Raw genomic sequence first — 42,797 nt, 5'->3', positions numbered from 1 at the left:
GAACTCCCATACGGGCCCGCAGCCTCCGATGCTGCATCAGAGGCCGGACAGATGGCAGCATCCGACTACGTGCATTACCTCCAAAAAACCGCTTGCGTCTTTTGGGGCGTCCACAGATGGAAAGCGGTCGTCAGATTTCGACATCGTCAGGGGCGTTCACATGCCCGTCACTGTCCGCTGGAGCCCGTCTCCCATCACGTCTCCCGCGCAAGGTCTGTTTTTTTATCGCACCCTTTGCTACCCACTCCACAGCGTCGTGGTCACGTTCAGCGAACATCGTTTTGATCTGCCCCTTGGATTGGCCGTCCATGATGCTCTTCAAAGTTTGGTGCTTGCTTCGGCTCATGCGGGCATGATGACAGATAATCGAACGTCTGCAACCGGTCGTTTGCTGCCATTTCCGTTTTGTCACCCCGGACTTGATCCGGGGTCCATGACTTCAACGCTGCGATGGATCCCGGATCAAGTCCGGGATGACGATGATGGAGAGGGCAGCTAATGGGTCGTTAGCCGACATTCCCTTGAATCGGGTAGCGCTCGTTCATCACGTCCCAACTCAGCGCAACAAGCCTTTCCAGCACACCAATATCCACGTCGGCGAGCTTGTTGATATAGAGGCACGCCTTGCCAGTCTTATGCTTGCCCAGCTGTGCGAACAGCGCGTCAGCCTCGGCCTGCCGGTCGCAATAATGGCCCATCAGATAGAGCGTCATTGCCGCCTTGCGCGGGCTGAACCCGGCGCGGGCCATCGTTCCCGAGTGGCCGCTGTCATAGGTGTAGTCGTAACTGCCATAGCCGATGATCGACGGCCCCCACATTTTGGGTTCATGGCCGGTGACGCGGCGGTGGATCGCGTCGACGACCGCGGCTTCTTCGCGGCGGCGGGCGTCGGGGATGGCGGCGATGAAGTCGGCGACCGACATGTCGGTGGCTTTGGTCTTTAATTCACCTTTGCTCATCGCCTTTCTCCCGGCCCCGATCATAGCCGGAGCGCGGGGCCGTGCCAATCCATGGGGGCGCAAGCCGGTTGCACCTTGGGCGGCGTCCTGCTAGCCGCGCCCGCGTCTTTCCTCGCCAAAAGGTGCCCTATGTCCGAGTCTTTCAAACGCGTCGTCCTTGCCTATTCCGGGGGGCTCGACACCAGCGTTATCGTGAAATGGCTGCAGGTCACCTATGGCTGTGAGGTCGTGACCTTCACCGCCGATCTGGGGCAGGGCGAAGAGCTGGAGCCCGCGCGCGCCAAGGCCGAGCTGATGGGGATCAAGCCCGAGCATATTTATATCGACGATCTGCGCGAGGAATTCGTCCGCGACTTCATCTTCCCGATGATGCGTGCCAATGCGCGCTATGAGGGCGATTATCTGCTCGGCACCTCGATCGCGCGCCCGCTGATTTCGAAGCGCCTCGTCGAGATCGCCGCCGAAACCGGCGCCGATGCGGTCGCGCATGGCGCGACGGGCAAGGGCAATGATCAGGTGCGTTTTGAACTCAGCGCCTATGCGCTCAACCCCGACATCAAGGTGATCGCGCCGTGGCGCGAATGGGATCTCGCCAGCCGTACCGCGCTGATCGAATTCGCCGAAAAGCACCAGATTCCGGTCCCCAAGGACAAGCGCGGGGAAAGCCCGTTCTCGACCGACGCGAACCTTCTCCACACGTCGTCCGAAGGCAAGGTGCTCGAGGATCCGTGGGAAGAAACCCCCGACTATGTCTATTCGCGCACTGTGAACCCCGAAGATGCGCCCGACACCCCCGAATATATCACGATCGATTTCGCCAAGGGCGACGGCATCGCGCTGAACGGCGAAGCGATGTCGCCCGCGACGCTGCTCGCGGCGCTCAACGATCTTGGCCGCAAGCATGGCATCGGCCGCCTCGATCTGGTCGAGAACCGCTATGTCGGCATGAAGTCGCGCGGCATGTATGAAACGCCCGGGGGCGAAATCTATGCACGCGCCCATCGCGGCATCGAAAGCATCACCCTCGACCGCGGTGCCGCGCACCTGAAAGACGAGCTGATGCCGAAATATGCCGAGCTCATCTATAATGGTTTCTGGTTCAGCCCCGAGCGCGAGATGCTGCAGGCGGCGATCGACCACAGCCAGGAAAAGGTCGACGGCACCGTCCGGCTCAAACTGTACAAGGGCAATGCCTCGGTCGTCGGGCGCAAGTCGCCGAACAGCCTGTACAGCGAACGGCATGTGACCTTCGAGGATGACGCCGGCGCCTATGACCAGAAGGATGCGGCGGGCTTCATCAAGCTGAATGCGCTGCGCCTGAAGCTGCTCGCCAAGCGCGACCGCTGATCGAGACAGCGCGGCGGCGGGAACGCCGCCGGTCTATAAAAGCATGATCATCGACGGGCCGGTGCAGCATTTGCTGCGTCGGCCCGTTTTCGTTCGTCCGGTTGCTGCGCGCCTTTCGTCGTGGCGTTGAAATAGGGCGCTGTGTGGGTTGGAGGGCCGCAGCTTGTTCATGATCTCTGCAGGAAAATTTGCTATTGGCCGGAAGTTCGGGCGGCAGGATGCCGATATTCTTCTGAAGGGATTGCCGCCGAATGGAGTGTGGCAGGCTATGCAGGATCCATCGACTATCGAGCAGTCCGACTATGATTGGCAGCCTTGCTCCATAATCTTTCCCCGTATCGGCAGGTTCATGGATCGTTATGGCGTGCGGCGTCGCCTGATCTTGCCGGGGCATTATTTCGTCCGGCGTTCGCGATCGATGGGCGGCTGGATCTATCGCAGGGGTTGATGCCTGCCTCCGCAGTTGCATGCAGCTGCCCCGTCTCATTTTGTGATGGACGGGTGTGCGATAAGCGACAATGCTGACATCCGCACGGTAGCTTTGCCGAAGGAATGTCTCTGGCATGCGGTTCTTTGATTTTTCCTCATGGCAAAGCATCGGCGCGACACTTTTCGGTCTGGTGCTTGTCACCTTCATTGGCGTCGGCATCCGCCTGATCGTCATGATGACTATCCAGCAGCGGCGCGAGCGGATGAATCGCCAGATCAACGAGCGGTTGCGCACGCTGATCGCCGCTTACAAGACGCTGGGCGGTTCCTTTACCGGCGATCTGATGGTCGATCCGCGTCACCTGCGCGAATTGCGGCGGGCGCCCGACGCCGCCGAACCCGCGCGCGATCTGCCCAATGACGAAGCCGGTGGCGGCGAATCGGACCGGCCGAGGCGCATCCGCGACGCGGTGGAGGCCGCGCTGTCCGACATCATCCTGCTCGGGACGGCAAAACAGGTCGGGCTGGCGAGCCGCGCCGCGCAGGAATTGGTGGATGGCCGGCCGGTGCATACCCACGCGCTGGTCGTCGAACTGCGCGATTTCATCCGCAAGGCACTCGATCTCGATCCGGTTCCGGCCGACGTTGTCATTCCTTTGCAGGGGCCGACGCGTCCCGTGAGTAGCGGCGGAAAGGGCGCCGCCGGGCGCGGGAGCGAAGAGCGCGGCGGTGGAGGAGGGCGCGGCGCTGGCGGCGGCGCGGGAATGGCCGGCGGCATGGGGCTGGCGGGCGGCGCAAGCCTCGCGCGCGGCACTGCGGGGGATGGCGATGACACGGCCGACGGCCCGCAACCGAAATAACGGGTTCGCAAGCTAGTGCGACCTGCGCTAAGGCTCCTGTCGTGACTGCGACCCGCTTTTTCTCCGACAATGCCGCGACCGTTCATCCTGTTGTGATGGATGCGCTCGTTGCCGCCAACCGGGTCGATACGGCCTATGATGGCGATGCGATCAGCCAGTCGCTCGATGCCGCCTTTTCCGACCTGTTCGAAACCAGCTGCGAAGTTGTTTGGATTGCCACCGGGACGGCGGCGAACAGCATCATTCTCGCCCATTTCGTGCGGCCGTGGCAGGGTATTCTTTGCTACGAAGAAGCGCATATCGAGGTCGACGAATGCGGTGCGCCGTCCTTCTATTCGGGCGGGGCCAAGCTGATGACGCTGCCCGGGAGCGGCGCAAAGATCGACGCCGGGGCTTTGCGCGCCCGGATTGCCGGAATCCGTCAGGACGTCCATCAGGTCCAGCCTGCGGCGATCAGCATCACCAATGCTACAGAATATGGCCTCGCGTGGCGCCCGCAAGAAGTCGGCGCGATCAGCGAGATCGCCCGGTCGAGCGGAATGAAGCTCCACATGGACGGCGCGCGCTTTGCCAATGCCGTCGCACATCTGGGCTGTGCGCCCGCCGACGTCACCTGGCGCGCCGGGGTCGACGCGCTGTCCTTTGGCTTCACCAAAAACGGTGCGATGATGGCCGAGGCGATCGTCTTTTTCGGCGGCAGCGGCGGTGCGGGGGTGCGCGAGCTCAAGAAACGCGGCGGTCATTTGCTCAGCAAGGGGCGTTTCGTCGCGGCGCAGATCCGCGCGATGCTGGCGGACGATCTGTGGCTGACCAACGCGCGTGCCGCCAATGCCGGCGCCGCGGCGCTCGCCGCAGCCTGTCATTCGCGGCTGATGTATCCCGTCGAGGCGAATGAGCTGTTCATTCGCTTGACGGCAGAGGAATCGGCAAAGCTCCGTGCCGCGGGTTTCGATTTTTACGATTGGGGCGAGGGCGCTGCGCGTCTGGTTGTCAGCTGGGATCAGGACGCGCAGGCGGTTGCACCGCTGGCGGCCGCGATTTCTGCGCTGTGAGCCATCCACCGCTGACGCTGCTGTCGCCCCGCGTCCTCATTCCCTTTGCGTTGGTGACATTGATCTGGGGATCGACCTGGATCGTCATCACGGGACAATTGGGTATCGTGCCGCCGAGCTGGTCGGTGACCTATCGTTTTGCGGTCGCGGCGATCGCCATGTTCGCCTTTGCTGCGATCCGGCGTGAGCGACTGGGGCTCGACTCCCGCGCGCTGGCCTTTGCCGCGGCGCTGGGAATCGCGCAGTTCGCGTTCAACTTCAACTTCGTCTATCGCGCCGAACAGCATATCACCTCGGGACTGGTCGCAGTGCTGTTCGCGCTGCTGATCGTTCCCAACACGCTGATGGGCCGCATCTTCCTGAAAACGCCGCTGGAGCGGCGCTTCCTCGCCGGCGCGGGGATTGCGATCGTCGGCGTCGGGTTGATGATCCTTCACGAATATCGCGCCGCGGCGCTCGGCCCGGCAGCAGTGCTGACCGGAACCGCCTTCACGCTCGCCGGCGTGACCAGCGCGTCGATCGCCAATGTCATGCAGGGTAGCAAGATCGCCCGCGCCCAGTCGATGACGGTAATGCTCGCCTGGGCGATGCTGTTCGGCACCTTGATCGACGGCAGCTTCGCGTGGATCACTGCCGGTCCGCCCGTAATCGAGCCGACTGCGGCCTATCTGGGCGGCGTCCTCTATCTCGGCGTCATCGCCAGCGCGGTAACCTTTCCGCTCTATTTCAACATCATCCGCGCGGTCGGCCCGGGACAGGCGGCGTGGTCGAGCGTGTTGATCCCGATCATCGCAATGGGCTTTTCAACGGTGTTCGAGGATTATCACTGGGCGCCGCTGTCGATCGCGGGCGGCGCAGTCGCGCTGATCGGGCTGGTGATCGCGGTCGCCAAGCGGCCCGAACGGCCTTCGGTCAGCGGCAATATGGTGTCGGTGCCGGTCAGCGACCGTCCATCCGGCGACGCTTGATAAGCGAACGCTCGGCGTAGCTTTTCCATATAAGATCGAGCTTTTCGGCGGAGACGGCGGTTCCTTCCCGGTCGGTCACTCGAACGGATGTCAGCCCTTGGTCGATCATTTTATTGGCCGTTCGGGCCGCCGCTTCCAGCGATGGTTTGACGGTCGGCCCGATTTCCTCGCCACCGGCGAGGCCCCAGACATAATATTTACGGTATGCAGCCACTAACCGGCGCTGATCCGCTCGATATCGGCGCCCACCGCCTGCAATTTCTCTTCGAGACGCTCATAGCCACGATCGAGGTGATAGACCCGGTTGACCTCAGTCGTACCCTCGGCTGCAAGGCCGGCGATGATCAGGCTCATCGAGGCGCGAAGGTCGGTCGCCATCACCGGCGCGCCGACGAGGCTGTCGACGCCGCGCACCACGGCGCTGCGGCCGCGCACGTCGATATCGCAGCCCATGCGCGCGAGTTCGGGGACGTGCATATAGCGGTTTTCGAAGATGGTTTCGGTGAACAGGCTGGCGCCCTTGCCGAGCGTCGCCATCGCCATGAACTGCGCCTGCATGTCGGTCGCGAAGCCCGGATAGGGGGCGGTCGACAGCGTAACGGGTTCGGCGCGGCCGTCCATGGCTACTCGGATTCCGGCCTTGGTTTCCTCGACCGTTGCGCCGGCTTCGCGGAGCGCGGCGAGGGTGGCTTCCATTTCGCTGGCTTTCGCGCCGACGAGTTCGACGTCGCCCTGGGTGATGACGGCGGCGCAGGCGTAGCTGCCCGCTTCGATGCGATCAGCCATGACGCGATAGGTTGCGCCGTGGAGGCGGTCGACGCCTTCGATGGTCAGCGTTTCGGTGCCAATGCCGTCGATCTGTGCGCCCATCGCGACGAGGCAGTTGCACAGGTCGACGATCTCGGGCTCGCGCGCCGCATTTTCGAGGATGCTGCTGCCGTTGGCGAGGACGGCGGCCATCACCGCATTTTCGGTCGCACCGACCGAGACGACGGGGAAGGTGAATTTGCCGCCCGACAGACGCCCGCCGGGCGCGCTCGCTTTGACATAGCCCGAGGCGAGCTCGATTTCGGCGCCCAGCGCTTCGAGGGCTTTGAGATGCAGGTCGATCGGGCGGTTGCCGATCGCGCAGCCGCCGGGGAGCGACACGGTCGCCTCGCCCGCGCGCGCGAGCAGCGGGCCGAGGACGAGGATCGACGCGCGCATCTTGCGGACGATGTCATAGGGGGCGACGGTCGAGGTGAGGGTGGTGGTGCGCGCGGTCATCACGCGGCCGAAATCCTCGGGCCGCGACCCTTCGATCGTCGTCGAACAGCCGAGCTGGTTGAGCAGATGCCCAAAGCCATCGACGTCGGCGAGACGCGGCAGGTTGCGCAGCGTCAGCGGCTCGTCGGTGAGCAGCGCGCAAGGCAGCAGGGTGAGCGCGGCGTTCTTGGCGCCGGAGATGGGGATACGGCCCTTGAGTCGCTGGCCGCCGCGAATGACGATTTGATCCATCGGCTGTCTTTAGCGCACGCCAGCCGTCACGCAAGCGGGTCGCGCGACCGTGGCTGTTGCCACCACCGCATTTAGTCTGGAAAGATGGTGCGAATGAAGAGGTTGGGCCGGGCAAACGGATTCGGGGGATGATGACAAAGGGTGACAAGCCGATCGCGGCACTCTGGTCGCGCGCCTATCTGTTGCTGACGATGACGGCGCTGTTCTGGGCGGGGAATTCGATCGTCGGGCGCGCGGCGCGCGATCTGGTACCGCCCGCGGCGCTGTCCTTCTGGCGCTGGGTGATCGCGCTGAGCCTTCTCTTGCCGCTCGCCTGGCCGCATCTGAAGCGTGACTGGCCGGTGCTGCGCGCGAACTGGCCGATCATGGCCTTGCTCGGTACGCTGGGGATCGGGGCGTTCAACACGATGCTCTATACCGGGCTGCAGACGACGACGGCGCTCAATTCGATGATGCTGCAATCGGCGCAGCCGGCGCTGATCCTGATGGTCGGCGCGCTGGTGATGAGCGACCGGACGAGCGCGCGGCAGATCGCGGGCGTGCTGGTTTCGCTGGCCGGCGTACTCATCATCATTTCGCGCGGCGACATTGGCGCGCTGCTCGGGCTGGAACTCAACGCTGGCGACGCGATTATCGGCGTCGCGGTGGTTTTATGGGCGATTTATTCGGTGTTCCTGCGGCGGCGCCCGCAAGTGCATCCACTGAGCTTCCTCGCGGCGTCGATCATGGTCGGAATCATGGTGATTTCCCCTGTCTATGCCGCTGAACTGTGGCGAGGGCGCGCAATCGTTCCGGGGTGGGAAAGCGGGCTGGCTATCGCCTATGTCTCGATTTTCCCGTCCTTCCTCGCCTATCTTTTCTTCAATCGCGGGGTCGAGCTGATCGGGTCGGCGGCGACCGGCCAATATCTGAATATCATGCCGTTGATGGGAGCGGGGCTGGCGATGCTGTTCCTCGGTGAAAGGCTGCACCTGTTCCATATCGCGGGGCTGGCACTGGTAGTGGCAGGGATATTGGTGGCCGGGCGCAATGTGCAGGCGCCTGTCGCGGCGCAATAGGCCGGGCAGGGAGGGTTAAATCGTCATCGATCGGGGGTGACTTTCCGCATGGTGTTCGGGGGCATAGTGTGGGATTATTCGCGCTATTCGAATGAAGCATGGGCGTGCGGAACGGATATATTCACAACAGGGAGAATGGATCATGCGGCATCCTGTCATCACGATCGTTACCACGGCATCGTTGATTGCGTCACAACTGGCGGTTCCGGTCCTGGCCCAGACGCGGCCCGCACCCTATCCTGGCGGACCATCGACCATGCCTTCGCTCCCCAGCGAGCCGGTGACCCGGCCGACGCCATCGCAGCCCGGTGGTCCACAGATACAGCCGCCGCGACCGGGCTGGGGCGGACCTTCGATCCAGCCGCCGCGTCCCGGCAATGATTTTGCGGGAACGATCCGCTGCGAGTCGCGGAACAACAAGGTCCAGCGCTGCAACGTTCGCACCGAGAATCGCGTCGAGTTGCAACGCGTCATCGGCGGGCGATGCTCGAAGGGCCGCGACTGGGGCTTTACCGCGAACCAGATCTGGGTGTCCGGAGGGTGTCGCGCCCAATTCTCTTATGGCTATGGGTATGACAATGGCGGCGGTTATCCGACCCCGTTGCCGCAGCCGGTCGGCGATTATGCCGGAACGATCCGCTGTGAATCGCGCAACAATCGCTATGAACAATGCAATGTCCGCACCAACGACCGGGTCGAGCTGGTGCGCCGGTTGGGCGGGACGTGCAACGACGGGCGCCAATGGGGCTATACGTCCAGCTATGTCTGGGTGAACAGCGGCTGCCGCGCCGAATTCGGCTATGGCTATGGCAATAACCGCCCTGACAAGGACAAGGATAAGGGCCCCAGCACCGGTCTGATCATCGGCGGCATCGTCGTCGCGGGCGGGCTGCTGGCGTTGCTCACGAGCAAGAAGAAGAAGCCCGCCACGGCGACCGAACCGGCGACCGAAGTCGAAGAAACGGTGACGACGCCGACCTATCCCGCCGGTCCGCCGGCGACGCTGTCTGCCAACCTCAGCAGCCTGCCGAGTGCATCGCGGACGTCGGTGCAAAATTGCCTGAACGACGCTGCGCGCCAGATCGGTGTGACCGGGGGCACGCGGCTGTCCTATGACCGGCTGGTCAATCTGGAACAGGGCAATGGCGGCTGGCGCATCCGCGCGGCGCTGACCGCGACCTATCCCGACGGCAATCGCACGCTGGAAATGTACTGCCGCGCGACGCCGACGCAGATCATCCAGCTGGATTTTTCGTAGGACGTAGGTTTCAGGATATTCGTCATTGCGAGCGTAGCGAAGCAATCTCCAGCGTAAGGCCGATAGCTGGAGATTGCTTCGTCGCTGCGCTCCTCGCAATGACGGGTTAATTCGTGATCAGCGCCCCAGCGCTTCTTCGACCTGTGCCAGCCGGTCCTTGCCGAAGAACATCTCCTCCCCGACGAAGAAGGTGGGGATGCCGAAGACGCCGCGCGCAACGGCGGCTTCGGTGTTGGCAACGAGCTTCGCCTTGATCTCAGGCTCTTGTGTGCGTGCGAGCAGCGCCGGGCCATCGAAGCCGTTGGCCGACAGGAAGGCGGCGATCACTTCCGGGTCGTCCATCTTCAGGCCGTCTTCCCACATTGCGCGGTTCACCGCCTCGACATAATCGTCGAGATTGCCTTCGTCGTCGGCGACGATCGCGCCGCGCATGATGGCCAGCGTGTTGACCGGAAAATGCGGGTTGAGGCGGTATTTTGTCAGGCCATGCTTTGCGATGAAGCGCTGCATCTCGAGATGCTCATAGGCCATCTTTGCGGGGGCGTCGGCATATTGGATCATCGGCGCCTTGTTGCCCGTCGCCTTGAAAATGCCGCCAAGCAGGCAGGGGGTGATGATCAGGTCGGCGCCGGTGCGATCGAGCAGTTCGGGCAGGACTTTGAGCGTCAGATAGGCGTTGGGGCTGCCGAAATCGAAGATGAGTTCGAGGGTTTTGGCCATGGAATTTTGCTCCTTCACCTTCTCCCGTCGGGAGAAGGATACGGCGCCTTGCCGCCGTAGGCGGCTAGGCAGAGTTGGATGAGGGGATATGTGCCACCGATAGGGCAGAGCCCCTCACCCAGCTTCGACTAGCCAGCGAGCTGGCAAGTCTTCGCAACCCTCTCCCGATGGGAGAGGGAAGAATTGCTCACCACTTTTCGCCCCAAGGGCGAAGATCGAGTTCGTGGGTCCACGCGCTTTTCGGTTGCTTGTGGAGCATCACATAATTGGCGGCGATGGCTTGCGGGTTGAGGATCAGTTCCTGCGCCTTGGCGTTTTCGAAATCGGGGTGGCGGCCCTTGATGAAATCGGTGTCGATCGCACCGTCGATGACGCTGTGCGCGACATGGATGCCCTGCGGCCCCAGTTCGCGCGCCATCGACTGGGCGAGCATCCGTAGCGCCGCTTTCGCGCCCGAAAAGGCCGAAAAGCCTGCGCCGCCGCGCAGGCTCGCGGTTGCGCCGGTGAAGATGATCGTGCCGCGGCCGCGCGGCGTCATGCGCTTCGCCGCTTCGCGCCCCATCAGGAAGCCGCCGAGGCAGGCCATCTCCCAGACCTTGGTGTAAACGCGCACCGTGGTCTCGGCGATCGGGAAATTCACATTGGCGCCGATGTTGAACACCGCGACCTCGACCGGGCCGACCTCGGCCTCGACCTGCTCGAACAGCGCGATCATCGCCTCCTCGTCGCGGGCGTCGGCGGGGAAGGCGCGGGCCTGATGCCCGTCGTCGCGGATCGATTGCGCCAGCGCCTCCAATGCATCGGCATTGCGTTCGCGGCGGTTGACGCAGGCGGTGAGGCCTTCGGCAGCGAAGGCGCGGGCGATGGCGCCGCCGGTGGCGTCGCCGGCGCCGATGATGACGGCTGCGGGATTGGGCATGTGCGAATCTCCTCTTGTGTCCGATAGTAACTATGATAATCATAGTGACAAGAGAATTGTTGGGCGCTGCCTCTTTTTGCTGTTCCCCGGCGAAAGCCGGGGTCCATAGGGGCAAGGCGGTGGTGCCATCTGGGCCCCGGCTTTCGCCGGGGAACAGATTAGGGAGATACGGAAAGTCGATGCCCAAGCGCGCGGATCTGTCGGACACATTTTGCCCCGTCGGGCGGTCAGCCGAACTGCTCGGCGACCGCGCGGTGCTGCTCATCCTGCGCGAGCTATTCTTTGGCCGGCGGCGGTTCGAGGTCATGGCGCAAAATACGGGGCTGGGGCCGCAGCTGGTTTCGGCGCGGCTCAAATTGCTCGTCGAGGAAGAAGTGGTTGAACGCCGCGCCTATCAGGAACGGCCGCCGCGTCACGAATATTGGCTGACCGACAAGGGCAAGGGATTGTTCGAGGTGCTCTACGCGATGCGCAACTGGGCCGAGCGCTGGGCCTATGCGCCGGGCGAGACCGGCGAGGGGCCCGCGATCCGCTATATCCACCGGGCCTGCGGCGCCGATGTCGGGATGGCGACAATCTGTCCGGGGTGCGGCGCCGAGCTTGGCTATGGCGATTTGAAGGGTGAGCCTTCGCCGATGCTCCAGGCCGAACAGGTAGCGCGGGCGACTAACTAAAACCCCTCCACTTTAGGGGAGGGCAATCGCGTGGCAAATCCGTGCGATCCTAAAATCCGTTCGTGCTGAGCTTGTCGAAGCACTGTTCTTCTTTCTTCACCGTTGAAAGAAAGAACGGCCCTTCGACAAGCTCAGGGCGAACGGTTCATTGTAGTTCCATGGGGCCCCATATCCCCTCCCATTTATGGGCGGGAAAAAGGAATCACGCCTTCTCCAGCGTGCATTGCAGCGGGTGCTGGCTCTGCCGCGCGGCGTCCATCACCTGGTTCACCTTGGTCTCGGCGACCTCATAGCTGAACACGCCGCATACGCCGACGCCCTGCTGATGGACGTGGAGCATCACCTGCGTCGCCTGTTCGATGTCCATGTTGAAGAAACGCTGCAGGACCATCACGACGAATTCCATCGGCGTATAATCGTCGTTGAGCAGCAGCACCTTGTACATCGACGGCTTTTTGGCCTTCGTGCGGGTGCGCGTGGCGATGCCGACACCGGGTGAGCCGGGGGCGCCATCGTCCTTGTCCGCCATGGCGTGGACGGGGTGCGAGTTGGAAGCGGAAAGCATCATCACGAGAATATCGCAAGCATCGGGCGAAGCGCAAGAGGGCGGGGAAGCATTAACCCCCTTTTCGTCGTTCTTCGTTGCCCAAAAACAAGAACCGCCCACTTCCCGGGGGGAAGCGAGCGGTCTTGGGAGCGTCAGCGCGGGCAGGGAGGGGGAGAGGGGCCCGCGCCAACTTTCGGAAAATAAAGGCCCTTAGGCTGCCTTCATCTTCGAAGTGATGACCGACACGCGGTTCGAGATCGGAGCGAAGCTTTCGTTCGTCAGCTTGACGACGAGTTCGCTGGTCTTCGAGGTCTGCGCAACGGCGGCGTCGAAAGCCTTCTTGCTGTTCTCGGCATAGAGCTTGAAGAAGTCGACCGGCGACTTGACGGCGGTGTAGCCCTTCAGCGCGGCGGTAGTGTCTTCAAAGCTCTTGCGAGCGAAGGTGACGCCTTCCTGGCCCAATACTTCGAGGTTCTTGGCAGCGATCTTGCCGGCTTCGACGAGGGCTTCGACGTTCGCCTTGTTGAATTCGACGGCTTCTTCAGCGATCTTGCTGGTCTTGGCCATGGCTTCCTTGGCCTTCTCGTTGAAGTCGGCGGTCAGGGCTTCGGTGCGGGTCTTCGCTTCGTCGGCGAACTTCTTGACGGTGTCGTTCATGGTCTTGAATCCTTTGGTGGCGGCTGCGACCGGCTTCGGTGCGGCTTTGACGGGCTTGGGGGCAATGGTCTTTGCGATCGCCTTCTTGGGGGCGACCTTCTTGGCGACTGCCTTGGGAGCAGCGGCCTTTTTCGCGACCGGCTTGGCTGCTGCCTTCACCGTTGCGGTTTTCACGGGTGCCGGAGCGGCGACGGGCGTCGCAACGACCGGAGCAGCGGGAGTCGCCACCGGGGCGGCGGGGGTTTCCAGCGTTGCGGCTTCGAAAGCCTTTTCAGCACTATCCATCTTGGTAGCCATCGGGACAACTCCTTTTATGTTGCAGTGCACAATATAGGAGTGATGTGGCGATTTCAAGAGATTTATTGTGCAGTGCACAAAAATCTTGTCGCCGTCATCCGAAGGCAGGATATTCGCTAGATATTACCGCTGTTTGACATAGCGGCCGGGGGCATCCTCGATCGCCTTTTTGGCGCCTTTTCCGGGGATGCGCGCGCCTTTGGCTGGAATTTCTGCGCTGTCCTGCGCGCGAATCCACTCGATCCAGTGCGGCCACCAGCTGCCCTTGGTCTCGCTGGCGCCCGCCACAAAATCGTCGAGCGACGCGGCATTGCTGTCGCCGGTCCAATATTGATATTTGCCCGCCGCGGGCGGATTGACCACGCCTGCGATATGGCCCGACCCCGCGAGCAGGAAGGTTTTGGGACCCGCCAGATGGTCCATCAGCCGCCATACGCTGGCGAGCGGCGCGATATGATCCTCGCGCCCCGCCTGGATGAAGGCAGGTGTCTTGATCTTGCCAAGATCGATCGGCGTGCCGCACGCCGACAGGCTGTTCGGGACGACCAGCCGGTTGTCGCGATAGAGATCGACCAGATATTGGCGGTGCCATTTCGCGGGCAGGTTGGTGGTGTCGCCGTTCCAATAGAGAAGGTCGAAGGGCGGATAGTCGTTGCCGAGCAGATAATTGCTCACGACATAATTCCAGATCAGGTCGCGCCCGCGCAAGCTGTTGAAGGTCGCGGCCATATAGCGGCCGTCGAGATAGCCCGGCGCCGAAAGCTGTTCGAGCAAGGCCAGATAACCGTCGTCGACGAACATTTTGAGCTCGCCGGCATGTTCGAAATCGACCTGCGCGGTGAAGAAGGTCGCCGACTTCACTCGCTCGGCCGCGCCCTTCGCCGACAGCATCGCCAGCGTCGCGGCGAGCGTCGTACCCGCGACGCAATAGCCGATGGCGTGGACCGCGGGGACGTCCAGCACATCGCGCACCGTGTCGATCGCGTCGACCTGCGCCGCGATATAATCGTCCCAGACGATATCCTTCATCGATGCATCGGCCGATTTCCACGACACCATGAACACCGAGAGACCTTGTTCGACCGCCCAGGCGACGAAGCTTTTCGCAGGGTTGAGGTCGAGGATATAGAAGCGGTTGATCCACGGCGGGAAGATGACGAGCGGGACCGCCAGCACGTCCGGGGTCGTCGGCGCATAGTGGATCAGCTGGTAAAGCTCGGTCTCGTGGATGACCTTGCCCGGCGTCGTCGCGATATTGACCCCGACCTCGAATGCATCGGGATCGACATGGCTGAGTTGCCCGCGCGCCAGATCGGCGAGCATATGCTTCAAACCTTTGAGCAGGCTTTCGCCGCGCGTTTCGACCGCGCGCTTGAGGACTTCAGGATTGGTGAGCGCGAGATTGGTCGGGGCCAGCGCGTCGGCCATATTCTTCGCGGCAAATTCCAGCTTGGCGCGCGCGGCGTCGTCGAGCCCCGGAAGCTGGCGCGTCGTCGCGAGCAACTGGTCGGAGAGCAGGCCATAGGTCTGGCGGATCAGCGCGAAGGCGGGATTCTGCGTCCAGTCGGGATCGGCGAAGCGGCGGTCCTTTGGTGCCTCGGCCGGAGCGGCGGGCGCCATTGCGGGGTTGAGCGTCGCGAGCGAGGTCCAGAAGGCGACGCCCTGTTCCCACATTTTCGATGTCTGTTCGGCCCACAGCTGGCTCGCCGGATTGTCGAGCCATTTGGCCGGATCGAACAAGGCCGCTGCGCCGTTGGTACCTTCGGCCTGGGTTTGCGCATATTCGAGCATCATCTGCTGCGCGCGGCCGATCACGCTGGTCCAGTGCTGCATGTCGTCGGGGGAAGGCATGAAGGAAAAAGGAACGTCGGTGGTGTCGCTGTTATCGCCGTTTTTGGGGCCTGCGTCGCTCATGTTTGTTCCCGCTGGTCAGTGCCGATATTATGCCTATAACAAGCCGCGGCGCGGCTGGCGAGCAGCCCGTTCGCGCCTTTCCAGAATATAACGTAAAGGAGTTGTTCTAGTCTCTCATGTCTGAAGATGAATTCTATCGCATCAAGCGCCTGCCGCCCTATGTCATCGCCGAAGTCAATGCGATGCGTGCGGCCGCCCGCGCCTCGGGCGAAGACATCATCGACCTGGGAATGGGCAACCCCGATTTGCCGCCGCCGCCGCATGTGATCGAGAAATTGTGCGAAGTGGCAATGAAGCCCGACGCGCACGGCTATTCGCAGTCCAAGGGGATTCCGGGGCTTCGCCGCGCGCAGGCCAATTATTACGCGCGCCGCTTCAACGTCGAACTCGACCCCGAGAGCGAGGTTGTCGTGACCATGGGGTCGAAGGAAGGGCTTGCGAGCCTCGCGACCGCGATCACCGGTCCGGGCGATGTCGTGCTGGCGCCGAACCCGAGCTATCCGATCCACACCTTCGGCTTCATCATCGCCGGGGCGACGATCCGCAGCGTCCCGACGACGCCCGATGAGGCCTATTGGCGCGCGCTCGACCGCGCGATGGCGTTCACCGTGCCGCGCCCGTCGATCCTCGTCGTCAATTACCCGTCGAACCCGACCGCCGAGACGGTCGACCTCGCTTTCTATGAGCGGCTCGTCGCGTGGGCGAAGGAGAATAAGGTCTGGGTCCTGAGCGACCTTGCCTATTCGGAACTATATTACGACGGCAATCCGACCCCCTCGATCCTGCAGGTGCCGGGCGCGAAGGATGTCGCGGTCGAGTTCACCTCGATGTCGAAAACCTATTCGATGGCGGGCTGGCGCATGGGCTTTGCGGTCGGCAACAAGCGGCTGATCGCGGCGATGACGCGCGTGAAATCCTATCTCGATTATGGCGCTTTCACTCCGATCCAGGCGGCGGCCTGCGCCGCGCTCAACGGCCCGCAGGATATCGTCGCGCGCAACCGCGAGCTGTATCAAAAACGCCGCGACGTGATGGTCGAAAGCTTTGCCCGCGCCGGCTGGGATATTCCGAGCCCCAAGGCGTCGATGTTCGCCTGGGCGCCGTTGCCCCCCGCGCTCAAGGAAATGGGCAGCCTGGAATTTTCCAAGCAATTGCTGACCGAGGCCAAGGTCGCGGTCGCGCCCGGCGTCGGCTATGGCGAGGATGGCGAAGGCTTCGTCCGTATCGCGATGGTCGAAAATGAGCAGCGCATCCGGCAGGCGGCGCGCAATATCCGCAAATTCCTTCAGGCGCACGGCGTCAACACCCCGTCGGTCGCGGCCGGCAACGGGGGGTGACACTCCCGGACGCGAGCGCGATTGCGCAGACGATCCAGCTGTCGGTTACCCCAGTGTTCTTGCTGGTGGCGACCGGCAGCCTCCTGAACGTCATCGCGGGCAGGCTCGCGCGCGTGGTCGACCGGTCGCGTTCGCTGATGGCGCGCTGGCCCGAGACCGAGGGGCAGGAGCATGACCGGATTGTTGCGGAACTCCGCATCGCCGACCGGCGCATGTGGATCATCAACAATTCGATCCTGTCGGCGGTCGCGTGCGGGATCGTCGTGTGCCTGCTTGTCGCCCTGCTATTCACCCAGGCCTTTACCGGGATTAATCTGGGCGTCGCCGCGTCATGGGCCTTTGGGGTCGCCATGCTCCTTTTGCTCATATCGCTGATCCTGTTCCTGATCGAGGTGCGGCTGGCCATCCGGGCCATTCAGGTCCCGATGGAATTGCTCGAGCATGAGCAGTTGAGCTGGAAGCAACGGCTGGGCGGGCACTAGCGCCCCGGTAATTTTTTCTGCCGCCGCGCGGCCAAGCCGCCGTAGCGGCAACCGCGAACCTGTCCTTTTCAACCCGTCCCAACGGCGTTGACAGGGCAGGGAGGCGCCTGCACCTTCCGTATCCGGAGAGTGTAATGAACCAGAAAATAGCCTTCCCCCAAGGCATCGGGTCGCAGCCCGCCGACGGCGTTTCCGCGCAGACGCGGACGATGCTGTGGCTGTTGCTGATCGTCTATATCTTCAATTTCCTCGATCGGCAGATCGTCAATATCCTCGCCGAACCGATCAAGGCCGACCTTGGTCTGTCGGATACCGAACTCGGCTTGCTCGCGGGGCCCGCCTTTGCGGTCTTTTACGCGCTGCTTGGTATTCCGATCGCGCGCTATGCCGACAAGGACGGCACGAACCGGGTGCGGCTGATCGCGCTCTCGCTCACCATATGGTCGGCGATGACTGCGGTGTGCGGGCTCGCGCAGAATTTCGTCCAGCTGCTGTTCGCACGGATCGGCGTCGGGGTCGGCGAGGCGGGCTGCACCCCTGCGGCGCACTCGCTGATCAGCGACAGCGTGCCGCCCGAAAAGCGCTCGTCGGCGATTGCCTTTTACGGGATGGGGGTGCCGATTGGCTCGCTGCTCGGGCTGATCATCGGCGGGGTCATCAACGACCTTTATGGCTGGCGTGTCGCATTGATGCTCGTCGGCGTCCCGGGCCTGATGCTCGCGCTGGTTGTATTGTTCCTGATGCGCGAGCCGCGCCACAGCCGCTCGGCCGAAGCGGCTGCCACAGCGGCGGCGATCGTGCCGCTTTCAACGCGCGAGGCGCTGCGCGAAATCTTCGCCTCGCGCGCCTATATTTATATTCTGATCGCGTCGTCGGTCGTCGCCTTCCTCGGCTATGGCAAGGGATTGTGGACGATCAGCTTCTTCATCCGCAGCCATGGCCTGTCGACGACCGAGGCGGGGCTGTCGATGGCGGTCGTGCTGGGGCTTGCAGCGGCGCTCGGCACATGGCTGGGCGGCAAGCTCGCCGACAAGTTCGGGGCGCGCGACAAGCGGCACATATTGACCTTTCCCGCCTTTGGCATGGCGATCGTCGCACCGATCCTGTTCCTTGGCTATCATATGGAACATTGGCTGGTCGCGATGGCGTTGCTGGTTGTGCCCAGCATCGTCAACAACGCCTATTATGGCCCCGCCTATGGCTGTGTGCAGGGACTGGTGCGGCCGCAGGCGCGCGCCGTCGCGGCGTCGGTGATGCTGTTCGGGCAGAATCTGATCGGGCTGGGACTGGGGCCGTTCCTGTTCGGGGTGCTGTCCGATGCGCTGGCGCCGGTCGCAGGACAGGAAAGCGTGCGCTGGGTGCTTTATGGCGCGGCATGGCTCGGGTTGATTCCGGCCTTTTTCTTCTGGCGCGCGAGCCTGCGACTGAAGGCGGAATTGAAGTCGGGCTAGGCCTTTTCGTCATTGCGAGCGCAGCGAAGCAATTCAGGGCGTGGCAAGCCGTTCTGGATTGCTTCGCTGCGCTCGCAATGACGAAGTTTAGAAGGGCGCCCCAGCGCTCGCCCGTTGCGCCTTCGCCGCGTCGGTCCACCAGCCAAGATCGTCGGCGAAGCGCGGGAAGGCCTTGGCAAGCCGTCCGCCATCCTCGCCCGTTGGCTGTCCGTCGGCATCGAATGCGCCGCCGATCCGCGCGAGGCTGAGCGGCGTAGAGGTGACGACCATCCCCATCGCGCCGAGTGTGGTGCGCCATGCGGTCGCCGAGCGGACGCCAGCGAAAGGGCCCGCCGAGTAAGACGCGATTGCGGCCGGGCGCCAGGCATATTCGGCCAGATAATGATCGACGAGATTTTTGAGCCCGGGTTGCAGCCCGCCGTTATATTCGCCGGTAACGAAGACATAGCTGTCGGCCGCCGCGATTTTCGCGGCAAGATCGGCCATCGCGCGCGGGGCTTCGCCCGCCGCATAGTCGCTGAAGCGCCGGTCGAGCATGGGCAGGTCGATCGCCTTGGCGTCGATCAACTCGGCGCTGTCGCCGCGTGTGGTGAGGGCGTCAACGATCCAGCGGGCGAGCTTGATGCCCTGCCGGTCGCGGCGATAGCTGCCATAAAAGACAAGAATGTGCCGGGTCATGCCGCCTAGGTGCCACGGGACGAACCGAAACGAAAGAGGGCGTGCTTGCACATGGGCGATTGCCGCCTAAGCTGGTGTCGGGACAATGGGGGAGGAAAGCGGATGCGCGTCTATCGCACACCGGACGAAAATTTTGCGGCTTTGCCGGACTGGCCGTTTGCGCCAAATTATCTGGAAATCGGGAATGGATTGCGCGTCCATTATATCGACGAGGGTGCGGCGGAGGCGCAGCCGGTGCTGATGCTGCATGGCGAGCCGACATGGTCCTATCTTTATCGCCATATGATCGGCCCCGCAGTCGATGCGGGGTTCCGTGTCGTCGCGCCCGACCTGATCGGCTTTGGCCGATCGGACAAGCCGCTCGACCGCGGGGCTTACAGCTATGCGGCGCAGGTTGCCTGGATGCGGCAGTGGATCGAAGCGCTCGATCTTCGTAATATGATTCTCGCCTGTCAGGATTGGGGATCGTTGATCGGCCTGCGGCTTGTCGCCGAAATGCCTGAACGTTTCGCGGGCGTGGCCCTGTCGAACGGTGGTTTGCCCGAGGGGCAGGCGGCGCCGCGCGCCTTCGCGATCTGGCGGGCCTTCTCGCGCTATAGCCCGGTGTTTCCAATCGGGAAGATCGTCAAGGCGGGGACCAAGCGTGCATTGAGCGCTGCGGAAATCGCCGCCTATGACGCGCCCTTTCCGACGCGGGCATCAAAGGTTGCGGCACGGGTCTATCCGGGCTTTGTGCCGCTGGGCGACAATGTTGCGGTACCGGATCAGAAGCGCGCGTGGGCGGTGCTCGAAGGCTTCGACAAGCCGTTTCTGTGCTGCTTTTCCGACGGCGATCCGATCACGCGCGGCGGCGATGCGCTGTTCACCGCGCGCGTACCGGGGACGCGCGGCGTAGCGCATCGCACGCTGAAGGGTGGTCATTTCATTCAGGAGGATGACCCGGCAGGCTTTGTTACGGCGATCCGCGATGTGGCGGCGGCGGGACGGTCGAGCTGATCTGGATACTCCCTGTCGCGAAGCGATGGGGAGGTGGCAGCGCAAAGCGCTGACGGAGGGGCCTATGGCGCTGCCGTTGCGGCCCCTCCACCATCCGCTTCGCGGACGGTCCCCCTCCCCATGGCTTCGCCACAGGGAGGATTGGATCATCAATCGCTGAACGGGTCGCGGATCAGGATCGTGTCTTCGCGTTCGGGGCTGGTCGACACGAGCGCGATCGGGGTTTCGATCAGTTCCTGCACGCGCTGGATATATTTGATCGCCTGTGCGGGCAGGTCGGCATAGCTGCGCGCGCCGGCGGTCGTTTCCTGCCAGCCGTCCATTTCCTCGTAGATCGGCTCGACCTCGGCCTGATCGGCCGAGTGCGCGGGGAAATAGTCGAGGATCTTGCCGCGCAGGCGATAGCCGGTGCAGATGCGGATGGTTTCGAAACCGTCGAGAACGTCGAGCTTGGTCAGCGCGATGCCGGTGACGCCCGAAACGGCGCAGCTCTGGCGGACGAGTACGGCGTCGAACCAGCCGCAGCGGCGCTTGCGCCCGGTGACGGTGCCGAACTCATGGCCGCGCTCGCCGAGCTTCTGCCCGGTCGCATCCTCGAGTTCGGTCGGGAAGGGGCCGCTGCCGACGCGGGTCGTATAGGCTTTGGCGATGCCAAGGACGAAGCCGACTGCGCCGGGACCGAGGCCCGAGCCCGAAGCGGCGGTGCCGCTGACGGTGTTCGAGCTGGTGACGAAGGGATAGGTGCCATGATCGACGTCGAGCAGCACGCCCTGTGCGCCCTCGAACAGGATGCGCGCGCCGGCCTTGCGGACCTTTTTCAGGCGCTTCCAGACCGGTTGCGCATATTCGAGCACATAGTCGGCGATTTCGGTGAGGTCGGCGATCAGGCGCTCACGGTCGATCGGCGGCTCGCCGAAGCCGGCGCGCAGCGCGTCATGATGCGCGGTCAGGCGGTCGATCTGCGGATCGAGCTTGTCGAGATGCGCGAGGTCGCAGACGCGAATCGCGCGGCGACCGACCTTATCTTCATAGGCGGGGCCGATGCCGCGCCCGGTGGTGCCGATCTTGCCGGCGCCGGCAGCGGTTTCGCGCAGCGCGTCGAGGTCGCGGTGGAAGGGCAGGATCAGCGCGCAATTGTCGGCGATCGCGAAATTCTCGGGATTGATGGCAACGCCCTGACCGCGCAGCTTGGTAATCTCGTCGCGCAGCGCCCAGGGGTCGAGGACGACGCCATTGCCGATGATCGACAGCGTGCCGGTGACGATGCCCGAGGGGAGCAGCGAGAGTTTGTAAACCTGCTCGCCGACGACCAGCGTATGGCCGGCATTGTGCCCGCCCTGGAAACGGACGACGGCGTCGGCGCGGCTCGCGAGCCAGTCGACAATCTTGCCCTTGCCCTCGTCGCCCCATTGCGACCCGATGACGGTAACATTTGCCATGACAATGTCCTGCTGTGCGGGGCCAAAAAGCAACAAGCGCGGCCCGGCGCGGCCTTAGCGGATTTGGCCAAAGAGGCAAGCGCAGTGGCACGAATGGGCGACATTTCTGCGCTGCGTCGCTATGGAAGGCGGCATATTCGGATCGCGCAAGGATGGTGGAAATGGTCGAATCGGACGCGCCTTATCATGCGCATATCTATTATGCGGCGGACGAGCGGCCGGTGGCCGTCGCGCTGCGTGAGGCGTTCGGGGCGGATGAGGCGATTCTCTTTGTCGGGGCGATGACCGACGGTGGAGTCGGGCCGCATCCGATTGCGCAATATGAGGTGCATTTTGTCGAGCGGAATGTCGGTGCGGTGATCGCGGCGATCAAGGCGACAGGACTGCGGGCGCTGGTGCATCCGCTGACCGACGATGATCTTGCTGATCATACGACGCTGGCGCACTGGATTGGTGCGCCGGTAGAGCTGGACGTGACGGTGCTTGACCCGCCGGGGGTGAATCAGGGCGTGTCGCGGTTCGGAAAAGCGGATTTTTAGGCTTCGACCGGACCGTCGGGCCCAAGCGTGAAGCCGCAACCGAGTGCGCGGGCATCGTCGCCGTCGGACAGCGCCGCTACCGTCTGCCACCCGTCGGCGCGCAGGCTTGCCGCCAGCGTCGTGTCATGGCCGAGCGGCAGGAAGATGCGGCGGTCGGCGTCGTCCTCGGCGCCGAGGCCTTCGTCGATCAAAGGATCGGGATAGAGGGAGAAGCCGACGGCGGCTTCTTCATGTTCCTCGCCGACGGGAATCGCATAGCCGCCGCCGCGGCCGATCGCGTCGCCCTGTCCGGGGACGAAAATCTGGAAGCCGAACCAGCTTTGATAGGCGAAGCCGTGGCGTTCGGTGGGGTCGAGGGTCAGCGTGACGCGGCCGCGCACTGGTGCTGCAATGGCTTCGAGCGCGTCGATGCGGCTGGTGAGGACGCCCGCGGTGTCGAAAGCACGCAGATCGGCGATCGCCTGATCGAAGGGACCGGTGGCGCGGAGCAGCGGCAGATAGGCTTCGGCTCCCAGCCGTGCGAGCGCGCCCGCATCCTTGGCGTCGAGCTCATCGCGGAGCTGGTCGATGTTCGCGGCGACCGGCAACGGGCCGTTGGCGAGCAGGTCGACGACGTCGGGCAGGGTGAAATCGAGCGTCACCGGACCGATGCCCGCGGCCTCGAGCGCGTCGATCGCGACGCTGACAATCTCGCGCGCCGCGGCGACGCTGTCGCTGCCGATCAGTTCGGCGCCGACTTGCAGCATTTCGCGCGCGGGGCGGAGCTGGCTGGCGCGCAGCTTGACGACCTGGCCCGCGTAGCAAAGGCGAAGCGGGCGTGGCGCGTGCGCGAGCAGCGAGGTGGCTATGCGGCCGACCTGCCGCGTGATGTCGGGGCGCAGCGCCAATGTGCGCTGCGATACCGGATCGGTGAAGCGGAGCAAATCGCGCGAGGCGCGCTCGTCATTGCCGCCCAGCGTCTCGCGAAACTCGGCGAGCGGCGGCGACACGCGGCCATAGCCATGCGCGCGCATCGCATCGACGAGCGCGCGGGTCACGCGCGACGCGGCCTCCGCTTGCTGGGGGAGGCGGTCGCGCAGACCTTCGGGGAGCAGAGCAGGGGCCTTGGTCATGGGTGCGGCCTTAGGCGGGTGGGAAGGTGGATTCAACCGTAACTCCCCTCCCGCTTGCGGGAGGGGCTGGGGGTGGGCAAGCAGCGTTGCAATGGCCCACCCCGCTGCGACTAACGGACAAGTCCGCAAGTCTCGCTCCCCCTCCCGCAAGCGGGAGGGGGACTAAGGCTTAGAACTTCAAACCCTTGACCGTCTTCACGCCGGGCAGTTGGCACAGCTGCCACAGCAGCGGCTCGGGCATCGCCGAGTCGAGCGACAGCAACAGCACCGCTTCACCGCCCGCATCGCGGCGGCCGAGGTGGAAGGTGCCGATGTTGAGCCCGGCATCGCCCAGCGTCGTGCCGATGCGGCCGATGAAGCCCGGCGCATCCTCGTTGACGATATAGAGCATGTCGCCGTCGAGATCGGCCTCGACCTTGATCCCGAACATTTCGACGAGGCGCGGGTCGCCGTTGCTGAACAGCGTGCCCGCGACCGAACGATCGCCCTGGCTGGTCGACACGGTGACGCGGATCAGCGTGTGATAATCGCCGTCGCGGTCGTGGCGCACTTCGCGGACATCAAGCCCGCGTTCGCGTGCCAGATGCGGGGCGTTGACCATATTCACGCTGTCCGAATAGCGACGCATCAGGCCGGTGAGCACCGCAGCGGTGATCGGCTTGAGATTCAGTTCGGCGGCGGCGCCCTCGGCCTCGATCGAGATGGTGGTGAGGTTGTCGTGGGCGAGCTGGCCGATCAGGCTGCCGAGCTTTTCGGCGAGCGCCATGTACGGACGCAGCTTCGGGGCTTCCTCGGCCGACAGGCTGGGGACGTTGAGCGCGTTGGTGATGCCGCCGGTGAGCAGATAATCCGACAGCTGTTCGGCGACCTGAATCGCAACATTGACCTGCGCTTCATCGGTCGAGGCGCCGAGGTGCGGGGTGCAGATGAAGTTCGGGGTGCTGAACAGCGGATGGTCGGCCGACGGGGGTTCGGTCGCGAACACGTCGAGGGCAGCGCCCGCGACATGACCCGAATCGAGCGCATCCTTCAGCGCCGCTTCGTCGATCAGCCCGCCGCGCGCACAGTTGATGATGCGCACGCCCTTCTTGGTCTTGGCGAGATTCTCGGCCGACAGGATGTTGCGCGTCTGGTCAGTCAGCGGGGTGTGCAGCGTGATGAAGTCGGCGCGTGCGAGCAGGCCGTCGAGGTCGACCTTTTCGACGCCAAGCTCGATCGCGCGTTCGGGGGTCAGGAAGGGGTCGAAGGCGACGACCTTCATGCGCAGGCCGAGCGCGCGTTCGGCGACGATGCTGCCGATATTGCCGCAACCGATCAGGCCGAGGGTCTTCGAGGTCAGCTCGACGCCCATGAAGTCATTCTTGGGCCATTTGCCCGCTTGGGTCAGCGTATTGGCTTCGGGAATCTGGCGGGCCAGCGCGAACATCATCGCGACCGCATGTTCGGCGGTGGTGATGCTGTTGCCGAAAGGGGTGTTCATCACGATGACGCCCTTCTTCGACGCCTCGGGAATGTCGACATTGTCGACGCCGATCCCGGCGCGGCCGACGACCTTCAGGTTCGTCGCGGCGGCGAGGACGTCGGCGGTGACTTTGGTCGCCGAGCGGATCGCGAGGCCGTCATAGTCGCCGATCATCGCGATCAGCTCTTCCTTGGTCTTGCCGGTGATGACATCGACGTCGATCCCGCGTTCCTTGAAGATCGCGGCGGCTTTGGGGTCCATTTTGTCGGAAATGAGAACTTTGGGTGCGGTCATTTCGATATTCCTTCTTTCCTGTCATTCCCGCGAAAGCGGGAACCCAGGGTGGGATCAGTCCATGCGCGCTCTGGGTCCCCGCTTTCGCGGGGATGACAGAGGGTGGGTTAGGCGGTGAGGGTCGCGTAGGCCCAGTCGAGCCATGGTCCGAGCGCTTCGACGTCGGCCGTATCGACCGTCGCGCCGCACCAGATGCGCAGGCCCGCAGGGGCGTCGCGATAGCCCGCGATGTCGAATGCGGCGCCTTCCTTCTCGAGCAGCCCGGCGAATTTCTTGATGAAATCCGCATCGGCACCGGCGACCGACAGACACACCGAGGTCTTCGAGCGGCTGGCGGGATCAGCGGCGAGGTGGGAGAGCCAGTCGCGGTCGGCCACGATCTTGTCGAGCGCCGCGGCATTCGCATCGCTGCGCGCCTTCAGGCCTTCGAGACCGCCAATCGACTTTGCCCATTCGAGCGCGAAGATTGCGTCTTCGACCGCGAGCATCGACGGGGTGTTGATCGTCTCGCCCTTGAACACGCCTTCGGTCAGCGCGCCCTTCGAGACGAGGCGAAACACCTTGGGCAGCGGCCAGGCGGGGGTGTAGGTTTCCAACCGTTCGACCGCGCGCGGGCCGAGGATCAGCACGCCGTGACCGCCTTCGCCGCCGAGCACTTTCTGCCAGCTGAAGGTTGCGACGTCGATCTTGTCCCACGGCAGGTCGTAAGCGAACACTGCGCTGGTCGCGTCGGCGAAGCACAGGCCTTCACGGTCGTCGGCGATCCAGTCGCCGTTGGGGACGCGGACGCCGCTGGTGGTGCCGTTCCATGTGAAGAGAACGTCGTTCGACCAGTCGACTTGGCGGAGATCGGGCAGCTGGCCATAATCGGCGCGGATGACGGTCGGGTCGAGCTTCAACTGCTTCGCGGCATCGGTGACCCAACCTTCACCGAAGCTCTCCCAAGCGAGCGTCGTGACGGGGCGGGCGCCGAGCATCGTCCACATCGCCATTTCAAAGGCGCCGGTGTCGGAGCCCGGAACGATGCCGATGCGGTGGGTGTCGGGAAGCTGGAGCATTTCGCGCATCAGATCGATGCTAAGCTGCAGACGCGTCTTGCCGATCTTCGCGCGGTGCGAGCGGCCGAGGCATTCGGTGGCGAGCTTTTCGGGGGCCCAGCCCGGCGGCTTTGCGCAGGGGCCGGAAGAAAAATGGGGGCGCACAGGGCGCAATTCGGGTGTCGGCACGTCATTCATGTCATTCTCTCCTTGCAGAGAGCTCGCGCGGCGTTGGGACCGCGTGGCCCGGCGCTGCGTTTAGGGAGGCGGGCGCAACTGTCAAACAAATTGCTCCGGTCGTGTGAAATTATCGACGAGCCGAGCAAGTGGGTTAGTAACTTGTTAACTATATTTGTTGCAGATTGGCGCCATGGCGATCCCATCGTATCTGAAGCCCCGGATGCTCATTGCCGCCGCCGCAGCGCTGTCGCTTTCGGCCTGTTTCGGTTCTCCTGATGTCATGAAGCGAAACGATTCGAAGCGCCCGACAGCCAGCACCGGCAAGCGCCCACATATTAACAGCACGCCGTCTTTCACCAGCGCCGAATCCAAACAATGCGCGGTCGATCTGAAACAGGCGGGGGTGCGTTTCACGCCGCTCGCCAATGAGGATCATGGCGGCGGATGCAGTTCGATCGATTCGGTGAAGCTGCTCGACATCGGGATGCCGACGACGGGCCTCGGCGCGATGACCTGTCCGCTCGCGCGCAATTTTGCGGCATGGGCGCAATATGCGGTGAAGCCCGCGGCGCGAAAATTTTTCGGGACCGAGGTGGTGAAGATCGAGACCTTCGGCACCTATAGCTGCCGCAACATCTATGGCGGGCGCTCTGGCCGCTTGTCGCAGCACGCGAGTTCGAATGCGATCGACATATCGGGATTCGTTCTCGCCGACGGGCGGCGCATCATGCTCGACGGCGGGTGGAAGGGTGACAGGGCGTCGCAGGACTTTCTGCGCGCGCTGCACACATCGGCGTGCCGGCGGTTCGGGACGGTGCTGGGCCCCGACTATAACGCGGCCCATTATAACCACTTCCACATGGATATGAGCGGCAACGGTTACTGCCGCTGACTTGGCTTTGCGCGCGGAAGGCGCTAGCCATCCGTTAATGACAGAAGACAAACAACCCCATCGTTCGCGTTTCCACAAAGCCAAGGATGACGCGCAGTTCGCCAAACAGGCGACGACCACCCCGCAAACCGCGAGCGCCGCTTACAAGCTGGCTTTTCAGGACAAGGAGTTCCTGCTGCGCGAGGATCTGCGCCCGGTGCGCTTCCAGCTGGAATTGCTCAAGCCCGAATTGCTGCTCGACGAAGCGAAGATCGAATCGATGCTCGTCATCTATGGTTCGGCGCGTATTCCCGAACCGGCGGAGGCCGATGCGCTCGAAGCCGCCGCAACCGACGATGCCAGCCGCAACATCGCGCGCCGGTTGAAGGCGAAGGCAAAATATTATGAAGAGGCGCGCGCGCTCGCGCGGCTCGCGAGTCAGGTGCCGTGCGACGAAAATGGCTGTCGCCACTTTGTCGTTTGTTCGGGAGGTGGTCCGTCGATCATGGAGGCCGCGAATCGCGGCGCCGATGACGAGGGCAAGGAATCGGTCGGGCTCAACATCGTGCTGCCGCACGAACAGGCGCCCAACCGTTTCGTGACCCCGGACCTCAGCTTCCAGTTCCACTATTTCGCGCTGCGCAAGATGCATTTCCTGCTTCGCGCGCGCGCGGTTTGTGTTTTCCCCGGTGGCTTTGGCACGTTCGACGAGATGTTCGAACTGCTGACCCTGATCCAGACCGGCAAGATCAAGCCGATCCCGATCGTGCTGTTCGGCGAGGAGTTCTGGCGTCGCGTCGTCAATTTCGACGCGCTGGTCGAGGAAGGCGTGGTCAGCGCCCGCGACCTCGACCTGTTCCGGTTCGTCGAAACCGCCGACGAGGCGTGGAAGATCATTCAGGACTTTTACGCCGCGATCGAGCCGGACTGAGGCTTGCTATCCTCCCTGTCGCGTAGCGATGGGGAGGGGGACCGCCGCCGAAAGGCGGTGGTGGAAGGGGGCGTCGCGCCATAGCCCCTTCGTCAGCGCTTCGCGCTGCCACCTCCCCATTGCTTCGCAACAGGGAGGATCAGATTATTTCTGAGCTTCCAGATACAGGAACAGCGCCTTGCGGTCGGCGGGGTCGATGACCCCTGCAAACGCCATACGCGTTCCGGGCAGCGCCTTCATCGGCTCTGCCACAAAGGCGTCGAGCGCGGCGGCGTCCCAGACACCGCCCTTGGCCTTCATCGCGCCCGAATAGGAAAAGCCCGCGTACGACGCGACCGCGCGGCCGACGATGCCGTGGAGGTTGGGGCCGATACCATTGGCGCCGCCTGCGTCGATTGTGTGGCACGCGACGCAGCGTTTGAAGACCTGTTCGCCCATCGCCGCGGTCGGCTCGATCGTGGGGGCGGGTGCTTCGACGGCCGCGTTACCGCCCGCCGGTGCATCGGCGGGCTGATCGCTCTTGCCGCAACCGGCGAGGGCGAAAGCGCCCGCCAGCAGGACGGGCGCGATGCGCATTATTTCTTGGCTTCGGCCGGTGCGGGGGCTGCGGCGGCATCGGCTGCCGGGGCAACTGCGCCTTCGGCCGGAGCTGCGGTTGCATCGGCCGGAGCGGCTGCAGCGCCTTCAGCCGGAGCCGCTTCGGGAGCAGGCAGCGGCAGGTTCGAACCCTGTGCGTTCATATAGACGATCAGGTTCGCGCGATCTTCGGCGCTGCTGAGGCCGGCGAAGGACATTTTGGTGCCGGGCGCATATTTGCGCGGGCTGGTCAGCCAGGCATCCATGCCGGCGAAATCCCAATTGCCCGGGACCGACTTCAGCGCGTCCGAATAGGCGAAGCCCGGGACGTGGCCGTGAGCCTTGCCCAGCGCGCCGAACAGATTCGGACCGATGCCGTTGGCGCCGCCCGAATTGATCGTGTGGCACGCGGCGCACTTTGCGAACACCGCTTCGCCCTTCGCCACATCGGCGGCGGCGAGCAGGTTCGCGATCGGCACGGCGGGCTTGCCGCTGTTGCCGCCAGCTTCGGCATCCTCGATCGGGAATCCGGGCTTTTCGGGGGCGTGACCGGCGAAGATCATGCTCGACCCGATCGTCAGGCCCAGTGCACAAATGCCGGCAAACAATACCCAGCCAGCAATAGTGTTGTTGCGATTGTCCATGGTCTGCAGCCCCGTGTTCGTTCGCGCCCTTGTCGGGTCGCATGATCTGATTTGGTCGCTCCCTTACTGGGGCGGGCACGGCGGCGCAAGGGGGCGCGAACCGATGAATCAGCGACCGCTCCGGTTGCGTGGCTGCGCCCGCCCGGCTATGCGCCGCGGTTCGGGCGCGGAAAGGCAGACATGGGCAGTTATACGGCTTCGGCACAGCGGTTGGTCGACGAGATGAAGGTGGCGGCCTTGGCCGATCCCGCACGCGGCCTGGCCTTTCAGGGTGCGCCGGGCGCGAACAGCGATCTTGCCGCGCGCGAATATGATCCAGATTCGCTGCCGCTGCCCTGTTATTCCTTTCAGGACGCGATCGACGCCGTGCGCGAAGGCCGTGTCGACCGCGCGATCATCCCGATCGAGAACAGCCTGCACGGCCGTGTCGCCGATATTCATTTCCTGCTGCCCGAATCCGGTCTGTCGATCGTCGGCGAGCATTTCCTGCGCATCCGTTACGGGCTGATGAGCCGCGATCTCGGGCCGGTGACGCGTGCGATGAGCCATGAACAGGCGCTGGGGCAATGCCGCAACTGGCTGCGCGCGAATCAGATCGCGCCGATCGCGCACAGCGACACCGCGGGCGCCGCGGCGTGGGTCGCCGACAGCGATGAAGTCGGGCTCGCCGCGCTGGCGCCGCCGCATGCCGCCGAAATCTATGGGCTGACCTTGCACGGCACCGGGATGGAGGATGCCGATCACAATATGACGCGCTTCGTCATCCTGGCGCGCGAGCCGCTCGCCGATCTGTCGGCGATCGAAGGGCCGCTGATGACCACCTTCATGTTCGAGGTGAAGAATATTCCGGCCGCGCTTTACAAGGCGCTCGGCGGTTTTGCGACCAACGGCGTCAATATGACCAAGCTGGAGAGCTATCAGGTCGCGGGCAGCTTTGCCGCAACCCAATTCTATACCGACATTGTCGGTGCGCCGGGGGACGAAAATATCGACCGGGCACTCGAGGAGCTGGATTTCCAGACCAAGTCGCTGCGGCTGCTCGGCACCTATCCGATGGCGCGGGTCCGCGGCGGTTAAGGCTTATTCGCCGCGGCGCGCGAGGATGCGCGCGGTGGCATAGCTCTGGAGAATGAACAGCGTCACCAGGATGCTGGCGACGACCAGCGCGAACAGGTCAAAGGCAGAAAAGGGTGTGTGCGGCACCATGCCGCTGCCGATGATCGGCATCAGCACGGTCATCGTCATCAGCATCAGCCGGAGTTCGGTCGGCCCGCCTGCCATATAGGACAGGCGGAATTCGCCAACGACCTTCGCCGCAAGGAAGGTGTGGATCGACAGCAGGAAATAGCCGACGACCGCCAGCAGCGCAACGTCGAGGCGCATATAGGGGCTGACCCCGATCGCCCCGACCATCAGCAGCGTCCCCACCGCATCGACGCTATGGTCGACAAAATAGCCATAGGAGGGGCGTTCGATACGGCGCCAGCGCGCGAGGCTGCCGTCGAGTGAATCGCCGAACCAGTTGACGACATAGCCAAGCAGCGAAAGGCCCAGCCATTCGGTGTCGAACCAACTGAGGGCATAGCCCGCAGCAACCATCACCGCGCCCGCAAAGCCCAGCGTCGTCAACTGGTCGGGGGTTACCCAGCCCGGAAGGCGTGGGCACAGCCAGTTGAGCAGGCGCCGTTCGCCACGGGCCAGAAGATTTTGCTGGATTCGAACGGGCGGCTTGTTGGCTGTTGGGTTGATATTGCTCAAAAAAAGGGCCTTCATCCGGGCCGTCACAAAAGTGTCAGCCGCCTGTCATCGCCCCGCCATAGAAAGAAATGGCGGGGCGGGGAAGGGGCGCAGCCTTCGGCGCGCCCCGTCAGGAGGGCCGTTTGGCGAGGGTTTCGAAGTTCGTTGCCGGCTTGGCGTCGCGCGTGGTGACCAGATAATCGAAGCCGAGCAGCAGGAAGCGGGCAAATTCGGGCAAGGCTTGCAGCTTTTGCCCCGCCAGCTGGTGGCGCAGGGCCGCAACGGGAATCAAGGCATGGCCGGTGGCAGGAATCATCTCGCGCGCGATGCCGGCAGCGTCGAGAATGGGACCGATGTTGGTGTCTTCATAGGCGCTGATTTGTGTAAAGCCCTTCGGCGAAGGCGCGATCTGGAGCACCGAGCCTGCCATCGGGATATAGGCGATGTGCAGCGATTTTTGTCCATTGGCGGCGGCGAGCCCGGGAAGCAGCGAGCCGAGGTCGTAGATGGCGGTCGGCGTCGTGCCGCGCCCGAGGTGATTTGCCCCCATTTTCAGCAGGACGCGCGGGGCTGGCGCCGGGACCGAGCGATAGGCGGTCAGGAAATATTCGCGCATCAACAGGGCGCGTTCTTCGTTATTTTGCAGATGCTTCCCTGCGAGATTCAGGTGATAGATATCCGCGCTGTCCGTCAAGGCGTCGACGATCGCCCGCGCTTCGCGGTCATCGGCGAAATGGCGCTGGAGCGCCGCAAAATCCTCTGCGGTGGCGGTGGTCATCAACATGATCCCGCCGAAATTTCCGTCGGCCAGCGCGGCGCGATCCCGGTCGCGCCAGTCGGCGAGCCGTTTGCGCACGGCCTTGTCGCGGGTCCGGGCGCTCAAAACGTCGAGCAGAATGGACGTTGCGCCCAGAAACTCCTGATCAATGCCCCAAAGCCGGTTTTCATTGGCAAAGGGCGCTGCGAGCGCGGCATCCTCTGCATTGGTCAGAAAGGGAATCGCCCATGGCTGCGTCGCGAGCGCCGCGCCGAGTGCATCCACGCCCCCGCTTTTGAGATGCGCGCTGACCCAGTTCGCCGTGTGGGGCCCCACTTCTGCGGCATGATAGAGCGGGCTATCGTCGATTGCTTCGGCATCATGGGCGATTGCCAGGGTGAGTTGCGGCGATCCGGCCAGACCATGGTCTTCGCCGACAGCAATAAATTGCGCGTCCTTCAACTCGCCACGCAGTCGCTCGCCTCCGGCGCCCGACATGCCGTTTGCGGAAAATGTGATCGGGAGAATCTCGACCTTTTCGGTCGCAGGCGGCGCGGCGGACTCCGCTTTCGCAGCGACAGGCAAAGACAGGAACATCGCGGCCGTTAGCAGCGATGCGACAAAGGTTTGACGTGACATGAGGGGCTCCTGATTTTTTCGGCGAACTGTATCGTTTAAACAATACGGTCAAGCAAAAAAATGGAAGGGGTCCCGACCCTATTCCTGCCAGGGACCGATTTCGCCGACCTCGCCGATGGTGCGAAAACGCACGGCGTCGTCGAGCCACGCGACCTCCCACATCGGCGCCGGGCGCGCCCATTCGCCGACGACGAACAGCGGCAATTTGTTCGCCGCGACAAAGGCACGATCGTCGGCCGACGGGCCGGGAACGATGGTTTCCGATTTCTGGCGCAGGCGGATGATCGCGAGCGTGCCCCGTGGCGGCGGCGGGAGAGACTGACGCGTGGGCATGCCAATGCTGGTGGCGATCGCCGGATAGCCATTTTTGTCGCGGGTGAGCAGCAGCAATTTGTCGGCGGTCGCATAGGGTCCGCCCACCGGCTGCCCGGCGATCTTGCGCCCCGCCAGTGCGGCATATTCGCGTATGTCGGCGTCGGCGATCGACCCCAGGCTGGGCGCGGGGACTTCGGCCTGCGGAAGCGGCTGCGCAGCAACGGGATCGGCGGCAAGCGCCGCCATGAGCATCAGCGCTGCAATCAATGCGCTTCGCCCCAGCTTTTTCCGGTCCCGATCTCCACCTCGAGCGGAACCGACAGCTTGAGCGCGGGTTCGGCGGCGCCCGCCATCACCGCGCGGATGATCTCGCTGGCGGCCGCCGCCTTGTCCTCGGGGGCCTCGAACACGAGTTCGTCGTGGACCTGGAGCAGCATTTTGACGTCGGACAGGCCAGCGTCGGAAAGCGCTTTCGGCATGCGCGCCATCGCGCGTTTGATCAGGTCGGCGCTGGTGCCCTGAATTGGCGCATTGATCGCGGCGCGCTCGCTGCCCGCGCGTTCATTCTGGTTTGCTGCCTTGATGCGCGGGAACCAGGTTTTGCGGCCGAACAGCGTCTCGGTGTATCCCTTGGCGCGCACGCCTTCGAGCGTGTCGGTGATATAGTCCGAAATGCCGGGGAAGCGCTCAAAATAGCGCGCGATCAACGCCTGCGCTTCGTCGGGGGTGATCTCGAGGCGGCCCGCGAGGCCCCAGCGCGAAATGCCATAGAGGATCGAGAAATTGACCGTCTTCGCCTTGCCGCGGGTGTCGCGATTGCTTTCACCGAACAATTCGATCGCGGTCGCGCTGTGAATATCCTGCCCCTGCGCAAAGGCTTCCTTGAGTTCGGGAACGTCGGCCATATGCGCGGCGAGACGCAGCTCGATCTGGCTATAGTCGGCAGCGATCAGCACATGGCCGGGCGCGGCGATGAAGGCGTCGCGGATCTGGCGGCCGGTTTCGGTGCGGATCGGGATATTCTGCAAATTGGGATCGGTCGACGACAGGCGCCCGGTTTGCGCGCCGACGAGGCTGTAGCTGGTGTGGACTCGGCCGGTCTTGGCGTTGATCTGTTGCTGGAGCGCGTCGGTATAGGTCGACTTGAGCTTCGCAAGCTGGCGCCATTCGAGGATTTTGCGCGCGATCGGCACGCCGTCGCGTTCGAGCCGTTCGAGTTCGCTCAGGTCGGTCGACCAGTCGCCCGACTTGCCCTTGCGCCCGCCCTTGAGGCCGAGCTTGTCGAACAGGATTTCGCCAAGCTGCTTGGGGCTGCCGATCGAGAAGGGCTGGCCGGCGAGACCGTGGATCTCGCCCTCAATGCGCAGCATTTCGGTCGCGAATTCGCCCGACAGCTTCGCCAGATAATCGCGATTCACCATGATGCCGGCGCGCTCCATCGTTTCGACGATGGCGGCGAGCGGGCGGTCGACCATCTCGTACACGCGCGTCCCGCCCTCGATCGGCAGGCGCAGCTTGAGCAGTTTCCATAGCCGCAGCGCGACGTCGGCATCTTCGGCGGCATATTCGGTCGCGCGGTCGAGCTGGACTTCGGCAAAGCTGATCTGCGATTTGCCCGTCCCGCACATTTCCTTGAAGGTCAGGCAGATGTGATCGAGGTGGAGTTTCGCCAACTCGTCGAGCCCGTGCTGATGCTTGCCCGCGTCGAGCGCGAAGCTCATCACCAGCGTGTCGTCATAGGGCGCGATAGTTACACCGTGCTGCGCGAGCACGCCGATGTCATATTTCAGATTATGGCCGACTTTCAGCACCGCATCGTCGGCGAACAGCGTGCGCAGCCGATTGATCGCGGTATCGAAATCGATCTGATCGGGCTTTTCGGCGAACATGTCGGTGCCGCCATGGCCGAGCGGGATGTAGCAGGCCTTGCCCGGCGCGGTCGCGAGGCTGACGCCGACGAGACGGCCGGTGACGCTATCGAGGCTGGCGGTTTCGGTATCGACTGCGACGACATGCGCGGCCCGGGCTTCGGCAATCCAGCGGTCGAGCGCGTCGATCGTCGTCACGCACTCATAGGCCGAACGGTCGATCGCGGGCATTGGCGGCAGCGTCGGGGTCGATGATGCGTCGGCGGCGGGCGCAGCCGGAGCGGCGCCGCCGCGCGGCAGAGTCGGCGGGCCGCCGGGTGTCACACCGGTATCGACCTTCGCCGACAGCGAGCGGAAGCCATGTTCGTCGAGGAAGGCTTTCAGCGGCACGGGCGGGATCGCGCCGAGCTTGAGGTCGTCCAATGGATCGGGCAGCGGCATGTCGCTTTTCAGTTCGACCAGCACGCGGCTCAGCCGCGCCTTCTCCTCATGCTCGATCAGATTTTCGCGCAGCTTGCTGGGCTTCATCGTCGCTGCGGCGGCAAGCACGGCGTCGAGGTCGCCATGTTCGACGATCAATTTGGTCGCGGTCTTGGGGCCGATGCCGGGGACGCCGGGGACATTGTCGGCGCTGTCGCCCATCAGCGCGAGGATATCGCCGACCAGTTTCGGGCCGACGCCGAATTTCTCTTCGACGCCTACCTCACCGACGCGAACATTCTTCATCGTGTCGAGCATGTCGACGTGCGGTCCGTCGGCGGGCTCGCGCACCAGCTGCATCAGATCCTTGTCGCTCGACACGATCGTCACGTCCCAGCCGGCGGCGACTGCGGCCTCGGTATAGCTGGCGATCAGATCGTCGGCCTCAAAGCCTTCCTGCTCGATGCACGGCAGCGAAAAGGCGCGCGTCGCGTCGCGGATCAGCGGGAATTGCGGCACCAGATCTTCGGGCGCGGGCGGGCGATGCGCCTTGTAATCGGGATAAATGTCGTTGCGGAACGACTTGCCGCTATGGTCGAGGATCACCGCCAGATGCGTCGGGCCGTCGGCGTCGTGAAGGTCTTTCGCAAGCTTCCACAGCATCGTCGTATAGCCATAAACCGCACCGACCGGCGTTCCCTGCGGGTTCGTCAGCGGGGGCAGACGATGATAGGCGCGGAAAATATAGCCGGAGCCGTCGACGAGGTAGAGATGATTCTTCTGAGACATGGCGGGGATGTAGCAGGGGAGGTGCGCCCTAGCGATAGTCGATGACGAGCTTCGCCGCCGCTGCGACTGCCGCCGCGCGGGCATCATCGGTGCTGCCATCCGCGACGCGTGCCAGCGTAATCCCCATGCGGCGATAGGGGCGGGCGACGGGCTTGCCGAAGATGCGTGCATCGATTGCGGTGTCGGTGTCGGTGTCGGGTGCGGCGAGGGCGTCGGCGAGGCCGGTGATTGCGAAATTCTGTGCGTCGCGGTCGGCGAGCAGCACCGCGCTTGCGCTCGCATCGGGCGCCACAATCGCGGGGATCGGCAGGCCGAGGATCGCACGCGCATGAAGGTCGAACTGGGTCAGGCGCTGCGAGATGAGCGTCACCATGCCGGTATCGTGCGGACGCGGCGAGAGTTCGGAGAAGATCACGGTGTCGCCCTTGACGAAAAACTCGACCCCGAAAATGCCGTGACCGCCGAGCGCGTCGACGACCTTGGTCGCCATATCCTGCGCGCTCGCGAGCGCCGCGGCCGACATGGCGGCGGGCTGCCAGCTTTCGCGGTAATCGCCGCGCTCCTGCCGGTGGCCGATCGGCGGGCAGAAGGAAACGCCATCCTTGTGGCGGATGGTCAGCAGCGTGATCTCATAATCGAAGTCGATAAACGCCTCGGCGATCACGCGCAGCCGGTCGCCGCGCATCCCGGCGGCGGCATAATCCCACGCGGTGTCGATCCCGGCGGCGTCCTTGACCGTGCTCTGACCCTTGCCCGACGACGACATGACAGGTTTGACGACGAGCGGGAAGCCGACGCGCGCCGCCGCAGCGGCCATTTCCTCGCGGCTCGTTGCATATTCGAAGGTCGAGGTGGTGAGGCCGAGTTCGCTTGCAGCAAGATCGCGGATCGCATCGCGGTTCATCGTCAGCTGCGCGGCGCGTGCCGAGGGAACGACGTGGAACCCTTCGGCCTCCAGTTCGGCCAGTACCTCGGTACGGATCGCTTCGACCTCGGGAACGATATGGTCCGGGCGATATTTCTCGACGGTTGCGCGCAGTGCGTCGCCGTCGAGCATCGAGAAAACCTCAAACCCATCGGCGACCTGCATCGCGGGTGCGCCTTCATAGCTGTCGCAGGCGATCACGCGGCACCCGAGGCGCTTCGCCGAAATGACGAACTCGCGGCCGAGCTCGCCCGAACCGAGGAGGAGGATGGTGGCGGTGGGGGTCATGTGCGGCTCCGAATCTGAAGCCGCATCCACACCCGATATCGCGCCGAAGCGCAATGCACGTTTGTTCAAAGCGTCTGCGCACGCACCGGTCAGACTGGTCCTGACCACAAGGGAGAAGAAAGATGGCCGGGACCGCACAGCTCGAACGCGTCCTTGGCATCCTGACGCGCGACGGGCGTCAGGCTGTCATTCGGGCCAATCCTTTGTATCATGATCGGGATGCTGGTGGTTGCTCGCCCGGATCGCGCCGACATATTCGCTCATTGTCTCTTCGGTCGTGCCTTCTTCGGCCAGGCCGGAAAGCGTATCGAACCAGGGCATGCGCCCCTCGATGCCGAACTGCACCCGCGGCGGAAAGTCCGCCGGATTGTCGAGCGAGCCGGTGGTGACGCTCAGATGTTTGCTGGCCGCATAATCATAATAGAGCGGCGTGCCGCATGTCCGGCAGAAGCCGCGTTCGACCTGATCGGAGCTTTTGAAGGTCGCCGGGGTGCCGCGCGTCCAGTTGAGTGCGTCCTTCGGGATTCCGATCAGCGCCGCGAAATAATTGCCCGCCGTCTTCTGGCACATCCGGCAATGGCAGATGTGCGAGGTATCGAGCATCGCACTCGCACGATAGCGCACCGCGCCGCACTGGCAGCCCCCTGAGGCATGGACTTCAAGGCGTTCGGGGCTGCTCATCGCGACTTAAACTCCCATCTCATTATTCAATTCACAATATTCGAACTTTGCGCTCTCATAATCGAGACCTTAGCCGCTGGCCGCCCGCGGATAAATAGCGTCAGTCAATTTGAACGCGCACGCCATTCAACATGGCGACGACAGCTTCACTCCCGAAGGCCGTCGCCGCCGGGTTTCCGACGTGCGCCCGGAAGCGGCCGTTCATCGGACCCCAATTCCGGGGCCGTCACATCCCTCATTCTGGTGCTGATACTCGCCGCACCGCGCCTTCTGAAATAAGACGACGAAATCGCTCACCATTTCGCGGTCGGCAGACGGTGAACCGGGCTGGTCAAATGCGGAATAGAATGGAGTGCAAGCTCCGGGATAAGCCGTGGAAGGTTGGGCTTTCGCATGGCCATCTGGATAGTAATCAGCGATCGGGGTGGAGTGCTTTTGGTTTGCCGAGCGTCGCGGCGAGCACGACTGCCGCGCCAAGAAGAATGGCCATGGCGATCAGCGCCGTGTCGTAGCTGCCGGTGCGATCGAAAACAGCCCCGGTCAAAGGTGGCAACAGGGCCCAACCCACCGTATGCCCGGCGAAGATGACGCCGTATATCGCGCCGTAATTCTTCATTCCGAAATAGCGTGCGCCGAGATAGGCGATCATGTCGATCTCGGCGCCTGAGGCCAATGCGCAGCACGCGATGGCTATACCGGCGACGACCGGATTGCCGTCGAAGCCGATGAGGAGCAGGCAGCTGAGAATGGGTATCGCAAAGGCGACAGCAGCGACGAACGGGGGGCTGACGCGATCGAGAAGATAACCCGTGAGCAGGCGCGCTGCAAAGGAGACCGGGCCGATGATGCCCGCAATCGCGGCGGCCTGCATGGCTGTCATCCCGGCATCGGTCATCATCGGCTGGAAGTGCTGGTAGATCGCGTTATAGACACCTGCGACCAGCGCCAGCATCGCCACGATTTGCCAGAAGGCGCGCGTTTTGAAAGCCTCCTTGAGGCTGAGTCCCGGGACGTCCACTTCTGTATCGAGGATTTGCTCTGCCTTCGTGGCGCGGAGATCGCGCGCATCGCGTAGAAAGGCGAGTGCAAGTGGTAGCACGATCACGACGGCGGCGAGCGCGTTGACCCGGTAGGCGGCACGCCAGCCGAAATTCTCGATGAGTGTGGCAGCGGCCAAAGGAAAGACTGCCGCCCCGACGCTCATGCCGGCGAGCACAAAGGCCAGGGCAAGGCCACGGCTTTTTTCGAAACGGCTTGCAACCGCCATCGTCCAGACGAGGGGGCTGATGCAGAGGCTGAGGATCGCCATTATGATCCAGGCGGCATACCAACCATATATGGAAGGGCCACAAAAGCTGATCAGGAGCAGCCCGGCCGCATAGGCTGGGGGGCCCATCAGGCCGATCTTGCGGGCGCCGATCTTGTCGACGATCCGTCCGAGCGCCGGAACGAGAAAAATCGATCCGAGCGCACCGATTGATACGCCGGCGGTTACCTCGCCGCGCGACCAGCCAAACTCCGCGGTCAACGGTCCGACGAACGTGCCCATGGTGACGGCGTGCGATGCCGCGAAGGCGCAGCCGAGTGCTGCGGTGAGCACGAGCGGCCAGCCGTCACGCCATTCACTTTTTGGGGCGCCTTCGGTGATTTCCGTCATATGCATGTGCGCAGCGCCTCGGCGACTTCGCGGACGAAGCGCCGGTATAGAGGGATGCCCTGATGCACCATCTTGAGCGCCGGATAGCTGCCGCTGGTGAAACCGCGCCACGCCGTCGCGCAGGAGGAAGCGTTCCGTACCGAGCGCCAGACATTGAAATAGCGGGCGTTCTGTTCGCGATATTCGGGGCCGCCGGCGTTGCGATAGGTTTCCATGAACAACTCCCAGCCGCCAATTTCCTCGATGAAGGGGCGACAGTAGCTCAAGTCTTCGGTGGCATCGCCGAGATGGGCGAACTCCCAATCGAGAAGTGCCGTCAGCTCGCCGTCGGCGACCATCGTGTTGTGGAAGCCGATGTCGCCGTGGACGATCGACACATGGTCGATGCGCTCGGGGATGTTCGCCAGCAGCCATGCATAGCCAGCGGCGAGGACGGGTGAGGGGTGGAGGCGGTTGCGATGCCAGCGTTCCTGCCATTCAAGGACATAGTCGCGGACGACCTCGCGGGGATTCTTACCCGGTTCGACAAGCCCGAAATCGATCGGATCTATACGGTGCAGGCGGGCTGCGACATCGGCAAGGGACGCGCAGATGCGATCGCGAAGCACCTCATCTCTCGCCCATTCTTCGGTGCCCGAGCGCCCGGCGACGCGCTCGGAGATCATGGCTGGTTTGCCGAGGATGCCGCCGGCATCGAGGGCGAGAGGGCGCGCGACGGGAAAGCCCGCCTTCCATAGCCCCTCGATCAGATGGAATTCGTCGATGACCGTGGTCTCGCCGGGACCGAAAGGGAGGTCGCGGCGAACGACGAGCGGCAGGTCTGAGCCGTCAGGAGCGGCGCCGGAGAAGAAGAGCGTATCTTTCGAATATCCGCCGGGAGCCCGGTCGACCGCGGACACAATATGGCCGGGGCCGAGTATAGCCTCCAGAAATTCAGTCGCGAGCGCCGAGCTGACCACGCGCTCGCTCGCACGAAGCCGCTCTTCGGTCTCGTCACGGACACATTTGATCGCGCGCAACTCGGCCTCGAACATCTTCGAGTCCGCTGCGACCGCCGACTTGATGTCTTCGGTTCTTCCGGCTTCAAGATCGTCCTGAAGGCGCTCGCGAAGCGCGCCGAGCGGGCTCGACATGAGCAGATGATCGTCGATCAGCTCGGGAGCTACGGCGCCGCGCGTCAACGCGTCGAAGTCGGCGACGACCGCCCCGGAAATTTCGTCGCCGAGCAAAAGCCACCCGCTCAGGTGTGAAAGAATATCCTCCGCCATTTTTGCCGAGTGCAGCGCATCGGCATCTGAAATTGCCGGAATGATCCGCTGATTGAGCTCCAGCCCAATGGCCGCGAGAATCTCGCCGGCTATCAGGGTCCCTTTGTCCGCCACATCGCTCTCCACTCATTTTTTCTCTTGTCCGGGCTCGGCCCGGATTGTTCAGTCGATCGATCCCGCGAACCGGGTAGGCAGGCCCCAAGGATCGGCCGCGTAAGAAGCCGCCACCGATTGCGCTACGGGGTCGGGAAAAATATGCGGGTCGCCGCGTGCAAGGCCTTCGTAGATGGCGCGCGCCACCTCTTCGGCAGGCCAGCGGCCTTCGCGCTCATGCGGTCGGGCCATCTCGGTCGCGATCGGGCCGGGAAAGACTGCGACCACGGCTGTTCCACTCGCCGCCAACTCAAGACGAAGCGCTTGAGTGAACGACCAGGCGGCGGCCTTCGAGGCGCAATAGCTGCCGCAAAATGGAATGCCGGCGAGCGCGCCCATCGAGAGAATATTGACGATAGCGCTTCCCTCGCGGCCCTCCAGAACCGGCGCGAAGGCACGGCACATGCCAACGAGGCCCCAGAAATTTGTTTCCATTTCCGTCCTGGCCGGGGCGAGAGCCTTCGCTCGATAGGTTGACGCATTGGCGAGCGATGCGGCGTTGTTGATCAAGATGTCGACGTCACCGCAAGTCGCGCGCGCGCGTTCGATGGAGGCCGGATCGCAGACATCGAGTTCTATTGGGACAATGCGGGGATCATCGTTCGCGACATCGGCGCTGCACCGCGCGGCCGCGTAGATTTTTTTCGCGCCGACCTCCAGCCCCGCGCCCACAAGTGTTCGGCCGAGACCCCGGTTGCTGCCGGTAATGAGGATTGTCGCGCCTTCAAGAGTCATGAAAACTTGGTCCAGGGGGAGGGGATCGGCATGTCCCCGCCTCAGCCCCGCTGTTTCGCGAAATGATGGACGAAGTCGTTCATCTGAATATCCTGCGCATCGCCATAGCCGGTTCTGCCGTCGAGTTCCCAACGGGTCTGGCAGAAATATACGTTCATATTCTGCCAGGTCTGCCAGGGCATTCGCGCCTGAACCTGGCCTTTTATGGTGTGACATTCGTCATCGATGTCGATGAGTTCGACGTCGAAGCTGATCGGAGAAAGCCCGTCGTCCTCGCGGTGCGTCAGCTTGCGCATCGACTTGATCGGCTTCGTCACGCCGTCCTTGAAGATGAAGCCCCAGCCAAGTCCCTGGCCCGGCTGCACGGCTGGATAACGATCTTCCCAGCCGGGCCGAAGCGCGGGATCATCATAGCCGACTGCGTGGAAAGCGAGATCGTCACCGAATACGCCGACCATCCAGGTCAGCGGTGGCCCGACGCGCGAGGTTTCGCGGCGCTCCTGACTCCAGCTGTGATCGCGTGAGAAATAGCTATCTATCGCGTGGGTTTCGCCGAAGAGTTCGAGCGAACCCTTCACCTTCATCGCCTGGGTGAAATGGAATCCGCCTGGCCGTCCGGCGGGCGGCATGATCGCCTCGTTGAGGAGCGAGAAGGCCACGCCGCGCTCGGCATCGCGATAGATGATCTCGATTGTCTTGAGCGGCTCGATGACGCGGAAACGCAAGTCCATCGTATCGGCGACGCGATATTCAGCGATCCCATTCTCGGGAAAAGGAAGATAATGATAGTGGTTCACATATTCGCATGACAGCGTTGAACCGTGAAATCCCTTCCAGATGTAGACGCTGGCGCTGCACATCCGCAACACCGGGTGAAACCACATATAGATTTCACCGTTGATCTGCTTTTCCGGGATATTGAAACCCCAATAGGTTGTCTCGGTGGACGAATAATGGCCCGAGGCCGCCGGCAGGTGGAGAAACTCGTCCTCGGGACTGCATTCGTAAAGGGGAAGGCCCCCAAGCTGCGGACGCAGATTGGTCGGGCTCGGGGCCCCGCTGCTGTTTTGCCCGCTGCTGTTCTGACTGCGTTCCATCCTGGCGGTCATCCTGCTTCTTGCTAGAAAGAGAGGGAGAACCAGCATCCATACATTGCAAGGCTCTCGCCACAATGCGGGGCATGGCTCTCCCCAAAGAAAGCGGCGGCCGGCAGAGAGGATTGCGGCCGCCGCCTGGATCAGAATTTGACCTGATGACCGGCCCCCACCGAGTGGTCCGGGTGGATTGTTAGTGCATTGACGCCTCCCTCGCCAGTGTTGGCCGTAGGTGGAGCGAAGCGGAACCGGAGGGCAACACTGGCGAGGGAACGGCCTCCGGCGC

At 63.6% G+C, this 42,797-nt stretch carries 41 protein-coding genes; 16 read left to right on the top strand and 25 right to left on the bottom strand.

Annotated features, from left to right (window positions below):
• Positions 1–506 precede the first annotated feature (506 nt).
• Positions 507–959: a DUF1801 domain-containing protein gene (locus tag CDQ91_RS19875; RefSeq protein WP_088474448.1), complete on the bottom strand. Its 453-nt coding sequence runs from the start codon at positions 957–959 to the stop codon at positions 507–509.
• A gap of 129 nt (positions 960–1,088) precedes the next feature.
• On the opposite strand from CDQ91_RS19875, the gene CDQ91_RS19870 reads away from it, so the two are divergent.
• From CDQ91_RS19870 to CDQ91_RS19850, 5 genes are all read left to right on the top strand, one after another.
• A complete protein-coding gene (locus CDQ91_RS19870; protein WP_088474447.1) occupies positions 1,089–2,306 on the top strand; it encodes an argininosuccinate synthase in 1,218 nt (405 codons plus the stop codon).
• A 163-nt stretch (positions 2,307–2,469) separates the two neighbouring features.
• Positions 2,470–2,754, top strand: coding sequence for a hypothetical protein (locus CDQ91_RS19865; RefSeq protein WP_144036834.1), 285 nt, complete (start codon positions 2,470–2,472; stop codon positions 2,752–2,754).
• A gap of 115 nt (positions 2,755–2,869) precedes the next feature.
• Complete coding sequence (locus CDQ91_RS19860) at positions 2,870–3,595, top strand: hypothetical protein (protein ID WP_088474445.1); 726 nt, start codon at positions 2,870–2,872, stop codon at positions 3,593–3,595.
• 41 nt (positions 3,596–3,636) lie between these two features.
• The gene (locus CDQ91_RS19855) at positions 3,637–4,647 is read left to right on the top strand and encodes a threonine aldolase family protein (protein ID WP_088474444.1); all 1,011 of its coding nucleotides are present in this window, start codon (positions 3,637–3,639) and stop codon (positions 4,645–4,647) included.
• Complete coding sequence (locus CDQ91_RS19850; protein ID WP_088474443.1) at positions 4,644–5,615, top strand: DMT family transporter; 972 nt, start codon at positions 4,644–4,646, stop codon at positions 5,613–5,615. Before CDQ91_RS19855 ends, CDQ91_RS19850 begins: the two co-directional genes overlap by 4 nt.
• A gap of 213 nt (positions 5,616–5,828) precedes the next feature.
• Here CDQ91_RS19850 and murA read toward each other — a convergent pair whose 3' ends face one another.
• Positions 5,829–7,112, bottom strand: coding sequence for a UDP-N-acetylglucosamine 1-carboxyvinyltransferase (gene murA / locus CDQ91_RS19840; RefSeq protein ID WP_088474441.1), 1,284 nt, complete (start codon positions 7,110–7,112; stop codon positions 5,829–5,831).
• A 128-nt stretch (positions 7,113–7,240) separates the two neighbouring features.
• Here murA and CDQ91_RS19835 point away from each other — a divergent pair, with 128 nt between their 5' ends.
• Both CDQ91_RS19835 and CDQ91_RS19830 read left to right on the top strand, forming a co-directional pair.
• A complete protein-coding gene (locus tag CDQ91_RS19835) occupies positions 7,241–8,170 on the top strand; it encodes a DMT family transporter (protein ID WP_088474440.1) in 930 nt (309 codons plus the stop codon).
• Between the two features lie 142 nt (positions 8,171–8,312).
• Positions 8,313–9,428 carry a DUF3011 domain-containing protein gene (locus CDQ91_RS19830; RefSeq protein WP_158213736.1) on the top strand — a complete coding sequence of 372 codons (1,116 nt, stop codon included), beginning with the start codon at positions 8,313–8,315 and terminating at the stop codon, positions 9,426–9,428.
• A gap of 117 nt (positions 9,429–9,545) precedes the next feature.
• Here the strand turns inward: CDQ91_RS19830 and CDQ91_RS19825 are convergent, their stop codons facing one another.
• Both CDQ91_RS19825 and CDQ91_RS19820 read right to left on the bottom strand, forming a co-directional pair.
• A complete protein-coding gene (locus tag CDQ91_RS19825; protein WP_088474438.1) occupies positions 9,546–10,148 on the bottom strand; it encodes a 2-hydroxychromene-2-carboxylate isomerase in 603 nt (200 codons plus the stop codon).
• A 187-nt stretch (positions 10,149–10,335) separates the two neighbouring features.
• A complete protein-coding gene (locus CDQ91_RS19820; protein ID WP_088474437.1) occupies positions 10,336–11,067 on the bottom strand; it encodes an SDR family oxidoreductase in 732 nt (243 codons plus the stop codon).
• Positions 11,068–11,246: 179 nt separating this feature from the next.
• Here CDQ91_RS19820 and CDQ91_RS19815 point away from each other — a divergent pair, with 179 nt between their 5' ends.
• Entirely contained in the window at positions 11,247–11,741 is a 495-nt protein-coding gene (locus CDQ91_RS19815; protein WP_088474436.1) for a winged helix-turn-helix transcriptional regulator, read from the top strand.
• Positions 11,742–11,943: 202 nt separating this feature from the next.
• On the opposite strand, the gene clpS is transcribed toward CDQ91_RS19815, so the two are convergent.
• From clpS to CDQ91_RS19800, 3 genes are all read right to left on the bottom strand, one after another.
• On the bottom strand, positions 11,944–12,309 hold the full coding sequence (gene clpS, locus CDQ91_RS19810) for an ATP-dependent Clp protease adapter ClpS (protein WP_088474435.1): 366 nt from the start codon (positions 12,307–12,309) through the stop codon (positions 11,944–11,946).
• Between the two features lie 189 nt (positions 12,310–12,498).
• Positions 12,499–13,242: a phasin family protein gene (locus CDQ91_RS19805; RefSeq protein WP_088474434.1), complete on the bottom strand. Its 744-nt coding sequence runs from the start codon at positions 13,240–13,242 to the stop codon at positions 12,499–12,501.
• Positions 13,243–13,365: 123 nt separating this feature from the next.
• Positions 13,366–15,156, bottom strand: coding sequence for a PHA/PHB synthase family protein (locus CDQ91_RS19800; protein WP_088474433.1), 1,791 nt, complete (start codon positions 15,154–15,156; stop codon positions 13,366–13,368).
• Positions 15,157–15,272: 116 nt separating this feature from the next.
• Between CDQ91_RS19800 and CDQ91_RS19795 the strand changes: the two genes are divergently transcribed.
• The 3 genes from CDQ91_RS19795 (at position 15,273) to CDQ91_RS19785 (ending at position 18,426) form a co-directional block, all read left to right on the top strand.
• Positions 15,273–16,493, top strand: a complete 1,221-nt coding sequence (locus CDQ91_RS19795) for an LL-diaminopimelate aminotransferase (RefSeq protein WP_088474432.1) — start codon at positions 15,273–15,275, stop codon at positions 16,491–16,493.
• Positions 16,490–16,975, top strand: a complete 486-nt coding sequence (locus tag CDQ91_RS19790; protein WP_088474431.1) for a DUF2721 domain-containing protein — start codon at positions 16,490–16,492, stop codon at positions 16,973–16,975. Before CDQ91_RS19795 ends, CDQ91_RS19790 begins: the two co-directional genes overlap by 4 nt.
• A 134-nt stretch (positions 16,976–17,109) precedes the next feature.
• A complete protein-coding gene (locus CDQ91_RS19785; protein WP_088474430.1) occupies positions 17,110–18,426 on the top strand; it encodes a spinster family MFS transporter in 1,317 nt (438 codons plus the stop codon).
• A gap of 87 nt (positions 18,427–18,513) precedes the next feature.
• Here the strand turns inward: CDQ91_RS19785 and CDQ91_RS19780 are convergent, their stop codons facing one another.
• On the bottom strand, positions 18,514–19,104 hold the full coding sequence (locus CDQ91_RS19780) for an NADPH-dependent FMN reductase (RefSeq protein ID WP_088474429.1): 591 nt from the start codon (positions 19,102–19,104) through the stop codon (positions 18,514–18,516).
• Between the two features lie 102 nt (positions 19,105–19,206).
• Here CDQ91_RS19780 and CDQ91_RS19775 point away from each other — a divergent pair, with 102 nt between their 5' ends.
• A complete protein-coding gene (locus CDQ91_RS19775) occupies positions 19,207–20,100 on the top strand; it encodes a haloalkane dehalogenase (protein WP_088474428.1) in 894 nt (297 codons plus the stop codon).
• A gap of 149 nt (positions 20,101–20,249) precedes the next feature.
• Here CDQ91_RS19775 and CDQ91_RS19770 read toward each other — a convergent pair whose 3' ends face one another.
• Positions 20,250–21,539, bottom strand: coding sequence for an adenylosuccinate synthase (locus CDQ91_RS19770; RefSeq protein WP_088474427.1), 1,290 nt, complete (start codon positions 21,537–21,539; stop codon positions 20,250–20,252).
• A 161-nt stretch (positions 21,540–21,700) separates the two neighbouring features.
• Between CDQ91_RS19770 and CDQ91_RS19765 the strand changes: the two genes are divergently transcribed.
• Positions 21,701–22,078 (top strand): DOPA 4,5-dioxygenase family protein, encoded by a 378-nt coding sequence (locus tag CDQ91_RS19765; protein ID WP_088474451.1) that lies wholly within the window; start codon positions 21,701–21,703, stop codon positions 22,076–22,078.
• On the opposite strand, the gene CDQ91_RS19760 is transcribed toward CDQ91_RS19765, so the two are convergent.
• From CDQ91_RS19760 to CDQ91_RS19750, 3 genes are all read right to left on the bottom strand, one after another.
• Entirely contained in the window at positions 22,075–23,190 is a 1,116-nt protein-coding gene (locus tag CDQ91_RS19760; protein WP_088474426.1) for an ATP phosphoribosyltransferase regulatory subunit, read from the bottom strand. The two genes, CDQ91_RS19765 and CDQ91_RS19760, sit on opposite strands and share 4 nt — an antisense overlap.
• 169 nt (positions 23,191–23,359) lie before the next feature.
• Positions 23,360–24,946, bottom strand: a complete 1,587-nt coding sequence (gene serA / locus CDQ91_RS19755) for a phosphoglycerate dehydrogenase (protein WP_088474425.1) — start codon at positions 24,944–24,946, stop codon at positions 23,360–23,362.
• 107 nt (positions 24,947–25,053) lie between these two features.
• Complete coding sequence (locus tag CDQ91_RS19750; RefSeq protein WP_088474424.1) at positions 25,054–26,181, bottom strand: phosphoserine transaminase; 1,128 nt, start codon at positions 26,179–26,181, stop codon at positions 25,054–25,056.
• 172 nt (positions 26,182–26,353) lie between these two features.
• On the opposite strand from CDQ91_RS19750, the gene CDQ91_RS19745 reads away from it, so the two are divergent.
• Both CDQ91_RS19745 and CDQ91_RS19740 read left to right on the top strand, forming a co-directional pair.
• Positions 26,354–27,055 (top strand): extensin family protein, encoded by a 702-nt coding sequence (locus CDQ91_RS19745; protein ID WP_088474423.1) that lies wholly within the window; start codon positions 26,354–26,356, stop codon positions 27,053–27,055.
• Positions 27,056–27,092: 37 nt separating this feature from the next.
• The gene (locus CDQ91_RS19740) at positions 27,093–27,965 is read left to right on the top strand and encodes an LOG family protein (protein ID WP_088474422.1); all 873 of its coding nucleotides are present in this window, start codon (positions 27,093–27,095) and stop codon (positions 27,963–27,965) included.
• Positions 27,966–28,109: 144 nt separating this feature from the next.
• Here the strand turns inward: CDQ91_RS19740 and CDQ91_RS19735 are convergent, their stop codons facing one another.
• Both CDQ91_RS19735 and CDQ91_RS19730 read right to left on the bottom strand, forming a co-directional pair.
• A complete protein-coding gene (locus CDQ91_RS19735; RefSeq protein WP_088474421.1) occupies positions 28,110–28,541 on the bottom strand; it encodes a c-type cytochrome in 432 nt (143 codons plus the stop codon).
• A complete protein-coding gene (locus CDQ91_RS19730; protein ID WP_088474420.1) occupies positions 28,541–29,185 on the bottom strand; it encodes a c-type cytochrome in 645 nt (214 codons plus the stop codon). Before CDQ91_RS19730 ends, CDQ91_RS19735 begins: the two co-directional genes overlap by 1 nt.
• Positions 29,186–29,365: 180 nt before the next feature.
• On the opposite strand from CDQ91_RS19730, the gene CDQ91_RS19725 reads away from it, so the two are divergent.
• Entirely contained in the window at positions 29,366–30,262 is an 897-nt protein-coding gene (locus tag CDQ91_RS19725) for a prephenate dehydratase (protein WP_088474419.1), read from the top strand.
• Between the two features lie 3 nt (positions 30,263–30,265).
• Here CDQ91_RS19725 and CDQ91_RS19720 read toward each other — a convergent pair whose 3' ends face one another.
• The 11 genes from CDQ91_RS19720 to CDQ91_RS21110 all read right to left on the bottom strand — a co-directional run.
• Positions 30,266–30,943, bottom strand: a complete 678-nt coding sequence (locus CDQ91_RS19720; RefSeq protein WP_237246073.1) for a CDP-alcohol phosphatidyltransferase family protein — start codon at positions 30,941–30,943, stop codon at positions 30,266–30,268.
• A gap of 109 nt (positions 30,944–31,052) precedes the next feature.
• Entirely contained in the window at positions 31,053–32,318 is a 1,266-nt protein-coding gene (locus tag CDQ91_RS19715) for a hypothetical protein (protein ID WP_088474417.1), read from the bottom strand.
• Between the two features lie 78 nt (positions 32,319–32,396).
• Entirely contained in the window at positions 32,397–32,900 is a 504-nt protein-coding gene (locus CDQ91_RS19710; RefSeq protein WP_088474416.1) for a hypothetical protein, read from the bottom strand.
• Positions 32,897–35,710 (bottom strand): DNA polymerase I, encoded by a 2,814-nt coding sequence (polA, locus tag CDQ91_RS19705; protein ID WP_088474415.1) that lies wholly within the window; start codon positions 35,708–35,710, stop codon positions 32,897–32,899. Before polA ends, CDQ91_RS19710 begins: the two co-directional genes overlap by 4 nt.
• Positions 35,711–35,738: 28 nt before the next feature.
• On the bottom strand, positions 35,739–36,923 hold the full coding sequence (purT, locus tag CDQ91_RS19700) for a formate-dependent phosphoribosylglycinamide formyltransferase (RefSeq protein WP_088474450.1): 1,185 nt from the start codon (positions 36,921–36,923) through the stop codon (positions 35,739–35,741).
• Between the two features lie 186 nt (positions 36,924–37,109).
• Positions 37,110–37,604: a GFA family protein gene (locus tag CDQ91_RS19695; RefSeq protein WP_088474414.1), complete on the bottom strand. Its 495-nt coding sequence runs from the start codon at positions 37,602–37,604 to the stop codon at positions 37,110–37,112.
• Positions 37,605–38,016: 412 nt separating this feature from the next.
• Positions 38,017–39,267 carry an MFS transporter gene (locus CDQ91_RS19690; RefSeq protein WP_088474413.1) on the bottom strand — a complete coding sequence of 417 codons (1,251 nt, stop codon included), beginning with the start codon at positions 39,265–39,267 and terminating at the stop codon, positions 38,017–38,019.
• A complete protein-coding gene (locus CDQ91_RS19685; protein ID WP_144036833.1) occupies positions 39,258–40,643 on the bottom strand; it encodes a phosphotransferase family protein in 1,386 nt (461 codons plus the stop codon). Before CDQ91_RS19685 ends, CDQ91_RS19690 begins: the two co-directional genes overlap by 10 nt.
• Positions 40,644–40,691: 48 nt before the next feature.
• Positions 40,692–41,417 (bottom strand): SDR family oxidoreductase, encoded by a 726-nt coding sequence (locus CDQ91_RS19680; protein ID WP_158213735.1) that lies wholly within the window; start codon positions 41,415–41,417, stop codon positions 40,692–40,694.
• 41 nt (positions 41,418–41,458) lie between these two features.
• Positions 41,459–42,526 (bottom strand): DUF7064 domain-containing protein, encoded by a 1,068-nt coding sequence (locus CDQ91_RS21370; RefSeq protein WP_158213734.1) that lies wholly within the window; start codon positions 42,524–42,526, stop codon positions 41,459–41,461.
• 178 nt (positions 42,527–42,704) lie between these two features.
• Positions 42,705–42,797, bottom strand: a 93-nt coding sequence (locus CDQ91_RS21110) for an integrase catalytic subunit (protein ID WP_144036679.1), incomplete at its 5' end; no start/stop codon positions are given.

This window comes from Sphingopyxis witflariensis, from assembly GCF_002205635.1.
Classification (GTDB): Bacteria; Pseudomonadota; Alphaproteobacteria; order Sphingomonadales; family Sphingomonadaceae; genus Sphingopyxis; species Sphingopyxis witflariensis.
Note: the sequence above shows the minus strand (reverse complement) of the source record. Positions and strands in the feature narration are given on the sequence as shown.

Excerpts from the sequence above, each read along its gene's own strand:
- CDQ91_RS19875 (WP_088474448.1), bottom strand. The coding sequence starts at position 959 with ATGAGCAAAGGTGAATTAAAGACCAAAGCCACCGACATGTCGGTCGCC.
- CDQ91_RS19870 (WP_088474447.1), top strand. The coding sequence starts at position 1,089 with ATGTCCGAGTCTTTCAAACGCGTCGTCCTTGCCTATTCCGGGGGGCTC.
- CDQ91_RS19860 (WP_088474445.1), top strand. The coding sequence starts at position 2,870 with ATGCGGTTCTTTGATTTTTCCTCATGGCAAAGCATCGGCGCGACACTT.
- murA (WP_088474441.1), bottom strand. The coding sequence starts at position 7,112 with ATGGATCAAATCGTCATTCGCGGCGGCCAGCGACTCAAGGGCCGTATC.
- CDQ91_RS19835 (WP_088474440.1), top strand. The coding sequence starts at position 7,241 with ATGATGACAAAGGGTGACAAGCCGATCGCGGCACTCTGGTCGCGCGCC.
- CDQ91_RS19830 (WP_158213736.1), top strand. The coding sequence starts at position 8,313 with ATGCGGCATCCTGTCATCACGATCGTTACCACGGCATCGTTGATTGCG.
- CDQ91_RS19825 (WP_088474438.1), bottom strand. The coding sequence starts at position 10,148 with ATGGCCAAAACCCTCGAACTCATCTTCGATTTCGGCAGCCCCAACGCC.
- CDQ91_RS19820 (WP_088474437.1), bottom strand. The coding sequence starts at position 11,067 with ATGCCCAATCCCGCAGCCGTCATCATCGGCGCCGGCGACGCCACCGGC.
- CDQ91_RS19815 (WP_088474436.1), top strand. The coding sequence starts at position 11,247 with ATGCCCAAGCGCGCGGATCTGTCGGACACATTTTGCCCCGTCGGGCGG.
- clpS (WP_088474435.1), bottom strand. The coding sequence starts at position 12,309 with ATGATGCTTTCCGCTTCCAACTCGCACCCCGTCCACGCCATGGCGGAC.
- CDQ91_RS19805 (WP_088474434.1), bottom strand. The coding sequence starts at position 13,242 with ATGGCTACCAAGATGGATAGTGCTGAAAAGGCTTTCGAAGCCGCAACG.
- CDQ91_RS19800 (WP_088474433.1), bottom strand. The coding sequence starts at position 15,156 with ATGAGCGACGCAGGCCCCAAAAACGGCGATAACAGCGACACCACCGAC.
- CDQ91_RS19795 (WP_088474432.1), top strand. The coding sequence starts at position 15,273 with ATGTCTGAAGATGAATTCTATCGCATCAAGCGCCTGCCGCCCTATGTC.
- CDQ91_RS19785 (WP_088474430.1), top strand. The coding sequence starts at position 17,110 with ATGAACCAGAAAATAGCCTTCCCCCAAGGCATCGGGTCGCAGCCCGCC.
- CDQ91_RS19780 (WP_088474429.1), bottom strand. The coding sequence starts at position 19,104 with ATGACCCGGCACATTCTTGTCTTTTATGGCAGCTATCGCCGCGACCGG.
- CDQ91_RS19775 (WP_088474428.1), top strand. The coding sequence starts at position 19,207 with ATGCGCGTCTATCGCACACCGGACGAAAATTTTGCGGCTTTGCCGGAC.
- CDQ91_RS19770 (WP_088474427.1), bottom strand. The coding sequence starts at position 21,539 with ATGGCAAATGTTACCGTCATCGGGTCGCAATGGGGCGACGAGGGCAAG.
- CDQ91_RS19765 (WP_088474451.1), top strand. The coding sequence starts at position 21,701 with ATGGTCGAATCGGACGCGCCTTATCATGCGCATATCTATTATGCGGCG.
- CDQ91_RS19760 (WP_088474426.1), bottom strand. The coding sequence starts at position 23,190 with ATGACCAAGGCCCCTGCTCTGCTCCCCGAAGGTCTGCGCGACCGCCTC.
- serA (WP_088474425.1), bottom strand. The coding sequence starts at position 24,946 with ATGACCGCACCCAAAGTTCTCATTTCCGACAAAATGGACCCCAAAGCC.
- CDQ91_RS19750 (WP_088474424.1), bottom strand. The coding sequence starts at position 26,181 with ATGAATGACGTGCCGACACCCGAATTGCGCCCTGTGCGCCCCCATTTT.
- CDQ91_RS19745 (WP_088474423.1), top strand. The coding sequence starts at position 26,354 with ATGGCGATCCCATCGTATCTGAAGCCCCGGATGCTCATTGCCGCCGCC.
- CDQ91_RS19740 (WP_088474422.1), top strand. The coding sequence starts at position 27,093 with ATGACAGAAGACAAACAACCCCATCGTTCGCGTTTCCACAAAGCCAAG.
- CDQ91_RS19735 (WP_088474421.1), bottom strand. The coding sequence starts at position 28,541 with ATGCGCATCGCGCCCGTCCTGCTGGCGGGCGCTTTCGCCCTCGCCGGT.
- CDQ91_RS19730 (WP_088474420.1), bottom strand. The coding sequence starts at position 29,185 with ATGGACAATCGCAACAACACTATTGCTGGCTGGGTATTGTTTGCCGGC.
- CDQ91_RS19725 (WP_088474419.1), top strand. The coding sequence starts at position 29,366 with ATGGGCAGTTATACGGCTTCGGCACAGCGGTTGGTCGACGAGATGAAG.
- CDQ91_RS19715 (WP_088474417.1), bottom strand. The coding sequence starts at position 32,318 with ATGTCACGTCAAACCTTTGTCGCATCGCTGCTAACGGCCGCGATGTTC.
- polA (WP_088474415.1), bottom strand. The coding sequence starts at position 35,710 with ATGTCTCAGAAGAATCATCTCTACCTCGTCGACGGCTCCGGCTATATT.
- purT (WP_088474450.1), bottom strand. The coding sequence starts at position 36,923 with ATGACCCCCACCGCCACCATCCTCCTCCTCGGTTCGGGCGAGCTCGGC.
- CDQ91_RS19695 (WP_088474414.1), bottom strand. The coding sequence starts at position 37,604 with ATGAGCAGCCCCGAACGCCTTGAAGTCCATGCCTCAGGGGGCTGCCAG.
- CDQ91_RS19690 (WP_088474413.1), bottom strand. The coding sequence starts at position 39,267 with ATGCATATGACGGAAATCACCGAAGGCGCCCCAAAAAGTGAATGGCGT.
- CDQ91_RS19680 (WP_158213735.1), bottom strand. The coding sequence starts at position 41,417 with ATGACTCTTGAAGGCGCGACAATCCTCATTACCGGCAGCAACCGGGGT.
- CDQ91_RS21370 (WP_158213734.1), bottom strand. The coding sequence starts at position 42,526 with ATGACCGCCAGGATGGAACGCAGTCAGAACAGCAGCGGGCAAAACAGC.